At 72.5% G+C, this 57,671-nt stretch carries 42 protein-coding genes and 4 pseudogenes (1 of these 46 running past the window's edge); 20 read left to right on the plus strand and 26 right to left on the minus strand.

Features of this window, described 5'->3' with window-relative positions; genetic code table 11:
* The 4 genes and pseudogenes from ABD352_RS42100 to ABD352_RS42115 form a co-directional block, all read right to left on the minus strand.
* Positions 1–367 (minus strand): annotated as a pseudogene (locus ABD352_RS42100) (hypothetical protein); the annotation flags it as partial.
* A 90-nt stretch (positions 368–457) separates the two neighbouring features.
* A pseudogene (locus ABD352_RS42105) lies at positions 458–1,485 on the minus strand (glycine betaine ABC transporter substrate-binding protein).
* A gap of 144 nt (positions 1,486–1,629) precedes the next feature.
* Positions 1,630–2,316 (minus strand): ABC transporter permease, encoded by a 687-nt coding sequence (locus tag ABD352_RS42110; protein WP_344618177.1) that lies wholly within the window; start codon positions 2,314–2,316, stop codon positions 1,630–1,632.
* A gap of 85 nt (positions 2,317–2,401) precedes the next feature.
* Positions 2,402–3,085, minus strand: a complete 684-nt coding sequence (locus tag ABD352_RS42115; protein WP_344618178.1) for an ABC transporter permease — start codon at positions 3,083–3,085, stop codon at positions 2,402–2,404.
* A gap of 2 nt (positions 3,086–3,087) precedes the next feature.
* On the opposite strand from ABD352_RS42115, the gene ABD352_RS42120 reads away from it, so the two are divergent.
* The gene (locus ABD352_RS42120; protein ID WP_344618179.1) at positions 3,088–4,083 is read left to right on the plus strand and encodes an ABC transporter ATP-binding protein; all 996 of its coding nucleotides are present in this window, start codon (positions 3,088–3,090) and stop codon (positions 4,081–4,083) included.
* A 307-nt stretch (positions 4,084–4,390) separates the two neighbouring features.
* On the opposite strand, the gene ABD352_RS42125 is transcribed toward ABD352_RS42120, so the two are convergent.
* The 6 genes from ABD352_RS42125 to folP all read right to left on the minus strand — a co-directional run bounded on the left by ABD352_RS42125 (position 4,391) and on the right by folP (position 8,483).
* Complete coding sequence (locus ABD352_RS42125; protein ID WP_344618180.1) at positions 4,391–4,678, minus strand: hypothetical protein; 288 nt, start codon at positions 4,676–4,678, stop codon at positions 4,391–4,393.
* A 10-nt stretch (positions 4,679–4,688) separates the two neighbouring features.
* Entirely contained in the window at positions 4,689–6,047 is a 1,359-nt protein-coding gene (locus ABD352_RS42130; RefSeq protein WP_344618181.1) for an ABC transporter permease, read from the minus strand.
* Positions 6,048–6,175: 128 nt separating this feature from the next.
* A complete protein-coding gene (locus ABD352_RS42135; protein WP_344618182.1) occupies positions 6,176–6,685 on the minus strand; it encodes a DUF3180 domain-containing protein in 510 nt (169 codons plus the stop codon).
* Between the two features lie 84 nt (positions 6,686–6,769).
* Positions 6,770–7,291: a 2-amino-4-hydroxy-6-hydroxymethyldihydropteridine diphosphokinase gene (folK, locus tag ABD352_RS42140; protein ID WP_344618183.1), complete on the minus strand. Its 522-nt coding sequence runs from the start codon at positions 7,289–7,291 to the stop codon at positions 6,770–6,772.
* On the minus strand, positions 7,288–7,659 hold the full coding sequence (gene folB, locus ABD352_RS42145) for a dihydroneopterin aldolase (RefSeq protein ID WP_344618184.1): 372 nt from the start codon (positions 7,657–7,659) through the stop codon (positions 7,288–7,290). The genes folK and folB overlap by 4 nt, the downstream gene beginning before the upstream one ends.
* Positions 7,656–8,483, minus strand: a complete 828-nt coding sequence (gene folP / locus ABD352_RS42150; protein ID WP_344618277.1) for a dihydropteroate synthase — start codon at positions 8,481–8,483, stop codon at positions 7,656–7,658. Before folP ends, folB begins: the two co-directional genes overlap by 4 nt.
* A gap of 330 nt (positions 8,484–8,813) precedes the next feature.
* Here folP and ABD352_RS42155 point away from each other — a divergent pair, with 330 nt between their 5' ends.
* The 7 genes from ABD352_RS42155 to ABD352_RS42185 all read left to right on the plus strand — a co-directional run bounded on the left by ABD352_RS42155 (position 8,814) and on the right by ABD352_RS42185 (position 17,168).
* The gene (locus tag ABD352_RS42155) at positions 8,814–9,128 is read left to right on the plus strand and encodes a hypothetical protein (RefSeq protein WP_344618185.1); all 315 of its coding nucleotides are present in this window, start codon (positions 8,814–8,816) and stop codon (positions 9,126–9,128) included.
* 10 nt (positions 9,129–9,138) lie between these two features.
* The gene (locus ABD352_RS42160) at positions 9,139–9,513 is read left to right on the plus strand and encodes a hypothetical protein (protein ID WP_344618186.1); all 375 of its coding nucleotides are present in this window, start codon (positions 9,139–9,141) and stop codon (positions 9,511–9,513) included.
* A gap of 122 nt (positions 9,514–9,635) precedes the next feature.
* On the plus strand, positions 9,636–12,911 hold the full coding sequence (locus tag ABD352_RS42165) for an ATP-binding protein (protein ID WP_344618187.1): 3,276 nt from the start codon (positions 9,636–9,638) through the stop codon (positions 12,909–12,911).
* A gap of 41 nt (positions 12,912–12,952) precedes the next feature.
* A complete protein-coding gene (locus ABD352_RS42170) occupies positions 12,953–14,863 on the plus strand; it encodes an MFS transporter (protein ID WP_344618278.1) in 1,911 nt (636 codons plus the stop codon).
* Between the two features lie 75 nt (positions 14,864–14,938).
* The gene (locus tag ABD352_RS42175; protein ID WP_344618188.1) at positions 14,939–15,412 is read left to right on the plus strand and encodes a hypothetical protein; all 474 of its coding nucleotides are present in this window, start codon (positions 14,939–14,941) and stop codon (positions 15,410–15,412) included.
* 5 nt (positions 15,413–15,417) lie between these two features.
* On the plus strand, positions 15,418–16,554 hold the full coding sequence (locus ABD352_RS42180; RefSeq protein ID WP_425553891.1) for a M23 family metallopeptidase: 1,137 nt from the start codon (positions 15,418–15,420) through the stop codon (positions 16,552–16,554).
* Positions 16,551–17,168, plus strand: a complete 618-nt coding sequence (locus tag ABD352_RS42185) for a hypothetical protein (RefSeq protein ID WP_425553881.1) — start codon at positions 16,551–16,553, stop codon at positions 17,166–17,168. Before ABD352_RS42180 ends, ABD352_RS42185 begins: the two co-directional genes overlap by 4 nt.
* A gap of 3 nt (positions 17,169–17,171) precedes the next feature.
* Here ABD352_RS42185 and ABD352_RS42190 read toward each other — a convergent pair whose 3' ends face one another.
* On the minus strand, positions 17,172–17,792 hold the full coding sequence (locus tag ABD352_RS42190) for a hypothetical protein (protein ID WP_344618189.1): 621 nt from the start codon (positions 17,790–17,792) through the stop codon (positions 17,172–17,174).
* A gap of 171 nt (positions 17,793–17,963) precedes the next feature.
* On the opposite strand from ABD352_RS42190, the gene ABD352_RS42195 reads away from it, so the two are divergent.
* Positions 17,964–20,021, plus strand: coding sequence for a hypothetical protein (locus ABD352_RS42195; RefSeq protein WP_344618190.1), 2,058 nt, complete (start codon positions 17,964–17,966; stop codon positions 20,019–20,021).
* Between the two features lie 54 nt (positions 20,022–20,075).
* On the opposite strand, the gene folE is transcribed toward ABD352_RS42195, so the two are convergent.
* From folE to dacB, 7 genes and pseudogenes are all read right to left on the minus strand, one after another.
* Entirely contained in the window at positions 20,076–20,702 is a 627-nt protein-coding gene (gene folE, locus ABD352_RS42200) for a GTP cyclohydrolase I FolE (RefSeq protein ID WP_344618281.1), read from the minus strand.
* Positions 20,703–20,764: 62 nt separating this feature from the next.
* Positions 20,765–22,768 (minus strand): ATP-dependent zinc metalloprotease FtsH, encoded by a 2,004-nt coding sequence (ftsH, locus tag ABD352_RS42205; RefSeq protein WP_344618191.1) that lies wholly within the window; start codon positions 22,766–22,768, stop codon positions 20,765–20,767.
* A 212-nt stretch (positions 22,769–22,980) separates the two neighbouring features.
* Positions 22,981–23,556: a hypoxanthine phosphoribosyltransferase gene (hpt, locus tag ABD352_RS42210; protein WP_344618192.1), complete on the minus strand. Its 576-nt coding sequence runs from the start codon at positions 23,554–23,556 to the stop codon at positions 22,981–22,983.
* 61 nt (positions 23,557–23,617) lie between these two features.
* Entirely contained in the window at positions 23,618–25,228 is a 1,611-nt protein-coding gene (locus ABD352_RS42215; protein WP_344618193.1) for a gamma-glutamyltransferase family protein, read from the minus strand.
* A gap of 12 nt (positions 25,229–25,240) precedes the next feature.
* Positions 25,241–26,356, minus strand: coding sequence for a tRNA lysidine(34) synthetase TilS (gene tilS / locus ABD352_RS42220; RefSeq protein ID WP_344618194.1), 1,116 nt, complete (start codon positions 26,354–26,356; stop codon positions 25,241–25,243).
* A gap of 579 nt (positions 26,357–26,935) precedes the next feature.
* Positions 26,936–27,976, minus strand: a pseudogene (locus ABD352_RS42225) (zinc-dependent metalloprotease); the annotation flags it as partial.
* Positions 27,977–28,064: 88 nt separating this feature from the next.
* Entirely contained in the window at positions 28,065–29,468 is a 1,404-nt protein-coding gene (gene dacB / locus ABD352_RS42230; RefSeq protein ID WP_425553882.1) for a D-alanyl-D-alanine carboxypeptidase/D-alanyl-D-alanine endopeptidase, read from the minus strand.
* Between the two features lie 81 nt (positions 29,469–29,549).
* On the opposite strand from dacB, the gene ABD352_RS42235 reads away from it, so the two are divergent.
* Positions 29,550–30,086, plus strand: coding sequence for an inorganic diphosphatase (locus tag ABD352_RS42235; protein WP_344618196.1), 537 nt, complete (start codon positions 29,550–29,552; stop codon positions 30,084–30,086).
* Between the two features lie 106 nt (positions 30,087–30,192).
* Here ABD352_RS42235 and eccD read toward each other — a convergent pair whose 3' ends face one another.
* Positions 30,193–31,530, minus strand: coding sequence for a type VII secretion integral membrane protein EccD (eccD, locus tag ABD352_RS42240; RefSeq protein WP_344618197.1), 1,338 nt, complete (start codon positions 31,528–31,530; stop codon positions 30,193–30,195).
* Between the two features lie 131 nt (positions 31,531–31,661).
* On the opposite strand from eccD, the gene eccCa reads away from it, so the two are divergent.
* Both eccCa and mycP read left to right on the plus strand, forming a co-directional pair.
* Positions 31,662–35,672: a type VII secretion protein EccCa gene (gene eccCa, locus ABD352_RS42245; protein WP_344618198.1), complete on the plus strand. Its 4,011-nt coding sequence runs from the start codon at positions 31,662–31,664 to the stop codon at positions 35,670–35,672.
* A 666-nt stretch (positions 35,673–36,338) separates the two neighbouring features.
* Positions 36,339–37,517: a type VII secretion-associated serine protease mycosin gene (gene mycP, locus ABD352_RS42250; protein WP_344618199.1), complete on the plus strand. Its 1,179-nt coding sequence runs from the start codon at positions 36,339–36,341 to the stop codon at positions 37,515–37,517.
* A gap of 31 nt (positions 37,518–37,548) precedes the next feature.
* On the opposite strand, the gene ABD352_RS42255 is transcribed toward mycP, so the two are convergent.
* The 5 genes from ABD352_RS42255 to ABD352_RS42275 form a co-directional block, all read right to left on the minus strand.
* Positions 37,549–38,742: a MarP family serine protease gene (locus ABD352_RS42255; RefSeq protein WP_344618200.1), complete on the minus strand. Its 1,194-nt coding sequence runs from the start codon at positions 38,740–38,742 to the stop codon at positions 37,549–37,551.
* Positions 38,743–38,746: 4 nt separating this feature from the next.
* Positions 38,747–39,400, minus strand: coding sequence for an NUDIX hydrolase (locus ABD352_RS42260; RefSeq protein ID WP_344618201.1), 654 nt, complete (start codon positions 39,398–39,400; stop codon positions 38,747–38,749).
* The gene (locus ABD352_RS42265; protein ID WP_344618202.1) at positions 39,397–39,996 is read right to left on the minus strand and encodes a TlpA family protein disulfide reductase; all 600 of its coding nucleotides are present in this window, start codon (positions 39,994–39,996) and stop codon (positions 39,397–39,399) included. The genes ABD352_RS42260 and ABD352_RS42265 overlap by 4 nt, the downstream gene beginning before the upstream one ends.
* On the minus strand, positions 39,993–40,670 hold the full coding sequence (gene nth / locus ABD352_RS42270) for an endonuclease III (protein ID WP_344618282.1): 678 nt from the start codon (positions 40,668–40,670) through the stop codon (positions 39,993–39,995). Before nth ends, ABD352_RS42265 begins: the two co-directional genes overlap by 4 nt.
* A gap of 100 nt (positions 40,671–40,770) precedes the next feature.
* The gene (locus ABD352_RS42275) at positions 40,771–41,979 is read right to left on the minus strand and encodes a CapA family protein (RefSeq protein ID WP_425553892.1); all 1,209 of its coding nucleotides are present in this window, start codon (positions 41,977–41,979) and stop codon (positions 40,771–40,773) included.
* Between the two features lie 561 nt (positions 41,980–42,540).
* On the opposite strand from ABD352_RS42275, the gene ABD352_RS42280 reads away from it, so the two are divergent.
* From ABD352_RS42280 to ABD352_RS42315, 8 genes are all read left to right on the plus strand, one after another.
* Positions 42,541–43,218 (plus strand): Crp/Fnr family transcriptional regulator, encoded by a 678-nt coding sequence (locus tag ABD352_RS42280; RefSeq protein WP_344618204.1) that lies wholly within the window; start codon positions 42,541–42,543, stop codon positions 43,216–43,218.
* A gap of 390 nt (positions 43,219–43,608) precedes the next feature.
* Positions 43,609–44,193 (plus strand): TetR/AcrR family transcriptional regulator, encoded by a 585-nt coding sequence (locus ABD352_RS42285; RefSeq protein ID WP_344618205.1) that lies wholly within the window; start codon positions 43,609–43,611, stop codon positions 44,191–44,193.
* 8 nt (positions 44,194–44,201) lie between these two features.
* Positions 44,202–45,011: a TIGR03084 family metal-binding protein gene (locus ABD352_RS42290; protein WP_344618206.1), complete on the plus strand. Its 810-nt coding sequence runs from the start codon at positions 44,202–44,204 to the stop codon at positions 45,009–45,011.
* 224 nt (positions 45,012–45,235) lie between these two features.
* Positions 45,236–46,861 carry an acyclic terpene utilization AtuA family protein gene (locus tag ABD352_RS42295; RefSeq protein ID WP_425553893.1) on the plus strand — a complete coding sequence of 542 codons (1,626 nt, stop codon included), beginning with the start codon at positions 45,236–45,238 and terminating at the stop codon, positions 46,859–46,861.
* Positions 46,858–47,967 carry an acyl-CoA dehydrogenase family protein gene (locus ABD352_RS42300; protein ID WP_344618208.1) on the plus strand — a complete coding sequence of 370 codons (1,110 nt, stop codon included), beginning with the start codon at positions 46,858–46,860 and terminating at the stop codon, positions 47,965–47,967. The genes ABD352_RS42295 and ABD352_RS42300 overlap by 4 nt, the downstream gene beginning before the upstream one ends.
* A gap of 3 nt (positions 47,968–47,970) precedes the next feature.
* On the plus strand, positions 47,971–49,548 hold the full coding sequence (locus tag ABD352_RS42305; protein WP_344618209.1) for an acyl-CoA carboxylase subunit beta: 1,578 nt from the start codon (positions 47,971–47,973) through the stop codon (positions 49,546–49,548).
* Positions 49,549–49,593: 45 nt separating this feature from the next.
* Complete coding sequence (locus ABD352_RS42310; protein WP_344618210.1) at positions 49,594–51,615, plus strand: acetyl/propionyl/methylcrotonyl-CoA carboxylase subunit alpha; 2,022 nt, start codon at positions 49,594–49,596, stop codon at positions 51,613–51,615.
* 8 nt (positions 51,616–51,623) lie between these two features.
* The gene (locus ABD352_RS42315) at positions 51,624–52,784 is read left to right on the plus strand and encodes an acyl-CoA dehydrogenase family protein (RefSeq protein WP_344618211.1); all 1,161 of its coding nucleotides are present in this window, start codon (positions 51,624–51,626) and stop codon (positions 52,782–52,784) included.
* 17 nt (positions 52,785–52,801) lie between these two features.
* Here ABD352_RS42315 and ABD352_RS42320 read toward each other — a convergent pair whose 3' ends face one another.
* Positions 52,802–54,418 (minus strand): serine/threonine-protein kinase, encoded by a 1,617-nt coding sequence (locus tag ABD352_RS42320; RefSeq protein ID WP_344618212.1) that lies wholly within the window; start codon positions 54,416–54,418, stop codon positions 52,802–52,804.
* Positions 54,419–54,493: 75 nt separating this feature from the next.
* A pseudogene (locus ABD352_RS42325) lies at positions 54,494–57,671 on the minus strand (adenylate/guanylate cyclase domain-containing protein); its annotated part runs 329 nt beyond the window's last position; the annotation flags it as partial.

Below are 57,671 nucleotides of genomic sequence, written 5' to 3' on the forward strand. Positions count from 1 at the left end.
GGTGCCGCAGCGCGTCGACGGTCTCGTGCAGGCCGCCGATGCGCTCCATGAGCTGGCCGTGGGTGGCGCGGGCGGCGTGCGTGATGTCGCCGCGGATGTCCGCGCGGACGTGGTCGATCTCCTCGTACACCAGCTCCTCGACCTCGCCGCGGACCGCGTCGCCACTCTGGCGCAGCGCGATCGACAGGCCGATGAGGACCACGACGAGCAGGGCCAGGACGGCGGCCAGTTGCAGGAGGAAACCGCTGCCCACGAGCAGCAGGAGGGCGGCGAGCGGGGAGAGGCCGACCCCGCCCCAGAACAGCAGCGGGAGCAGCTTCGTGCTCCGCTTCACCCCGGGTGCGTCGGGGGCTTGCGCGGCCGGCATGAGCAGAGAACTTACCCCGTCCTCAGCACAAACGAAACGCCCTCTCGTCCCGGGCGGAACGAGAGGGCGCGCGTTCGTCTGTCCGCGTTACTAGCCGAGCGAGCCGTCCGAGGAGAAGACCAGCACGAGCGAGGCGTTGCCCTTCTTCAGGGCGTCCTTGCTCTGCGGGCCGCCGGCGTCCAGGCTCAGCACCTTGCCGAACTGGATGCCGTACGTCTTCTCCAGGCCGGGCTGGCAGAACGGCCGCTGCGGGCACTCCGCCGGGCCGCCCAGGACGGTCGACTGGCCCGAGCACTTCGAGGCGAAGTCGCTGAGGGTCTTCAGGCTGTACTTCGAGGCGAACTCCGACGTCACCGCGAACGCGTTGCCGTCGGTCGCCTTGGACGCCTTGCCGAAGGACAGGCCCTGCTTGCCGCCGAGGTCCTTGAGCGCGGTCACCGTCTGGTCCACGTCACCGGAGGCGAGCGCCTTGGCGTCCTTACCGTTGACCGCCTGGTTGATGAACTCGGTCAGGGTCGCGGCGTACTCCGGGACGACCTGGATGTCGCCCTTGGTCAGCTGCCCGTAGTACACCTCGCGCTTGCCGATCGTCTGCACGGTCGCGTCGTAGCCCGCGGCCTTGAGGACGATCTCGTAGAGGGCGCCGAGCGTGGCGCTCTCCGAGAAGTCGGCGGCGCCGATCTTGATCGCCCCGCCCTTGCCCTTCTCGATGCCGGTGGTGAGGTTCTCGGCCTTGGCGAAGTCGTCGGCCGCCACCTTGGAGGTCTTGCGGTCGACGTCGACCGCCTTGTTGAGCGCGATCAGCTTGTCGACGGTGAGCGCGTCGGAGACCTTGTCCAGCGCGGCGACGAGGGCCGGGTCGGCGACCTTCGTGTTGATCGCTGGGATGATGTTGTCGGCCAGCTGGAGTTTCTTGTCGTCGTCCAAGACCACGAGCTTGTCCCCCGCTACCGGGGCACACCCCGCCCCGCTGACGCTGGCCGGCGCCTGAGTGCCCGAGGAGCCCTCCTTGCCGCAGGCGGCGAGGCCCAGCGCGGCGAAGCTGAGGACTACCCCGAGGGTGGCGCGCATGGCTGTACGCAAAAAAAGGCCCGCCTTCCGTGTCCCGGCGCGATCACTGTGACCGGCCGCGTGTCCGACGGACGGCGCTATCGGCTATCAAGCCCGCCCGCTTCAAATAGGCAACTCCGGCTATGGAAATTCGGCAACCGCACGCAGGCACGTTTTCGTAACAACCGGTTATGGGATGCTCTCGGCCACGCTCAGGAGCGGCCCGCGGCCCGCCGCAGGACTTTTGGTGTGACTTTGCGCTCTATGACGGCCATCACTGCGTCGGCGAGAAGGGCTAGCCCCGCTACGAGGATCGCGCCGGCCAGGATCTGCCCGCCGTGGCCCGGCCCGAGCCCGAAGCCGGCCGAGATGATCATGCCTAGGCCGCCGCCGTTGACCGCGGTGGCGAGGGTCGCCGTGGCCACCACCGTGGTGGTCGCGATCCGCAGGCCGGTGGCCAGGAACGGCACGGCCAGCGGCAGCTCGACCCGCAGGAGCCGCTGGGCCGAGGTCATGCCCATGCCGCGGGCCGCCTCCCGGACCTCGGGGTCGATCTCGCGCATCCCGGTGTACGCGTTGGCCAGCAGCGCCGGGAGCGAGAACACGGCCAGCGCGATGATCACGGCCGGCTTGCCCAGGCCGATCGGGGTGAGGGTCAGGATGGTGAGCAGCGCGATGACCGGGATCGCCTGGGTCAGGTTGGACAGCAGGACGATCACGCCGGAGGCGGCGCCGCGGCGGCCCAGCGCGATGCCCAGCGGCCAGGCCACGACGCAGCCGAGCAGCACCGCGACGGCCGAGATCTCGACGTGCTCCTCGAGCCGCTCGATGATCCCGCCCGGATTGGTCCAGTTCAGCGGGTCGTTGAACCACACGACCGCGTCGCCGATCACGCTCATGCCGAATCCTCCGCTTCGCTCCGGCTTCGGCCTGAGCTGACCCTGCGCCTATTGTGAGCGGCCTCTCCGCTTCGCTCCGAACCGCTCATCCCGCCCGCCTCCTCGTCCAGGGCGTGAGCACCCGGCTGACCAGGATCAGCACCACGTCGAGGACCAGCGCCAGCCCGACGCAGAGCACGGCCGCGGTGGAGATCTCGGCCTTGTAGTAGTTGTTGCGGAAGCCGGCCAGGATCAGCCCGCCCAGGCCGCCCTGCGACCCGACGATCGCGCCGACCGTGACCAACGCCACGGTGGAGACGGTGGCCAGCCGCAGCCCGGTCAGGATGCCCGGCAGCGCCAAGGGCAGCTCGACCCGCCAGAGACGAGCCAGCCGGGTGTACCCCATGGCCGTCGCCGCCTCGCGCACGTCCTCGGGCACCTGCAGCAGGCCGGTGAGGGCATTGCGAATGAGCACGATCAATGCGTACGACGTCAGGGCGACGATCACCGGAGAGCGCCCGGTGCCCATGAACGGGGCCAGGAAGGCCAGCAGAGCCAGCGACGGGATCGTGTAAAGCACGCCGGCTGATGTCAGAATCGGCGTGGCGAGCGGGCGCACCCAGTACGCCAGCACCGCCAGCGGTATCGCGATGACCACCGCGATGGCAACCGACCACACCGTGATCACCACGTGGTCGAGGAGGGCATCCCGCAGCGTGTCGGAGTTGTCCCGGACGTACGACCAGGAGAACCAGGGGTTGCCCACCTCCCCGCGAGCCAGGAAGGACATGCGTGGACGTTACCGCGAAGACCGACGCCGCGCCGATCACCCTCGATCGGTTGCGGAAGGTGTATCCGGACGGCACGGTGGCGGTCGGCGAGCTGAGCCTCGAGATCGACAGCGGCGAGGTGACGGTGCTCATCGGCCCATCGGGCTGTGGCAAGTCGACCGTCTTGCGGATGGTGAACCGGCTCATCGAGCCCTCCGACGGGCGGATCCTCATCGACGGGGCCGACGTGACCACCGCCGACCCGGTCCAGCTGCGCCGAACCATCGGCTACGTGATCCAGAACGTCGGGCTCTTCCCGCACCAGAACGTGCGGGCCAACGTCGGCACCGTCCCGCGGATGCTCGGCTGGGACCGCAAGCGCATCGCCGAGCGCACTGACGAGCTGCTCGACCTGGTCGGGCTCGAGCCGTCCCGCTACGCCGCGCGCTACCCCCACGAGCTCTCCGGCGGCCAGCGGCAGCGGGTCGGCTTCGCCCGCGCCCTCGCCGCCGACCCGAAGGTGCTGCTCATGGACGAGCCGTTCTCGGCCGTCGACCCGATCAACCGGGGCCGGCTGCAGGACGAGTTCCTGCGGCTGCGCGAGTCGGTGCGCAAGACCACGATCCTGGTCACGCACGACCTGCAGGAGGCGATCAAGCTCGGCGACCGCATCGCGGTGCTCTCCGATCACGCGCAGCTGCAGCAGTACGCCACACCCGCCGAACTCCTCGCCCGGCCGGGCAACGAGTTCGTCGAGCGGTTCGTGGGTGAGGACCGCGGAATCATGCGGCTGTCGGTCACCTCGATCCCCACCGACGGGCTGCGGCCGGTCGAGGAGGCCGGTGAGGGCGCGCCCGTCGTCGCCGCCGGTTCCACCCTGCGCGAGGCCTTCGGGGCGATGCTGGCGACGGGGCGGGGCGCGGTGGTGGTGCAGGACGGCGACACCCCGGTCGGCGCGCTGACGGCGGCCGATGTGCAGGTGGCGCTCGCCTCGGCGGCGGTGCGGCCGGCAGCCTGAGCGCTCGCCCGCTCCCTGCTCGCCCGACGGCCGATAGCTCGGCCCCCGCTCGCGCGCTCTCCGTAGGTGCGTCAGCCGCGGCCGGTCGGCCGGTTGCGGCTCGGCGCGCGGCCTACGGACCCGGCCTTGCGGCGCCCGCCCGTTCCCTGCTCTCGCGCGGCTGGCGCGGGCGCCGCTTGTGGCCCTATCGATAAGTCGGGCGCTCCGCGCCACGACTTATCGGACTTATGCCCTGTCAGGGTATAAGTCCGATAAATCCTGAAACCACCAGGTTTCGGGATTTTTCGCGGCCGGAGGCGGCTCCCGCCTACTTGCCGTGCTGCAGGATGTAGTCGATGAATGCGGCCCGGACCAGGGGCTCGGCGTTGCCGTAGTGGTGCCCTGTGGCCTCCCGCCACAGGGCGACCGCGTCGTCGATGGTCGCGTCCAGCGAGCCGATCCAGCCATCCTGGGTGTCGTTGTCGCTCACCGTGACGTGCGTGAACAGATCCCAGAAGAACTTGATGTCGTGCCGCTGGCGGGCCAGGGCGAAGGCGCGCTCCCGGAGCTCCTCGGTCGGCAACGCGTCGAGCTGGTCCAGCGTGACATCGGTCATGGACAAGATTTTATCGGGTGTCCCAGCGCTCTTCGACTCCCCAGTCGACGTTGCTGCCGGTCGCGGGCCAGCCGGCGGTACGGCTGGCGGGCGGCGACCAGGAATCCTCGGGCTCCGGCTGGGGCGTGGTGATCGACGGCGGGGTCCAGCTGTCCTCGCCGCCGTCCTCGGGCTCGGTGCGCGGCCGGCCGAAGGTCTCGACCAGGCGGGTCACCACCAGGCCGACCCCGATGGCCCCGGCGGCCAGCGTGAACGGGGAGAGACTCCAGCCCTCGGCCGCGGTGTAGCGCAGCAGCAGCGTGATCACGGCGGCGGCGAGGACGGTGCCGAGGACCCCGCCGCGGCGGCCGAAGGCGGAGGTGCCGCCGGCCAGCGCGGCGCCGAGGGCCAGGCCGGTGATGGCGAGGCCGTCGATCGCGGCGGCGCTGCCGGAGGCGGCGACCGCGCGGCTGTCCAGCGCGATCAGCACCCCGGCGACCGCGCACAGCAGGGCCGAGCCGGCGATGGCCAGGCCGGTGAATGCGGCCGCGCCGCCGCCGCGCCGGTCGGCCGGGTCGCGGACCGGGCGGAACCGGCCGAGGCCGCGGCGCACCGGGCGGATCAGGCCGAGGGCGGCGCCGCCGATGCCGAGCACGGCCACCCCGACGGCCCACCACAGGGCGTGGTGGTGCGGGTCGTACGCCCCGGTCGTCACCTTCGCGTCGTGCTGGTCGGCGATCCACGCGACCAGGGCGAAGGCCACGCCGAGGCTGGCCGCCCAGCCGGGCACGTGGAAGGCGACCACCAGCACGGCGATCACCACGCCCACGCCGAGCGCGATCAGGCCGGTGATGCCGGCCGTCGTGACCAGGCCACGGTCGGAGTTGTTGGCGAAGAACAGCGCGGCGGCGAAGGCGATCGGGCCGGCGGCCAGGTTGACCGCGCCGGCCCGCAGGGTGAGCCCGACGGCCATGGCGACCAGGCCGATCTCGGCCCCGGAGAGCAGCAGCGACTGCAGGTCGGCGCCGCGCAGCGCGGCCGGGCGGGCGTCGTGCAGCAGATAGAACAGCGCGGCCGCGGCCAGCAGCAGGACCATCTCCCACAGCGCGTGCACGGCCAGCCGGTCGCGGCCGGGCTCGCCGTGCTCCGGGTCGTCGAAGACGTCGCCGAGCTGCTGGGCGGTGGGCGCGGCGCGCCGGTTCAGCCCGAGGGTGGTGATCTCGTTGGACGAGGTGCCGTAGGCGGGCGAGACGGGATAGGCGCCCGGGGTGTACACGGACTGGCCGGAGACGCCCAGCGTAGGCGCGTCCTCGGGCACGCCACCGGGGCGGAAGTCGGGCTCTTCCCGGAACCCGGGCTCGCCGCGGAACCGCGAGTCGTCGTACGCCATGGCGCGCGCCTCCTGCCAACCGACGGGTACGCGTCGCACAGTAACCGCGGATGGTGACCAGCGACATACCCCGGCGCGCTCTTTGTATCTTCCTTAAGACAGCTTCCGGGCACTCTGCGTAAAGGCGCTCAGGCGACCTGGTCGTCCGGCGTCCGGTCCGCCCCGTCCTGGCGCTTCTGCCTGGGCAGATCCTTGTCCCGGCCGCTCGGCGGGACCCGGCAGGCGCGCTCGAGCCAGAGCGCGGCGGCGATGAGCACGATCGAGCCGGCCACGCCGAGAAGCGCCTGGGGCAGGTTCTCGGAGACCTTGGCCAGGACGCCACGCTGCGTGAGCAGCCAGGTGGCGAGGCCGATGTACATCCCGCCGAACAGGGCGGCGACCAGCGCCGAGGCCTTGCCGAGCACCGCGTACCGCGCGATGACCAGCGGCTGGAGCGGGCCGGCGCCCTCCTTGCGCAGGATGCGGTTGCGGGTGGAGTACGCCTCGATGCCCTCGAAGATGGCGAGGCCGATGAGCGTCAGCGGCGGCAGCCACGGAAGCGTCGGCAGGCTGTTCCAGAAGTTGCTGATGACGATCCAGGCCAGCGCGGTGGTGGCGAGCGCCGCGACGACCAGCGTGGCCGGGCTGGTCGGCTCCATCCGGTTCTTCTGGCCGTTCTGGCCGTTCGGTCCGCTCGTGCGGGGGTCTTCAGGTGACGGCGTGGCCATCGCTTCGGCTCCAGATCACGAATCGAGGTGGGCGTCAACTCTTGGGCGCAGGTCGGCGAGGTCACCGACGACCTGCTCCGTTCGGAGCAGGTCGTTGACCCAGCCGTGTCCCGGTAGCTGGGCGTACGGCTGGATGTCGAGCCACGGCCGGAGCACGAACGCCCTCAGGTGGGCGCGCGGGTGCGGCAGCGTCAAGTCGGGATCGTCGGAGGTCACCGGCTCCCCGTCGTCGGTCCAAACGGCAATCACGTCAACGTCAAGGGTACGCGGGCCGAAGCGGCGCGCGGGGTCACGCACGCGGCCGGCCGCCTCCTCGAGCCGCTGGGCGACCGCCAGCCAGTCCGCGGCCGCGGCCCCCGGATCGCGCGCGAGCACCACCGCGTTGAGGTAGTGCGGCTGGTCGGGATCGCCCCATGGCGGGGTCTCGTAGACCCCCGAGACGACCAGCACGGCGGCGCCGAGCCCGGCCACCGCGCCGCGCAGGTGCGCCACCCGGTCCCCGAGGTTGCTGCCCAGGGACAGCACCGCCACGGTCATGCCCGCTCCCGGCGGATCACCACGGCGACGTCGGCGAACTCCAGCGGGATCGGTGCCTGCGGCTTGTGCACGCTCACGGTGGCCGCCGCCACCCGACCGTCGGCCAGGCAGACGTCGGCCAGGCGCGCGGCCAGCGTCTCGATGAGGTTCACCGGCTCGCCGGCCACCACCGCGGCCAGAGCCTGCGCCAGTTCGCCGTAGTGCACGGTGTCGGCGACGTCGTCGGAGGCCGCGGCCGGGCGCAGGTCGAGCTCGAGCACCACGTCGATCACGAAGTCCTGGCCCTCGCGGCGCTCGAAGTCGAACACCCCGTGATAGCCGCGGACCCGGAGCCCCCGCAGCTCGATCCGGTCCGCTCCCGAGATCATTTCGCCGCCTTCGTCGCCTGCCAGACCCTGATCGCATCCACGTTGCCACGGACCTCGTGCACGCGCACGCCCCAGGCGCCGGCGGCGACGGAGAGCACGGTGGTGGCGATGGTCGCGGCCTCCCGCTCGGCGGTCGGGCGGTCGTGGCCGTCCGCGTCGGCCAGCAGCCGGCCGAGGTGGGACTTGCGGCTGGAGCCGACCAGCACCGGGTGCCCGAGGCCGATCAGGTCGGGCAGGTGGGCGGCCAGGCGCCAGGTGTGCTCCGGCTTCTTGGCGAAGCCCAGGCCGGGGTCGAGGATCAGCCGGTCGGGGGACACGCCGGCGGCGACGGCCGCGTCGACCCGCTCCAGCAGCTCGGCCGAGACCTCCTTGACCACGTCCTCGTAGACGGCCAGGTCGGCCATCCGGCGGGAGTGGCCGCGCCAGTGCATGAGCACCCAGGGACAGCCGGCGTCGGCGACCACCCGGGCCATGTCGGGGTCGGCGAGCCCGCCGGAGACGTCGTTGACCAGCTCGACGCCGGCCTCGAGCGCGGCCGCGGCGACGGCGGCGCGGGTCGTGTCGATGCTCATGGACACGCCCTCGGCGGCCAGCGTCCGGATCACCGGCAGCACCCGGGCCTGCTCGGTCGGCGCGTCGACCCGGTCCGCCCCCGGCCGGGTGCTCTCCCCGCCCACGTCGATGACGTCGGCGCCCTCGTCGCGCATCTGCAGCGCGTGCTCCACGGCCGCGTCGAGGTCCGCGTAGCGACCGCCGTCGGAGAAGCTGTCCGGGGTCACGTTGAGCACGCCCATCACCACCGGCGTGGGACGTCGCAAGAGCATCACTTGAATGAAGGTACTCAACTCAACGGACCTACCCGGTGGCGACCTGCGAGAACCGGACGGACGACGCACCGGGGCACCTCAGACGTCACACTGTGCACACTGAGCACGGACCGGTCAGCTTGTTGGAAAGAGGGCCGCACCGTACTCTCTGCAAGTGAACGTTATTCGGACCGTTAAACCCGACAATGGGCATTTAGCAGGGCAAACGCCCGGATAAGGTTCCGCCGGAGGGCGACACAGCAGCCGCGGTGATTCCGCGGGGTCGTCTTATCGGCGAGGCTTAACGCGCGGCGTGCACCTTGCCTGCCGCGCCTCCGGGGAGGTCTGATGATGTTGATGGAGATCGGCCAGGCGATGTGGGGCTCCGCCACACACGCCGTGGATGCGATCGCCTTCGCGCCGACACCGACGCCGGAGCCGAAGACGGTCAATACCGACGCCATCCTGAACTTCTTCACGACCAAGATCGTGCCGATCCTGCTCGCGGCCCTCGGGGTGATCTTCATAGGCCGGGCCAGCAAGGGCGAGGTGTCGCGAGTCCTCACGAGCTCCGCGATCGCGATCATCGGCCTGGCATTCGTGGCCGGCGCGGCGTCGCTGTTCTTCTTCGGCGACTCGCTGGTCAACCTCATCTTCAAGTAGGCCGACCTCCATGCGCCTACGCACCGACGACGACATCTACCGGGCCCGCCTGGTCTACCTCGGCCCGCCCGGGTACACGCTGCCCATCCAGCTGCCATACGCGCAGTACGGGGTGTTCGCGCTGATGGTGCCGCTGTTCATGTTCATCCGCTACCTGATCACGCTGCAGGTCGACTTCTTCCCCGCATACGAGATCGCCCTCGCGATCGTGGCCACGTCGCTGATCTTCCGTTACGTCGACCCCGATCGTCCCGCCCGCATGGTGGTCCGCACTGCCCTGACCGACTGGCGTCACACCCGCGAGCCCAGCACGGAGCTGCGCGACGCCCGGCTGGTCGCCTCCAAGGTGCGCATCCGCCCGGAACTCACCGGTGATCTCGCATGACCACTCCGCCGCCCCGCAGGACCGGGGGCTATCAGGACCGGCCGGACATCGACGACGACGCTGCGCAGTCAACTGACTACGATGGCGGACTGCGGGCAGCCGCCGAAGGGGGCCGAGTCGCCATGTTCCGCGGCACCGGACCCACCCCCATGCCCGGCCCGGCCGAACGCCCGGCCGCCGGCGGACCGACGCCCGACGTCGACTCGCCGTTCCTCGGGCTGTTCGACGACCCGCCGGGCGATCGGCTCCGGGCGCTGGAGCCGGGGGCCGGCGAGCGGGTCGAGCACAACCGGCCGATCTCCGGCGTCCCGATCTCGGCGGCGCCCTCGTCCGGCGCGCCGCGGGCGCCCGAGGACCTGCGGGTCTCGAAGCGGGGCGGTGCGCGCGGCAGCGAGCCGGCGCGCACCAACGGGGAGCGGCTGAGCACCCGGCCCGCGCTGAGCGACCGCCCGGCCCGGCCGGCCGAGCGCCCCGCCGATCAGGTCGGGGAGCGGCTCTGGGAACGGACCGGCGAGCGCCCCGGGTTCCCGGCCGGACGGCCCGGGCTACTGGCCGACCGGCCCGGTGAGCGGACCGGGGAGCGTCCTGGACTGCCTGGCAACCGGCCCGGCGAGCGCCCTTCGGGGCAGGGCGGGCGGCCCGGTATGGGCGGCTCCGGCGGTACACCCAGGAAAAACGCCTCCGCGGTGACCACGGCTCCGCCCCCGCCGGCCCGGCGCATGCCGCCCGAGCGCGGGGTGCCCGTGCAGCAGCCGCCCCGCCCGCCGCGGATGACGCCGCCGCCGCAGCGGGGCAAGAAGACGCCGCTGGACCGCACGCCGAAGCCGAAGCACAAGGACCGCAGCGCCGCGATCGACCTGGCGATCACCGAGATCGCCGGGCACCTGACGTTCACGCCGAACACGGTGACCGCCTGGTACTGGCTGCCCGAGGTGCGGTGGGCCTTCCGGCCCGACGCCGAGCGCGAGGCGCTGCTGTCGGCGATCTCGGAGCAGTACGCCGGCCTGGCCGGCTTCCGGCTGCACCTCCGGCGCACCACCCGGCCGTTCCCGGCCGACCAGTGGGCGCGCGTGGTCGACGCCAACACCCCGCGCCCGCTGCCCTCCGCCGGGGGCCCGTCGTGGGCCGATCACCTGGTCGCCGCCCAGAAGCACCTGCTCTCCATCAATCATGCGGAGGGGCAGACGTACCTCGGCATCGCCTTCGCGCGGCGCACCCTGGGCGACACCTTCGCCGAGCGCATCGGCTCCCTCTTCCGGCGCGGCGTCGCCGACGCCGAGCGCCGCCGGATGGCCCGCACCGTGGAGCAGTTCGACGAGGTGCTGGGCGCGTTCGGCATGCGCGGCCGGCGGGTCACCTCCTTCGAGCTGGAGTGGCTGCTCTACCGCTCGGTGGCGCTGTGCATGTCGCCGCCGTCGAGCATCACCACCCTCGATGGCGGCTGGGCCGCCGGCGACCTGCTCGCGCTGACCGAGTCCGTCGAGCGGTACCGCACGCCGTACGGGTCCACCGTGAAGCTGGTCAACCGGGTCACCGGCGAGGAGCGCCACGTCGCCGTCCTGACCGTCGGGCGCATGGAGCCGCTGGAGATCCCCGAGCGGCACGAGCCCTGGCTGCACTTCCACGAGCGCCTGCCGTGGCCGATGGAGCTGTCCTCGCGGATCGACATCCTCGGCCCGGGCGACTCCTTCCGCAACCTGGAGCACCGGCTGCGCCTGATCCGTTCCCAGCAGGCCGACTACAGCGAGCACGGCATCGACGCACCGCCCGAGCTGGAGCGGCTGGCCAAGCGCGCGCTGACCATCGGCGACGAGATCAGCACCGGCCTGCCCGTCGACTCGTCCCGCGCGCACGGCTGGCACCGCGTCGCGGTCGGCGGGCGCACCCGCGAGGAGTGCCTCGAGCGGGCGCGGAGGGTCACGCAGATGTACTCCCGCGAGATGCGCCTTGCGCTGCAGCACCCGAAGAACCAGGACTGGATGGCGCGCGAGTTCATCCCCGGTGAGCCGCTGGCCAACACCGGCTACCTGCGCCGCATGCCCGTCAAGCTCTTCGCCGCCGCCCTCCCCCAGGCCGCCTCCACGGTCGGCGACCGGCGCGGCGACCTGATCGGCCGCACCGCGGGCACCTCCCGCCGCCCGGTCTTCCTGGACCTGCACTTCCCGATGGAGGTGCGGGAACGCTCGGGCCTGGCGGTTTTCGTGGCCGAGCCCGGCGGTGGCAAGTCGACCCTCATGGGCGCCCTGGGCTACCTTGCCGCGCGGCGCGGGGTACAAGTGACGCTCCTCGATCCTTCGGGACCCCTGGCGCGCCTGTGCCGCATGCCGGAGCTGGCACCGTTCTCGCGCGTGCTGAACCTGACCGGCTCGGAGCAGGGCACGCTGGCCCCCTACTCGCTGATCCCGACCCCGCAGCGAGGCCACTACGCCCCCGGCCCGGCCGGCGACCGCGAGTTCGAGATCTCGATCTCCAACGCGCGCGCCGAGCGCCGGATGCTCGTGCAGGACATCTGCATGATGCTCGTACCGCCCCAGGTGGCCCGCGAGGCCTCGACCGCCACGCTGCTGCGCCACGCCGTTCGCCAGGTGCCGGCCGAGGAGTCCTCGACCCTCGAGGACGTCATCCGCGCACTTCGCGACACCGGCGACCACGACGCCGCCGAGCTGGGCAACCTCCTGCTCGACACCGCCGAGATGCCCCTCGCCATGCTCTTCTTCGGCTCCCCACCCCCCGGCCTCCTCGGCGCCGACGCCGCCCTGACCGTGATCACCATGGCCGGCCTCCGCCTCCCCGACCTCAAGATCGAGCGCGAGTACTGGTCGGCCGAGGAATCCCTGGCCCTCCCCATGCTCCACACCGCCCACCGCCTCGCCGTGCGCCGCTGCTACGGCGGCGACATGACCGCCCGCAAGCTCGTCGGCCTGGACGAGGCCCACTTCATGGAGGGCTGGCGCTCCGGCCGCTCCTTCCTGGTCCGCCTCGCCCGCGACTCGCGCAAGTGGAACCTGGCTGCCCTGGTCGCATCCCAGAACCCGAAGGACATCCTCGGCCTGGACGTGCAGAACCTCGTCTCCACCGTCTTCGTGGGCCGCATCGCCGAGGACGCCGAGATCGCCGCCGAGGCCCTGCGCCTCCTTCGGGTGCCCACGGACGTCGGCTACGAGCAGACGCTGGCCGCCCTCTCCCAGGTCGACACGAGCTCGTCGTCGCGTCTTGGCTTCCGCGAGTTCGTGATGCGCGACGTGGATGGCCGGGTGCAGAAGGTTCGCGTGGACGTCTCGTACGTGCAGGACTTGCTGCGCTACCTGGACACGACGCCAGGCACAGCCCCGTCCTCGACCGCTATCGGCGGCGAGGTTGTGGACATCCACGACGACGACCCGGAGGACGATCGGTGAGACGCCTGCCCGTGTACGTGGCCGTGGTCCTCGTCACGGCCATGGCCACCCTCTTCGGGGCCCCCGCCACGCTCGCCACGGCCTCCCCGGCATACGCCCCGACCGACAAGCTTTGCAGCGTTGACGAGTGGCACAATCCGGCCAACTTCAATCGTTGCGCCGCCAGCCTGAAAAGTGACATCGCCAGCCGAGCCAGCTGCCTGGATGCACCCACTCCCGATGCCCCAGACTCAGGAATGGCCGGCTGGTTTGCGCAGCGCTTGCCCTCGTCCAAAGAGAACGGCATCCAGGGGCTGTACAGCCAATATGGTTATGCCGGTTACGATTTCAACACCTATGACCTCAAATGTGCGGCCGCGATAACGAATCCCAGCGCCGAATTCGAAACCACGGTCGCGAACGGCGAATTTGCCCTAGCGACGTCAATCATAGGCGCCTCAAACGCACTGCGCGAGCGAGCGTGGGACCCATCCTACATGTGGGGATGGGCTGATCCGCTGGTCGAGAAGGCCACCCGCGCCATTTACGACAAGGTCTTCACCCCATTCGGTGCGGTGACGCTCGCGATCGTCGGGCTCTACCTTCTCTGGAGATCACGACAGTCCGACATGTCCAACGCGGTGACCACCGCCGGGTGGGCCGTGTTCGTCATGATCCTGATGAGCGCGCTGGCAGCCTGGCCGACCTTCTCGGCCCATCTTGCCGACCAGACGCTCACGTCAAGTCTCGGCGTGATTCACGATGCCGTCGGGCCACCCAACGAGTCGAAGGACTCGTGCATCATCGACGTCGATTCATGCAAGGATAATAGGCCGCCGGCAGTGCGTGCGAGTGACACCGTCGCGGACGGACTGCTGTACAGGAACTGGCTACGAGGCACCCTCGGCTCAGCCGACAGCGAGACCGCCCAGAAATATGGGCCGGCACTGTACGACGCAAGATCATTCACGTGGGACGAAATCGAGCACATCCGCTCCGACGAGCAGGGCACGCGCGCCGAGAACGAGCGTCGCGCAGCCGCCGGAAGTAACGAACCCCCGACCCAGTCGACCGTCCGGAACAAGCTGATTCAAGAAAAGGGCGATCGCTGGAAAGAGATCGCCGAGCGAATCAAGACCGAGGACCCCGAGGCGTACGAACACCTGCAGGGCAGCAAGGGAATGGATAGGGTCGGCGCAGGATTCCTGGCGATCCTCTCGGCCCTCTTCTTTGCACTGTTCGACATCACGGCGTCGGTGTTGGTGATCCTCGGATTCTTGATCTTCCGATGGGCGGTCATCGCGGCACCAATGCTCGGCACCGTCGGCCTTCTTCGACCTGCCAATGCCGGCCTGCGCCGACTGGGCAACGCCGTCATCGCGGCGATTTTCAACATCATCATCTTCGGCACCGGATCGGCGATCTACCTGTTGGCGGTCTCGCTGATCCTGTCGACCGCCGCACTGGCCGCCTGGTTGCAGGTTGTGCTCATCTGGTTGACCGGGGTTGTCGGGTGGCTGCTGTTGCGGCCCTACCGGCGGATCACCCAGCTCGGGGGGAAGGACTCGACTCGGGCGCTCACCTCGGCCGGGAGCTGGCATCGACTGTTCCTGCGGGACGTGCGGCAGGCTGCGGCGCTCAAGATCGTCGAATCCGGCGGTACCAAGGAGCCGGGGCCACAGCGCGGCGGCGGTGGGGAATTGCTGAGCTCGCAGCGGCCCGAGGCGCGCAGTGAGGACACGGCCTCGGCCAGTAGCGGCGATGGTGTGCCCGCGGAGCGACCCGAGACCGGCGGGACTCGGCGCGGCGGGCAGCAGCAAGGCTCGTCCCGACGGCGGGAGTCCTCGTGGGAGGAACCCGATCTGCCGGCGGAGAACGTGCCGTCGTACTCGATCTATCGGCCCGACTCGGATCGATCCCCGGCCGGGCAAGGGGGAGCCCGGCGGCCCGAGTCGGCGAGCCTGCCGGGGTAGGCGGCGATGCGCACGGTCCTGCGACTGCTCGGAACGCGGTACGGCGTCGCGTTGGTTTTGGTTGTCCTTGTACTCATGGTCGTCGTGCTCGGGCGGACCGTGCTCGACAACGGGGACGGGAATTCGGCCAACGACGCGGTCGGGCCGACGGTGGCGCCGGTGCCGACTTCCGCGAACCCGTACTCCTCGCTGGGGGATGACGGGGTCGAGGAGTCGGTTGCGCCAGCGCCGTCGCTGAGCAAGGGGGCAGCGGACGCGTCGACCGTGGCAACGCGATTTGCCAAGGCCTGGCTGCGCAAGCCGGGGATCACTGGAGAGCAGTGGCGGGCCGGGCTCAAGCCGGACGCCTCGACGGACCTGTTGGCCTCACTCGCCGACACCGATCCGGCCGACGTGCCGACGGCGACGATCACCGGGCCGATGCAACTGCAGGCCAACGGGGGGACGACCGTGGCCAAGTTCCCGGCGGAGGGCGGGACAATCGTGCTCGGGCTGCAGGTCTCGGGCGGACGCTGGCAGGTCATCTCGCTGGACTGGGAGACGGCGTGAGCGGTATCGGGGAAGACGAGGATTTCGAGGTACCGAAGAGAAGCAGATTCATCCGTCCAGCGCTGCTAGTGGCGTTGTGCTCGCTGCTGTTGCTCGTGTGCTGTGCGGGGGGCGTCGTGGCGTTCTTCTTCGACGCGGCGCGCAACACCCAGACCTACGACGCCGGGTGCGGCAACGGGCAGGTGGTCAATGTCGCCGCCAATATGCCGGTCCACCATGAGCTCTCCGAGGAGCAGGTCCGCAACGCCGCGATCATTGTGCGGGTGGGGCAGGACATGAACGTGCCGCCGCGAGGGTGGGTAATCGCCGTCGCCACCGCGATGCAGGAGTCGAGCCTGCACAACCTGCCAGACCTTGGCGCGCGCAACGACCATGACTCGCTGGGGCTGTTCCAGCAGCGGCCGAGCACGGGATGGGGTACACCGCAGCAGATCATGGATCCGCAGTACGCCTCACGGAAGTTCTACGAGAAGCTGCTGACTATCCCGGGCTGGGAGAGAATGAGCCTTACCCAGGCCGCCCAGAAGGTCCAGATCAGCGCGTACCCGGATGCGTACGCCAAGCACGAGCAACTCGCCAGCACCGTAGTCAACTCGCTGACCGGCGGCGCGGCGCGCGCAGCTGGCGGATCCACGAAGCTGCAGTGCGTCAGCGGCGACCAGATCGCAGCGTCGGGCTGGACAGCCCCGGTCAACGGCGAGGTCGGCTCCGGCTTCCGCACCGCGGACCGCCCCACGCACCAGGGCGTCGACCTGATCGTCAATCGCGGCACCCTAATCCACGCCGCCGCTGCGGGCATCGTGGTGAAGGTCCGCTGTCAAGCCCACCTCGCCGACGGCACCGACTGGGGATGCTGGCGCGACGGCTCACCGAACGTGCTCGGGTGCGGCTGGTACGTCGAAATCCAGCACGCGAACGGCATTCTTACGCGGTACTGCCACATGGTGAAGCAGCCGAGTGTGGTCGTGGGCCAGCACGTCGCTCCCGGTCAGGAAATCGGGTTCTCCGGCACGACCGGGCACTCCTCCGGCCCACACGTGCATTTCGAGGTCCACATCAACAGCGACCCGAGCAACAACGGCGCCATCGACCCAGTGCCGTTCATGCAGCGGATGGGGGCACCTTTGGGAATGAAGCCGTGAGCGGACTGCCCGACGACGCGGACTTTCCCGACTGGGATCTGCTGGCCGGCGGTACCGCAAGAACGCCGGCTGGCATCGAACTGGTCCCCGCTGCCGCGCTGCGCGACCTTCGCGGCCGCCGCGCCATCGTCGGCTTTCCCGGCCTGGGCTGGCGAGCCGACCTGCGCATCGACGACACGGTGGTCCAGGCCAGCCGCACCTACGTGCCGACGCTGCCGGAGCAGGAGTGGTACCGCGCCGAGGCCGAGCAGACCGAGGTGTTCGCGCCGCTTGTCCCCGTCGAGCGCGTCTGGGTCGAACGCGCCTCGAGCGCCGTCACGGCCGCTACGAACGATTTCGCGCTGGTGTCGCTCGACGCCCCGCCCGCGCGGCCTCCACGCCCGGCCCGCGAGGTCAAGGCGGTCACTGGTCTTCGTGTGGTCCGTGTCCCTGGGCCGGACGACAAGACGGGCCGGGACCAGCGCGATCTGCGGGCGGTCACGGAGGCATACAACAGCGCCGAGGGCGACATCTGCATCCGCGTGTGCCGGGAGTTGGACTGGTACCGGTGGGCGTGGAGCGGGCAACCCCCAAAGACCCTGGAGGTCCCCATCCACCTCCTCTGGGTGGAGTGACCGTCACTGCAGACGATGCGCGCCACAAACGCGCCAGCCGCCCTCACTCACCAGGTCGAAATGCCAGTGTTGTCTGGTGGACTCCGCATGAGTCCGCGGCCCAGCCGTCAGCACCAGTTCGGTCTCGATCTCGGCTTTGTCGTTGGACGTGTACCGAACATCGGTGGCCGATACGTTGGCCCTGACCTCCTGACCGGTCTGCGCCTCACGTGCGGCCAACTGGCTGACCAGATCGTCGAACTCCACCAATTTCGGGGAACTGCAGATCAGCTCTTGCACTCGTTCCGGCGGGCCGTTGTTGAAACGCTCATCGATGAACTCCTCGAGCGTCCGGCCAGGGGTCCTCGTGTCTGGCGCCGTGGCCTTGTCGTAGTAGATGTAGCCGATTCCGAGGCCGCCCAGGCACACGAAGGCCGCGATGCCGATCAGGGTCCAGAGGATCGTCCGGCGGGTACGAGCGGACTTCTTCGGCGTGGGCGGAGGGGGCGGCGGGGGGCCTGGGCGGCCCAGCGGGACGCCGCGGTCGATGACCTCGCCCTCGAGGACCTCGTCGTTGGCCGGTCGCGAGCGGGGAATCGGCTGTCCCTGATCCACCTGCGGGTCGTTCGGCTTCGATGGGTCCACGCCCCAGAGGCTAGCTGTCCAGTGCCCGTGCGGCACAGCACCGCGCCGCAGGGGGTGGGGGGAGGGCGGTTACCTGCGGGAATGCGCGAGCTGGCGTGCACCTGCTGACGGGATTCGCAGTCTGCGTTACCGTTCCCGCATCTAGCTTAGAAAAAACTCGGAAGGGGCACGGTGGCACGCCTGCGGGCACGGATCGAGCGAGCGGCTGCGCAGCATCGGCACACCGCTGCGCTGGTCGCCGCCGCCGGGCCGATTCTCGACAAGTACTCGCCCAACGCCGCGCCCGCGGAGCAGTATGCCGAGCAGCATGATCTTGCGGCTGGGTTGCGGGCTAATGCGGCTCTGCTGGCGCCCGGATGGCTCGGGGCGCAGCTGGATGCGTTGGCGCCGGCTACTCCGCTGGGCGGGCCGCTGCCGCCCACGTTTGTGCGGGTCGGGCAGGCGCATCCGCTCGACGACGCGCGGTTTCCGATGATCGTGCCGCTGTTGCGGGCCGGGCACATCGCGATCGACGCCGATGCGCGGGACAGCCGGGTGGCGGGGCTGCTGCGCAGTCTCGTGCTGCGGCTGCTGGCCTCTTCGCCGCCCGGGTCGGTGCGGATTCGGGCCATCGATGCGGTGGTCGACGGGTCGACGTTCGGCTGGTTCGGTGGGATCGAGTCGATCATGCCGCCGCCGGCTACGGACGCCGAGGGGTTGCGGGCTGTGCTCGACGAGGGCGAGCGGTGGCTGGCCAACCGGACCGACGGGCCGGCGCCGACGTTGTTGATCGTCATTGCCTCGCTGCCGGAGCTCACCGAGGGGCGGGACCTCGCGCGCATCGCCGGGCTGGCGCACGCCGGGCCGGCCGGGCGGCTGCACCTCATCGCGGCGGGGTGGCCGCCGCCGCCGCTGACGCAGGAGACCACGCAGGCGCCGCTGCCGCATGCTACGCAGATCGCCATCCGCAACCCGCACGCTTGGGTCGGTGATCCGCCGGGGGCCACCTTCTCCGGGACCGGCACCGGGCCGAGCCGGCTCAACGCGCCGGTCTACCTCGACCCCGACCCGCCCGCCGAGCTCGTCCGGCAGGTGTGCGCACAGCTGAGCGGGCCGTGGACGACGCCGCCGGCGCCCGTCGGGGAGCCGAGCCGGACCGCCTGGCTGGACTACGTCGCGGCCGGGCAGCGGCTCGACGCGGTGCGCCGGGAGGTGATCGCGGTGGTCGCCGAGCACAAGACCGCGCTCAAGGCGGCCCAGGCCGACCTCGCGGCAATCCGCGGCAAGCTCGCGCACCATCAGGCATACCTCAACGAGGTCGTCAGCGAGGCCGGCGGCCGCCCGGTCGAGCTCGTCCCGTCGTGGCAGGAGATCCAGGCGGCGCACGCCGCGCTGACCGCCGGGCCGCAGGCGATGGACCCGCGCCGGGGCGCGCCGATGGCCCCTCCCCCGCCGCCCTCGGCCTTCGGCGGGCCGTCGGGCGCCTGGCCGCAGCTCCAGCGGGCCACCACGGTCCCGGTCAGCTCCCCGCCCTGGCCCCCAACGAGCGCCCCACCAGCCATGCCAGGCACGCCCGCCGGCATGCCGGGGACTCCGGCCGCGGCCATGCCGGGCACACCGGCGGTCGCGGGTGCGCCGCGGATGCCGGTGGCCGGGGCAGGAAGCCCACCGGCGCCGCCGGCCCCGCCCGGCGTGGCGGCCGCGAGGATGCCGACCGGGGGGTACCCGGTCGTCGTGCCGCGCAGCGCGCCGCCCGGGATGCACAACACCGGGTCGATCCCCCGGGTGCCGATCAGCGGCGTGCCCATCTCGGGCGCCGCCGGCGTGGTGGGGACGGGGGCCGTCAGCCCGCTGAGCCCGCCCGTGCCGGACTCGACACCGGGCAGGGTGTCCCGGGCCCTCCGCATCGCCGCGGCCGGCCTGAAGCAGTCTGAGGCGGCCCTGGCCGCGCCCGGGCGGCAGGCGGCCTCCAACCGGCGCGTCTGGGTCAACGCCGGGATCTACTTCGCCTTCGCGCTGCTGGCCTCGATCGTGCAGATCCCGACGCTGCTGGCGGCCGACAGCAGCGGGGTCGGGCTGCTTGCGCTGCCCTGTGCGCTGGTGCTGCCGGCCATGTCGTTCGGGCTCGGCTGGCTCACGATCGGCGCGATGGCCCGCAAGTCGACCTCGCGGACCCCGGTCCTCGGAGTGGTGATCAGCGTCTTGCCGCTGATCCCGGTTCTCGTGTTCGGCCGAGGACTGTTCTTCTGAGACGATCCGCCGGAAACCGGTACGTCCCGCTAAGAACGGGACGTACCGGATAAATTAGCCGTGCAAAATCAGGGACATCGCCTCTGCGCGGGACTTGGCGTCGTCTCGGAGCAGGCCGCGCACCGCGGACGTGATGGTCCGGGAGCCGCCCTTCTGGATGCCCCGCATCGACATGCACATGTGCTCGCACTCGATGACCACGATGACGCCCCGCGGCTCCAGCTGTGCCATCAGCAGGTCGGCGATCTGCGAGGTCAGCCGCTCCTGCACCTGCGGGCGCCGCGCGTAGACCTCGACCAGGCGGGCCAGCTTCGACAGGCCGGTGATCCGTCCGTCGGCCCCGGGGATGTACCCGATGTGCGCCACCCCGTGGAACGGCAGGAGGTGGTGCTCGCACATGGACTGGACCTCGATGTCGCGCACGAGAACGAGCTCCTCGTGGTCGGCCTCGAAGGTGGTCGACAGCACCTGGGCCGGGTCGACCCGCAGGCCGGCGAACAGCTCGGCGTAGGCGCGGGCGACCCGGGCCGGGGTCTTGAGCAGCCCGTCGCGGTCCGGATCCTCGCCGACGGCGATGAGGATCTCGCGGACCGCGACCTCGATGCGCTTCAGGTCGACATTGCGCTCGACCTCGACGCCGCCCAGCTTGCCGCTCACCAGGCGGGCGGCGACGTGGTCCAGCTCCCGGTCAGCAGCGAGCCCGGCACCGAAGTCGGTGTCGGGCTCGGTGCTGCTGATCTCGCTCAGTTGGGGCCGTCCGGGTTATCGCCGCCGCTGGAGATCCGCACGTGGTCGTCGCCGCTGAGGCCCACCGGCTGGGCGACCTCGGAGCCGTTGGCGCCCAGCTCGGGCACCGCGCGCCGGCGACGGCCGTTGCCGCTGTAGGGGGCCATCGGCGGGCGCTTGACGACGCGGGCGCAGATGCGCGCCATGTCGGCCTGCGAGATGGTCTCCTTCTCCATCAGCTCCTCGACGATGTTGTCGAGGACGTCGCGGTACTCGACCAGGATCTCCCAGGCCTCGTCGTGCGCGATCTCGATGAGCGCGCGCATCTCGGTGTCGATCTCGGCCGCGACCTTCTCGGAATAGTCGCGCTCGTGGCCCATCGTGCGGCCGAGGAAGGGCTCGCCGTCCCCGGTCCCGTACTTCACCGCGCCGAGCTTCGAGCTCATGCCGTACTCCGTGATCATCGAACGGGCGAGCGCCGTCGCCTTCTCGATGTCGTTGCCGGCGCCGGTCGTCGGCTCGTGGAAGACCAGCTCCTCGGCGGCCCGGCCACCCAGCGCATAGGCGAGGGTGTCGATCATCTCGGAGCGCGTCTGCGTGTACTTGTCCTCGGTCGGCAGGACCAGCGTGTGCCCGAGCGAGCGGCCGCGCGACAGGATGGTCACCTTGTGCACGGGTGCTGAGTGGGGCAGCGCCCAGGCCACGAGCGCGTGACCGCCCTCGTGGTATGCGGTGACCTTCTTCTCGTGCTCACTCATCACTCGGGTGCGCCGCTCCGGGCCGGCGATGACCCGGTCGATGGCCTCTTCGAGGTAGTCGTTGGTGATCGCCCGCTTGTCGTTGCGGGCCGCCAGCAGGGCCGACTCGTTGATGACGTTGGCCAGGTCGGCACCGGTGAAGCCGGGCGTGCGCCGGGCCACCGAGTCGAGGTCGACGTCGGGCGTGAACGGCTTGCCCTTGGCGTGCACCCGCAGGATGGCCTTGCGGCCCTCCATGTCGGGCCGGTCGACGGCGATCTGCCGGTCGAAGCGGCCGGGGCGCAGCAGGGCCGGGTCGAGGATGTCGGGCCGGTTGGTCGCCGCGATGAGGATCACGCCGCCCTTGGTGTCGAAGCCGTCCATCTCGACCAACAGCTGGTTAAGGGTCTGCTCGCGCTCGTCGTGCCCGCCGCCCATGCCGGCGCCGCGGTGACGGCCGACGGCGTCGATCTCGTCGACGAAGACGATCGCCGGGGCGTTGGACTTGGCCTGCTCGAACAGGTCACGGACGCGGGAGGCGCCGACGCCGACGAACATCTCGACGAAGTCCGAACCGGAGATCGAGTAGAACGGCACACCGGCCTCGCCGGCGACCGCGCGGGCCAGCAGCGTCTTACCGGTTCCGGGCGGGCCGTACAGCAGCACGCCCTTCGGGATCTTCGCCCCCAGCGCCTGGTACTTCGCCGGCGCCTGCAGGAAGTCCTTGATCTCGTGCAGTTCCTCGACGGCCTCGTCGGACCCGGCCACATCGGCGAACGTCGTCTTCGGGGTGTCCTTGGAGATCAGTTTCGCCTTGGACTTGCCGAAGTTGAGCACCCGGGACCCGCCGCCCTGCATCTGCGACATGAACAGCAGCAGCAGCACAACCAGCACCGCGATGGGCAGCAGGTTGATCAGGAGGCTGATGAAGATGTTGTCCTGGGTGACGTTGACGTTGTACTCGTCCAGCTTCTTCTGCGACTGCAGCGTGCTGAGCTCGTTCTGCAGCTCATCCGCGCTCTGCGACGAGAACTGACCCTGGATCTTGTCCGTCTTCGTGCCCTTGACCGTGATCTTGTTCCTCAGGTCAAGGTTGAGCGTCTGCTCCTTGTCCTGGATCACGGCCTTCTTCGCGTTGCCGTCGCGAAGCTGCTGGAGCACCACGGAAGTGTCGGCCTTGGTGTAGCTAGGGCCGGACGTAAAGAAGGAACTCAGCAAGATGGCACCGATGATCACCAAGAGGATCCAGATCACCGGCCGGCGGAACAAACGGGTACGTTCCATGTTGTCGTCGGGCGCACGCGGCGCCCGGCCCCTCCATCCGTAAGGCCGTCGACCGCGCCGGACCCACTTTCCGACGCGGTGCCGAAAGCGCTGCCATGGTTGGGCTCAGTTGACGCTCGCGACCATTTGACGGTACACCGTGGCACCGACAGACGCGGATCGGCGTCGGCCGGGGAGGATGTGCTCTCAGCAGACTCTCAGCAAACCGCAGGTCAGCCGCGCCCGTACACCGAAGGCTTCAACACGCCGACAAACGGCAGGTCACGGTAGCGTTCCGCGTAGTCGAGACCGTAACCGACCACGAACTCGCTGGGGATGTCGAATCCGACATATCGCACCGGAATGCTGACCTTGAGCGCGTCGGGCTTGCGCAGCAGCGCCACCACGTCCACCCGGGCCGCCGAGCGGCTCTCCAGGTACTTGAGCAGCCACGACAGCGTCAACCCGGAGTCGACGATGTCCTCGACCACGACCACGTGCCGCCCGGCGATGTCCCGGTCCAGGTCCTTCAGGATGCGCACGACGCCCGAGGAGGTCGTTCCCTGCCCGTACGACGAGACGGCCATGAACTCCAGCTCCACCGGCGGCCCGACCCGCCCCAGCGCCCGCGCGAAGTCGGCCATGAACATGACCGCCCCCTTGAGGACCCCGACCAGGAGGATCGACTCTGCGTCGGCGTGATCGGCGGCCACCTGCTTGGCCAGCTCCGCCGTCTTGTCGCGAATTTGCTCCTCGCTGACGATGACGTGGTCGATGTCGGACGAATGCCAGGTGGTGCCGTCGGCCATGCGACAAGCCTGCACCATCGGCCGCCCCGGATCGACCCGGGGGTAGGCGAGTGAGGGCTATCTAATAGCCGGCCGCCATCCCGTCGACCCGCGGCTCCGACCCGGCCACGTAGCCGGCCCCGATCTGCCAGATGGCTTGCCCCGCCCCGAACACCTCGGGCGACTCCGCCACCCGGACCCGGTGCCCCCGCCGCCGCAGCTCGTCGGCCTGCCCCGCCAGCCCCGGCTCGACCTGCACGTCCAGCCCCGAGTGCCAGTACCACCGGGGCCGGTCCAGCGCCGCCTGCGGATCCAGTCCCTCGTCGACCGTGGCCAGCGCCATCTGGACGTGCCCCTGGGGCTGCATGTGGCCGCCCATGACCCCGAACGGCCCGACCGGCGCCCCGCCCCGGGTCAGAAAGGAAGGGATGATCGTGTGGTACGGCCGCTTCCCCGGGCCGACCACGTTCGGGTGATCCGCCGCCAGCACGAACCCGGTCCCCCGGTTCTGCAGCCCGAACCCGGCCCCCGGCACCACCACGAACGACCCGAACGACATGTAGTTCGACTGGATCAGGCTGACCATCCGCCCGTCCCGGTCGGCCGTGCACAGGTACACGGTCCCCCCGCGCTGCGGCTCTCCCGCCCCGTACTCCCCGGCCCGCTCGCCGATCAACCCTCGGCGACGGGCCAGGTACTCCCCGTCGAGCAGCCCGTCCACCGGGCCGCCAACCAGGGGATCGGCGACATACGCGTGCGCGTCGGCGAACCCCAGCTTCACCGCCTCGATCCGCTCGTGCAGCCCCGGCAACCCTTCGTAGCCGTCCAGCACACCCAGCGCAATCAGCGCGGCGATCCCCTGCCCGTTCGGCGGCAGCTCCCAGACCTCGTGCCCGCGGTACGACACGGACAGTGGCGCCACCCACTCCGAGGCGTGCCCGGCCAGGTCCGCCTCCCGCAGGAGCCCGCCGGTCCGCTCGGCCAGCCCGACGATCGCCTCCGCGATCTCGCCGGTATAGAAGGACGAACCCTGCGTGCTCGCGATGGACCGCAGCGTGCGCGCCATGTCCGGATTGCTCCACCGCTCCCCGACCCGCGGCGCCCGTCCACCGAGCGTGAAGACCCGGCCCCACTCCGTGAACTCGTCGCCGTGCAGCCCCGGGTACCCGCGCTCGACCGACCGCGCCCAGGCCCGCGCCACCGCCGGCGACACCGGATACCCGCGCTCCGCATACCCGATCGCGTCCTCGAACAACGCCGCGAAGGGCAGCGACCCGAACCGCGCGTGCAGGTCCCGCCACCCCGCCGGCGCGCCCGGCACGGTGACCGGCAGCCACCCGCGCTCCGGCATACTGCTACCCACGGTGGCCTGATGCCCACCGAGCGCACCGGACGCCACGGTCCCCGCCGCCCGATCGAGCACCAGATCACGGGTCAGCAGCCGCGGCGAGCGGCCCGACGCGTTCAGCCCGTGCAGCCGCTCCCCGTCCCAGACCAGCGCGAACAGGTCGCTGCCGATGTCGTTGGAGGTCGGCTGCACCACGGTGAGGGCCACGGCCGCCGCGATCGCCGCGTCGACGGCATTGCCACCGCTGCGCAGCGCCCCGAGCCCGGCCGCCACCGCGAGCGGCTGGCTGGTGGCCACGGCGCCGTTGGGGAAGAACTTCGAAGAGCCCTGGATGTCGTACCGCATCAGCCCCCACATTCAGCGCCGGGCCAGCAGCACCCTCCCGGCCCGCGCCACCGACACGCCGCCGGGCAGCGCCACCGCCCCTTGTCCGTGCCAGTTCACTACCAACGCGTCGAGCGCCGCAACGTGCCGATGCGAGAGTGCGCCACCCGGCGCCCCGAGCCGTAGCGCCCAGGCGTGCAGCACGCGGGTCCGCACCGGGTCGGCCAGCCGCGCCAGCTCCCCCACCACCAGGGCCCCTTCCCCCGCACCGCCGGCCGGGACGCCGCCGGCGCCGCTCGGCTCGACGTGCTCGAGGGCCTTCTCCAGGGCCTCCGCGGCCAGCTCGTCCAGGTACGCGGAGTCCGCGCCGATCAGCCGCGCCGTCCGCGCCAGGTTGTCGACGACCCCGGCGCCGAGCGCCTCGACCAGGGGCCGGACCCTCGACCTGGCGTACGCGGGGTCCGTGTTGTGCGGGTCCTCCCACACCGGCAGCCCGTCCGCGAGGCAGGCGGCCCGCGTCTCGGCCCGGCCGACGTCGAGCAGCGGCCGCAGGAACAAGATCCCCCGCCGCACCAGCCGCTCGCGCATCCCCGCCACCCCGCGCGGCCCGGCGCCTCGGGCCAGCGCGAGGAGTACGGTCTCGGCCTGGTCGTCCCGGGTGTGCCCGAGCAGCACGGCCACCGTCCCGTGCTCGATCGCCGCCGCCTCCAGCGCCTCGTACCGCGCCTCACGTGCCGCCGCCTCCGGGCCGCCGCTGGTCCCGACCCGCACGGTCCGCACGTCCACGGGATCGAACCCCTGCCCGCGCGCCCACTCGGCCAGCCGCGCCGCCCGCTCGTCCGACCCGGCCTGCAGCCCGTGGTCGACGGTCACCAGCCCGCACCGGAGCCCGAGCCGCCGCGCGACGAACCGAGCCGCCATGGCCAGCGCCAGCGAGTCCGCCCCGCCCGAGCAGGCGACCAGCACCGTCTCCCCGGCCACGACCCCGGCACCGCGCTCACCCGCACGGCGTTCGCCCGTCGGGCCGGGCCCGTGCGCGAGGCCTGCGGACTCGGCCGGCTGCCCGGTCGAGCCCGCGGGACGCACGTCGCTCAGGCTGCGGCGCACCGCGTTGCGCACCGCGGCCACCGCCGGCGCGAGGGCCGCCATCGATCAGGTGCCGGCGGTCTTGGCGGCGCTTCCGCCGTCGGTCTCGTCGGTGGCCTCCTTGGCCTGGGAGCCTTCGTCCGCCGCCGACGGGGTGCTCTCTGCCGGCGGCGCGTGGCCGGTGGCCTCGGACGGGTCGAAGGCGTCGTACGGCTCGGGTGCCGGGGCCGGTTCGGTGTCGATGGGGTCTGCGGCGCCGGGCTCGATCTCGGCCGGGGTCGGTGCCTCGACCTTCAGGGGCTCGGCGAGGGGGGCGGGCTCATGCCGTACCGAATCCGGAGCCGGAACTGTCGACAGCTCCTCCGCGGCCAGGCCGGCCACCTCGGTCGACTCCGCGATGCCCGCCTCGGCGGGGGCGGCGTCGGCCGGCTCGGGCACGGTCGGGACCGGGGCCGGCGGCTCCTCCGTCAGCGCGGCCTGCGCGCTGGCCGGTGGCGCAACGTCCGCCTGCGCGCCCGTCGTCGGCCCGGTGGCCGGCGGGTGCCCCTCGGTGGCGGGGGCCCAGGCGTCGGCCGGCGGGGCGATCGGCTGCGCGACGGGCTTGGTCACCGGGACGGAGGCCGGGCGGTTCAGCGCGCTGGCGCCGAGAACCCGGACGATCCAGGCCTCGGGGTCGCCGAGCTCGTCGAGGCGCGGAATGGTGAGCGGGGACTGCCAGATCTTGTTGAAGCTCTGCATGCCGACGCGGTCGACGACGGCGTGGACGAACTTGCGGCCCTCCGCATACTGCCGGAGCTTGACGTCGATGCCGAGCAGCTTGCGCACGACGCGTTCCATCGGGTTGCCGGCCTCGCGGCGGCGGTTGAACTTGCCGCGGATCTCCTCGACGGAGGGGATGACGTCGGGGCCAACGCCGTCCATCACGAACTCGGCGTGGCCCTCCAGGACGGTCATCAGCGCGGTCAGGCGGTCGAGCACCGCCTTCTGGCCGGGAGTCTGGACGAGGTCGAGGACGGAGACGCGGCTGTCCGGGTCGCGGACCACATCGGCCAGCGCGCCGATGCCACGCCGCACGCGCTCGGCGAGCTGGTCCTGGTTGAGCTGGGAGGCGTCCACGAAGGCGCCGACCTCGCCCAAAAAGTACCCCCGCATCCACGGCACGGCGGTGAACTGCACCCGGTGGGTCACCTCGTGCAGGCACACCCACAGGCGGAAATCGCGCGAGTCGGCGCCCAGCTTGCGCTCGGCCTCGACGATGTTCGGCGCGACGAGCAGCAGCTGGCCGGGGTCGGCGGAGAACACCTCGTATTGCCCCAGGACCTTGCCGGACAGGTAGGCCAGCACGGTGCCGGCCTGCACGCCGGTCAGGCGGGAGCCGATGGCCCCCACGATGGCGCCGGGGGCCTTGCCGCCCGCGAGCCGCTCGGCCAGCGGCTGGATGACCTGCCGGAGGCCCTCGATGTTGGTGGCGGCCCAGTCGCGGCGGTCGACGACGCGGACCGGCGGGCCCTGGACCATGGCCTTCAGGCCGGTGAACTCGGTGACGTGCCCGGCCGCTTCGTCGGCCAGCTCACGCAGGTCGGTGACCGCCGCGGCGGCCTCCTCGTAGGACACGGCGGGGCCGCTCTTGCCCAACGCCGCGGCGGTCGCTGCGGCCAGATCCCAATCGACGAACTGCGCCATGAATCAACCGTACCCGGGTACGGCCAGCGTCGTGGCGAGTGGAAACCCTGAGTACACCCTGATCGACGGTGCGTGACGGTGACCTCGCTCAGCGGCAACCACATGCGGCAAGAGCTGCGGCAACCCTGTCAAGGGCGATGACCGCCTGCCCTCCGTTGGTGGTCTGGTCGGCCATGAACGCGAACGCCAGGGTCCGCCCGTCGGCATCGACGACGATGCCCGAGAGCGAATTGACGCCGGTGAGCGTGCCGGTCTTCGCGCGCACCAGGCCGGCCGCGGACGAGCCCTCGTTCGCCTTGAGGTAGCGGGTGGCGAGGGTGCCGGAGTAGGCGGCGACGGGCAGGCCGCTGAAGATCGTGTGCAGGTCGCTGCGGTCGCTCCGGGCGGCCATCGCCAGGATCCCGGTCAGCAGCGCGGGCGAGAGGCGGTCGTTGCGCGAGAAGCCGCTGCCGTCGACCAGGCCGTAGCCGGTGACCGGCAGCCCGAGGCCCTCCAGCACGTCCTTCATGGCCGCGGACGCCCCTTCGAACGACGCCGGCTGGTTCTTGGCCAGGGCCACCTGCCGGGCCAGCTCGTCGGCGAGCACGTTGTCGCTGTCCTGCAGCATGAACTCGACGATCCGGGCCAGCGGTGCCGACTCGACCTTGCCCAACTCGTTCGCGCCGGCCGGGGCGGTGCCGGCGGCGACGGCGCTGGTGGGCACCCCGAGGGCCTTCGCGAAGGCCTGCGCGGCCTGCACGTCCGGCTGGGCGTACCGGTCGGAGTACTTCGTCGCCTTCGTCCGCCCACCCTCGGTCATCAGCGGGGTGATCACGGCGCCGGAGCCGCCGGTGGTCGCGTCCGGGTCCCACCCCGGCCCGGTGCCGGACCCGCTGAACAGCGAGACGTCGTAGATGACCTTGGTCGGCGCCGTGTCACCCAGCGCCTGTTTCACCTGCTTCGCGAGGTCGTCGATGCGGGCGGCCCCCGGGTAGTACGGCGTGGGAAACACCGACAGCGTCGGATCGCCGCCGCCGACGATCACCACCTCACCCGGCTGGGCGCCGGCGACCACGCGGGTCGGGATGCGGTACGCCGGGCCGCGCGTGGCCAGCACCGCCGCCGCGGTCACGATCTTGGTGGTCGACGCCGGGGTCATCGCGGCGTCCTGCTCCGACGAGAAGATCGACTGCCCGGTGGTGACGTCCACCACCGACGCCGTGATGTGCGGGCCGAGCGCCTGCGCGGACAGCAGCGGGGCGAGCGCGGCGGACAGACCCGCCTGCGACGGCATGGGCGCCTGGCTGTCCATGGCGGCAAGGACCGGCGGCGGTACCGGCGGGGTCGTGCCCGCGCGCCAGCTCGCCTTCTGCGCGCCGCTCAGCCCGAGCGCACTGATCAAGCCGTCGCCCGCGAACACGGACACCGCCGCCACTGCGATCGCCACGACCAGTGCGACGAGGGCCCCGATGAGGCTCGCCCGACCGCCGCGTTGTGGTGTTTCCCTCGGCACCTGACCCTCCCCGTTACACCGCACTGTCCCGTACGCGAGACTAATGGTCGGCGCAGCGGTGCGAAGGTGAGGAGTCATCAGATGGACTTCGACGTGACGGTCGAAATCCCCAAGGGTCAGCGCAACAAGTACGAGGTTGACCACGCCACGGGCAGGATCCGTCTGGACCGGACGCTGTTCACCTCCACGCAGTACCCGGCCGATTACGGGTACATCGAGGGCACGCTCGGGCAGGACGAGGACCCGCTCGACGCGCTCGTCCTCGTGCAGTCGCCCACGTTCCCGGGCTGCCTGATCCGCTCGCGTGCGATCGGCATGTTCCGGATGACGGACGAGAAGGGCGGCGACGACAAGGTCCTGTGCGTGCCCGCCGACGACCCGCGCCTGGAGCACCTGCGGGACATCCACCACCTCGGCGAGTTCGACCGGCTGGAGATCCAGCACTTCTTCGAGGTCTACAAGGACCTCGAGCCGGGCAAGAGCGTCGAGGGCGCCACCTGGGTGGGCCGCGTCGAGGCGGAGGCGGAGATCGCCGAGTCGCGCCGGCGCTACCAGGAGGCGATCGCGGCCGGGACGTACCACGACCCGGGCGTCGCCCCGAACGCTCACCCGATCTAATCGTCACGAACGTCCCCGGGCGCCCGCCTTTCGGCGGGCGCTCGTTCGTTTCCGGGGCGCTTGTCCTCCAGTCCTCCAGGCCTCCCGGTGAAGGCGCCCTTGGCCGCTAGGTGAACAGGCCGTACAGCCCCAGCACCGCGCACGCCAAGGGCACCACCGCGACCACGCACAACGTGTCGAGCAGATCCGCCGCCCGGCCCACGTACGGCGACGCCGGCCGCACCGCCGCCCGGGCGCCGGCGATCGCGACGATCAGCGCGGCCAGCGGTACCGCCGCGGCAACAATGCGAACGTCGACGGGCGCGAACAGCGCAAGCAGGACGAAACCGCCCGCGCCGGCGACGATCAGCGGCAGCCGCTGGCGCACGGTCAGGAAGGTCCGCGCCCGCAGCAGCAGCGCCGCGCCGGCCACCGCGACCAGCACCTCGCCGGAGACGTCGCCGGACCGGGCGAGCACCAGCGACGCGCCCACGCCCACCACCGCGAAGCCGAACAGCATGCCGGTCAGCATCTCGTCGGTGCGCGCCACGGCGGCGAAGATCCGCGAGCGGTCGGCCGCCGCGGCCAGCCCGCGCCCGCTGGAGGCGAGGTCGCCGGGCGGCGCCACGATCGGCATCGGGAGCTTGCCGAGGCGGATGGCCAGCAGCGGTACCCCGGCCACCCCCGCGACCAGCACAGCTAGGAGCACCGCCGCGGCGGCGGCCGGCCGCGTCACGGTGGCGAGCAGTCCCCCGAGCGCGCCGAGCACCCCGGCGCTCACCCCGGCGACGAACAGCCTGAGCAGGTGCGCGACGCCCACCGCGGCGATCAGCGCGGCCAGCAGGAGCGCGACCGCGGCGAGCAGCGCGCGCCCGGCCGTCGTGGCGGGCTCGGGTGCGGCCAGCCAGCCGCCGGCCGCGGCGAAGGGCAGCGCGAAGGCGGCGAGGCTCGCCCCGACCAGGGCATCCCCGTAGGCCCGCGACGCGGTGATGCCGATGAGGACCAGCCCGACGGCGACGGCCGCCGCGGCCGGTGCCTCGCCGGCCCGCAGGATCGACACGAGCGCCACCAGCAGGCCCGCGCCGGCCACGCCTAGCGCGGCGGCCCTCGTCGCGACCGGGCTCCACGGCACGCCCTGCCGGCGGGCGCCCGCGGCGATCGCCTCGATCACGTCGTCGTACTCCAGCTCGGGCCAGCCGGCCCGCGCGGGCACCAGGTGCAGGACCGCACCGTCGTGGACGCCCTGGCCGGCCAGCCCGGCGGCGGCCGAGAGTGTCGTGCCGTCGGCGCGGCGCAGCAGCCAGCCACCGTGCCGCTCGCCGTCGTCGGCGAGGCCGGTGCCCGCGTGCTGCAGGAGCTCCGGAAGGAGTTCAGCCAGCGGTACCGCATCAGGCACCGCGACATCGACGCGCCGTTGAGGAGCGTTGATCGTGATGCGGGCCAATCCGGCCGAGGCTGCGGACATGGGGATACAGGTACCACGCGGCCGGGACTCGCGCCGCCCCGTGTCGCCGCCGGCTTCAGACAGTGACGAACTCGACACGAAACATCGATCGGGGTCACAAATTGTCGTACCGGCGCCCTAGAGTCCCCGACGTGAGCACGGTCGTCGTCAAGAGGTCACCACGCCGCCCCGCACCGGAAATCCCGAGCGGGGAGCTCGTCGTGGCGGCGCCCCCGGAGGTACCGCAGGCGCCGGCCTCACGCTGGCAGCAGATGGTCCAGGTGGTGCCGATGCTGACCGGCACGATCGCGACCGCACTGCTGTTCGCCGGGCGCGAAGGCGGCACGTATTCCTATGTCATCGGCGCCATCTTCGGCTTCTCGACGCTGGGCATGCTGTTCACCTCGGCCGGCACCGGCGCGCCGAAGAAGGCCGAGATGATGACGGCCCGGCGCGAATACCTGCGCCATCTGGCGGCGCTGCGCCGGCGGGTCCGGGACACGGCCACCAAGCAGCGCACCGGCCTGCACTACCGCCACCCCGATCCGCACTCGCTGTGGTCGTCGGTGGACAGCTTCCGGCTCTGGGAGCGGCGCCCGACCGACGGCGACTTCGCCATCGTGCGGGTCGCCGTCGGGCCGCAGACCCTGGCCACGCCGCTGATCCCGCCGATGACCAGGCCGCTGGAGGATCTGGAGCCGATGACCGCCGCGGCGCTGAGGCGATTCCTGGATGCGTATTCCGTGGTGCCCGACCTCCCCGTGGCGATCTCGATGCGCAGCTTCGCGCGGATCCATCTGCGGGCGGGTCGCGGCCCCGGCGCGCGGGCGGGGGCCGCCGCCGGCCTGGCCGGGCAGCACGACCCGGCGCGGGCGCTCGCCCGGGCCATGCTCGCCCAGCTCGTGGTGTTCCACGCCCCCGACGACCTGCTGATCGCGGTGTGCGTCGCGCCCGAGCGGCAGGAGTGGTGGGACTGGGCGAAGTGGCTGCCACACGCCCTGCACCCCACCAAGACCGACGCGGTCGGTTCCGTCCGGCTCATCGCCGACACCGCCCCGGAGCTCGAGCGGCGCCTCGACGACCTGCTGCGCAGCCGCGGCCGGTTCGACGCCGACCAGGTCCGGGGCCCGTCCGCCACGCCGCACCTGGTCGTCGTCCTCGACGGCGGCGACCTGTCCGGCAGCGCCCACCTGGGCACCGACGGCGGGATCGACGGGGTGACGCTGATCGACCTCGACCGGGAGCCGCCGCGGCTGCTGGACCGCTCCGCGATCGTCCTCGACGCGGCCGGCGGCCGGCTCGCCACGATCTCCGCCGACAGCGACATCGCCGAGCCCGAGCCGCCGATCGGCATCGCCGACGCGCTCGACCTGGCCGAGGCCGAGGCCATCGCGCGGCGGCTCGCCCCGCTGCGGCTGGCCGTGACCGCGGGGACGGAGCAGCAGGCCGGCGACGCCCGCGAGCCCGGCGCCGACCAGGACTTCCCGACCCTGCTCGGCATCGGCGACCCGGAGACGCTGGAGATCGCCCGGGCCTGGGCGCCCCGGCCGCACCGCGACCGGCTGCGCATCGCGATCGGCGTCGGGCAGCAGGGCCAGCCGGTCGAGCTCGACCTGAAGGAGTCCTCGGAGGACGGGATGGGGCCGCACGGCCTGCTCATCGGGGCGACCGGCTCCGGCAAGTCGGAGCTGCTGCGCACGCTGGTGCTGGGGCTCGCCGCGACGCACTCGTCCGAGACGCTCAACTTCGTCCTCATCGACTACAAGGGCGGCGCGACCTTCGCCCGGATGGACCGGCTGCCGCACGTCGCCGCGTTCATCTCCAACCTGCGCACGGAGCTGCTGCTGGTCGACCGGATGACCGACGCGATCACCGGCGAGGTCATCCGCCGGCAGGAGGTCCTGCGCCGCTCCGGCGACTACGACTCGGTCCGCGACTACGAGCGGGCCCGGGCCGGCGGGGCGCCGCTCGCGCCGCTGCCGAGCCTGCTCATCGTGTGCGACGAGTTCAGCGAGCTACTCGAGGCCAAGCCGGACTTCATCGACCTGTTCGTGCAGATCGGGCGGGTCGGCCGGTCGCTGGGCATGCACCTGCTGCTCGCCTCGCAGCGCCTGGAGGAGGGGCGGCTGCGCGGGCTGGACACGCACCTGTCGTACCGCATCGGCTTGCGCACCTTCACGTCGCTCGAGTCGCGGACCGTGCTGGGCGTGCCGGACGCGTACGAGCTGCCCAAGAAGCCGGGCGGGCACGGCATCCTCAAGTCCGGCACCGAGCCGCTGACCAGGTTCAAGGGCGCCTACGTCGGCGGGCTCTGGCGGCGGACCGGGCCGGCGGCGGCCGTGTCGGGCGGCGGCGGGCGGCCGCGGGTGATGGGATACGGCACGCGGTACATGCCGCTGCCCCCGGCGCCCGTGCCCGAGGCCGAGTCGGCGGAGGCGCCCGAGGGCGAGAGCCTGCTCGACATCGTGGTGGAGCGGCTGGCCGGTCGGGGCGTGCCGGCGCACCAGGTATGGCTGCCGCCGCTGGCCGCCTCGGCGCCGCTGGACGATCTGCTCGGGCCGGTCATGGTCGACCGGGCCCGCGGCCTGACGGTGACCAACCCGCAGCTGCACGGCGCCCTGCACGTGCCGCTGGCGCTCATCGACAACCCGATCGAGCAGCGGCGCGACGCGCTGTGGTTCCGCCTCGACGGCGCCCAGGGGCACGTGGCGGTGGTCGGCGGCCCGCGCAGCGGCAAGTCCGTCGCGCTGCGCACGCTGGTCACGGCGCTGGCGCTCACCCACACGCCGGCGGAGGTCCAGGTGTACTGCCTCGACTTCGGCGGCGGGCAGCTCGCCGGGCTGCGCGAGCTGCCGCACGTCGGCGGGGTGGCCGGGCGGCTCGACACCGCGCTCGTGCGGCGCACCGTGGGTGAGGTCGCCTCCCTGCTGGCCGCCCGCGAGCAGCAGTTCTCGGCGAGCGGCATCGACAGCATGGCCACCTACCGGCGGCGCCGGGCGGCCGGCGGGAGCACCGACGACGGATGGGGCGACGTGTTCCTCGTCGTCGACGGCTGGCCGACGGTGCGCAAGGACTACGAGGAGCTCGAGCCGGTCCTGCTCGACATCGCGGCGCGCGGATTGTCGTACGGCATTCACATGGTCGTCTCGGCCTCGCGCTGGATGGACTTCCGGGCCAACTTCCGCGACCTGTTCGGGGCGCGGGTCGAGCTGCGCCTCGGCGACGCGACCGACTCGCTGGCCACGCGCAAGGCGGCGGCCGGGGTGCCGATCGAGGCGCCCGGGCGGGGCATCACGGCGGAGGGCCTGCACCTGCTCGTGGTCCAGCCGCAGCTGACCGGCGGCGAGCCGGGCGACCTGGTGAAGTCGATCGCCACGGCGTGGACCGGGGCGCCGGCCCGGCCGGTGCGGATGCTCCCCGCCTCCGTGCCGTTCTCCGTCATCGCCGACGACGCCGACCCGGCGAACCGGTTCGCGCTGCCGATAGGCATCGCGGAGGCCAACCTCGGGCCGATCCGCGTCGACTTCGGCAGCGAGCCGCACTTCATGGCCTTCGGTGAGGCGGAATCGGGCAAGTCGACGCTCCTGCGGGTGCTGGCCACGATGATCAGCACGCGGTTCACGCCCCAGGAGGCGCGGATCGTGCTCATCGACCACCGGCGGAGCCTGCTGGGCGCGGTGCGCTCGGAGCACCTGATCGGGTACGGCACCGGCACGCAGCAGACCGAGGACCTCATGGCCTCGGTGGCCGACTACATGGAGCGACGGCTGCCGGGCCCGGACGTCACCGAGGACCAGCTGCGCAACCGAAGCTGGTGGACCGGCCCGCACTGCTTTGTCCTCGTCGACGACTACGACCTCATCCCGACCAGCGCGGGCAACCCGCTCTCGCCGCTGATGCCCTACCTGGCCCAGGCCCGCGACATCGGCCTGCACCTGATCCTGGCCCGCCGCAGCGGCGGCGCCGGTCGCGCCGTCTACGAGCCGGTCATCCAGCGGCTGAAGGAGCTCGCATCCCCGGGCCTGATCATGTCCGGCGACCGGGAGGACGGCGCTGTGCTGGGCGACATCAGGTTCGGGCCGCTGCCGCCGGGGCGCGGCCGCCTCGTCACGAGGAAGGAGAACGGCACCCTGATCCAGGTCGCCGACCTGCCGCCGGCCTGACCCCTGCCCTCGTCGGGGCTGTCGCCGGCCCGCGCGTCCGCCCCGCTGACCTCTCTTTGCGGACCGGCGTGGTCTGGCCCTGCCGCTGCGGCTCCGCGCTCGGCCATCGCGGCAGCGGTGACCAGGGTAAAAGGGGGCCAGTTGGCCGAGGCGCATCAGCCGGCGAGCGGCGGCTCTGCGCGCGGGCCGCAGGCCAGGGCCGCAGGCCAGGGCCGCAGGCCAGGGCCGCCCGAGAAGCGCGCTGCGCTGACGCAAGCCTCGCGCGAGATTGCCATGGCGGGGGGACTCGCGAAGGAGCGCATTCGCGCAAGAGCCCCTGATGGGACGCGCAGCGTATGTGGGCCGGCGGGCCGACTTCCGCGGCAAGAAGGCCCTGTCTGCAGTGAGGTCCGGCGTCGAGATGTTGTTGGCGGCCGTCGGGGTCGGGGCGGGATGGTCACCCATCGTGGTTGGCGCTGACCCGTTGGTGGGGTGGCGCGGGTGGGGCACAAATGTCGAGGCGCTGCGGCGGTTCGTTGCTCGTTCCCACCTTTCGGCGAGGTCGGCCGACAGGCCTGACAGATCAGGGCAACACGGTCCAGAATGGGGGCCATCGCGCCTACCTCCATCGTCCGCGCCGCTGGCCGCCTCCTCGCACTGGGGCTGTCGGCGGCGCTTGGCTGTGCGGTGGCGGCCGGGGTCGAGGTCGGTCCGGCGGCGGCCGATCAGGTGCGCGCGGAGCAGTGGCAGCTGTCGGCGCTCGATGCGCGGGACGCCTGGAAGGTCTCCACCGGCAAGGGGGTGATCGTCGCCGTCATCGACAGCGGGGTGGACGCCGAGCACCCCGATCTCGCCGGGCAGGTGCTGCCCGGGATCGACCTCGTGGAGCCCGGCTCGAACAACGGCGGGAAGGTCGATCCGGTCGGGCACGGTACGACGGTGGCGGGCCTGATCGCGGGGAGCAATAGAGACAAGTCGGGGGTCGAGGGGATCGCGCCGGGGGCGAAGGTCCTGCCGATCCGGGTGCTGGACAAGGCCAACAAGTACGACGATCCGGGCATCGTGGCGCAAGCGGTGCGGTGGGCGGTGGACCACGGGGCCGGGGTGATCAACCTGTCGCTCGGCGGGGCGCTGCGCAGCGAGGCGATCGCGGAGTCGCTCGCGTACGCGGCGGCGCACGATGTCGTGGTCGTGGCCTGCACCGGCAACATTGTCACCGATCCGACCACGAGTCGGGTCTGGTACCCGGCGCGGGAGCCGGGGGTGATCGCGGTGGCCGGACTGGGGGCCGCGGGCGCCGGCGGGACGGAGTCGCTCTGGTCCGGGTCGCTCACCGGGCCCGAGACCGTGCTGACCGCGCCGGCGGTGAACCTCACCGGGGCGCGGCCGGGTGGTGGGTACTGGCAGGTGCAGGGGACCAGCTTCGCGGCGCCGCTGGTGGCGGGGGCGGCGGCGCTGGTCCGGGCGCGGTACCCGCGGATGAGCGCGGCCAACGTGATCAACCGGCTGATCTGGACGGCGAAGGATCTCGGGCCCAAGGGGCGGGACGACCGGTTCGGGTACGGCGAGGTCGACCCCGTCGCGGCGCTGCGCAGCACCGTGGCCGAGGTGGAGACCAACCCGCTGACCGAGGCCGGGCCGGCGGAGGCGGGGGCCGGGCTGGAGAGCTCCGCCGAACCGTTGGCGCAGCACGGGGGCGCGGCGCCGTTGCCGGAGGCGTCAGAGTTTCACGTCGAGCGGCTGGCTGAGGAGCAGACGCGCACGAGCGCGGTCACCGGCCTCACCGCCATGCTGCTGATTTCGCTGGGTGGGGCGGTCGGCGTACTGCTGCATCAGCGACGAAAGGGAAGCCGGCCCCAGCCGTAGGAAGGGAAGCCGGCCCCAGCCGTAGGCGCGGTCAGGCGCACTTGCCCGTCGGGGTCGGGTCCGTGTGGGTCTTGCCTGCGTCGGCGACCACCGCGGCCTCGTCCGCCGTCACCGCGAAGCCGGTCTGCTCGTCGTCGGCCGCGGCGGCGAAGATGACGCCCAGCACCGTGCCGTCCGGGGACATCAGCGGGCCGCCGGAGTTGCCGGAGCGGACCAGGGCGCGGATCGTGTAGATCTCGCGGGTGACCTTGCCGTCGTCGTAGATGTCCGGGCCCGTGATGTTGCGGTGGTCGCGGATGCGGGCCGACTGGGCGTCGTACGGGCCGTCGAGCGGGTAGCCCAGCACGATCGCGTCGGCGTCCGAGTCGGCCTTCTTCGCAGCGAACTGCATGGCCGGGACGTTGAGGTTCTTCACGTACAGCACGGCGATGTCGCGCTGCGGGTCGTACGCCACCACCGTCGCCGGCAGCGGGCGCGACGAGCCGTCGACCAGCACGTTGACCGTCTTGGTGCCGGCGACCACGTGGGCGTTGGTCATGACCCGGTTCTGGGCGTAGACGAAGCCGGAGCCCTCGATGCGCCGGGAGCAGCTCGGGGCCTGGCCGAGGATCTTCACGACCGACTTCTTGGCGTTCTTGACCAGCTCGGAGCCGGCCAGCTTCGGGTCGGGCGGGGAGACCTCCCGGACCCGGGTCGGGGCCAGCCCGTCGAAGACGTTGGGGAAGCCGCGGGTGTCCACGGTGTCGCGGAGGGCCTGCGACAGCTTGTCGGCCTGGGACGGCATGACGTTGTCGACGCCGTTGAGGATGATCGAGTTGCTGACCGCGCGGGCCAGCCAGGGCAGGGACGACGCGCTCAGCGGGGCGGCGACGAGCCACACCACCAGCAGTACCGCCACGACGGACACGACCGCGCCACCCGCGTTGTCGACGGCCTGGGCGTTGCGGTTGACGATCGCGTTGCGCAGCCGGTTGCCGACGAAGCTGGCCAGCGCCTGGCCGGCGACGGCGAGGCCGAAGACGGCGGAGAGCGAGACGACCACCTTGGCGGGGTCGGAGGTGAAGAAGTTGTCGGCCAGCAGCGGGCCGAGCTGCAGGCCCAGCAGCGCGCCGCCGAAGAAGCCGACGAATGACAGCAGACCAACAAGGAACCCCTGGCGATAGCCGTTGATGGCAAACATCACCATGAGGAGCAACAGGACGATATCGATCACGCTGCCAGACACGCATTCAATGTACGGGGGCGGTACCAGATGTCGGCAATTCCTCGACCCGGCCGGTCGGCCATTCCACCGCCCATCCACCCATTTCCAGCAGTGTTGAGAGCACGCCGGCGGTAAAACCCCACACCAGCATGTCGTGTATCCGAAACGCCGGGCCGATCCATCCGCTCGGGTGGCGCACGCGGAGCCGATGGGCGGGGTCGACCAGTTCGCGGATGGGCAGGCGCTCGACCCGGGCCACCTCGCGGGGGTCGGCCGGCCCGACCGGATGTGGCGCACGCCACCAGGCGAGCACCGGCGTGACCAGGAAGTTGCTCACCGGGATCCACAGCGTGGGCAGGGTGGCGACGACCTCGACCGTGCTCGGGTCCAGGCCGACCTCCTCCTCCGCCTCGCGCAGCGCGCAGGCGATGGTGTCGGCGTCGCCCGGGTCGACCGCGCCGCCCGGGAAGGCGGGCTGGCCGGCGTGGTTGCGCATCGTCGCGGCCCGCTGCAGGAGCAGGATGTCCGGGCCGGTCGCGGGGTCCTCGCCGAAGAGTACGAGCACCGCGCTCTGCCGCTTGCCCTCCCCGTCCGGGGTCGGCAGCCGCGTGAAGTCGGACTCCTCGGCCGACCGGAGCCTGGTCAGCAGCGGCTCGAGCCACTCCGGCACATCGCTCACAGCGACACCCCCAGGTACCGACCGGTCAGCTCCTTCAGGCGCGCCTCGGTCAGCGCCTCGCCCTGGTAGGCGTACACGATCCGGCCACCCTCCGTCACGAACAGCGTCGCCGGCAGCGCGGTCAGGCCCTTCGACACCAGCGGGCTCGCCGCGATGGCCAGCTGCTGACCCTGGTCCTCCAGCATCGGGAAGGTCAGCTTCTTGTCGTCGATCACGGACTGCGCCATGTCGTGGCGGTCCTTCGTGACCACCCCGACGACCCGCACCCGGCCGGCACCGTCGGCGGCGAAGCTCTGCATCGCGGGCAGTTCCTCCATGCACGGCCGGCAGTACGAGGCCCACAGGTTGACCACGGTCGGGCGGTCGCCGAGCGCGGCCAGGTCCGTGAACCGGCCGCCGGAAAAGCACGGCAATGCCATTGCCGGAAGAGCAGGACCGGATTCGGTACCGCGAGCAGCCGCCGGCGCCGACGGCTCCACGCGCTCGAGGCAGGCGGGGCCGGCCGAGCGCGACGCGGAGGGCTGGGCGTCGGCCTCGCAGGCGGCCAGGGATGCGAACAACGCGGCGGCGACCAGCGCGAGCACTAGCCGCCTCACAGCACCAACTCCGCCAGCTCCGCCGCCCGCGGCCCCTTGAGCAGCTTGATCGCCTCTTCGACGCCGGTCGGCCCCAGGCCGTACGACGGACAGTCCCTCTGCAGCGTGCACGCCCCGCACGCAGGCTTGCGGGCGTGGCAGACGCGGCGGCCGTGGAAGATCACGCGGTGCGAGAGCATGGTCCAGTCGCGCGGCGCGAAGAGCGCGGCGATCGCGAACTCGATCTTCACCGGGTCGTCCTCGGCGGTCCATTGCCAGCGGTGCATGAGCCGCTGGAAGTGGGTGTCGACGGTGATCCCGGGCACGTCGAAGGCGTTGCCGAGGATGACGTTGGCGGTCTTGCGGCCGATCCCGGGCAGCGCGACGAGCTCGGTGAGCGTGCCCGGCACCTCGCCGTCATGCCGCTCGACCAGGGCCTGGCCGAGGCGGATCAGCGAGTCGCTCTTGTTGCGGAAGAACCCGGTCGGCTTGATGAGCTCCTGCATCTCCAGCGGGTCGGCCGCGGCGTAGGCGGCGGCGTCCGGATAGCGCGCGAAGAGCTTCGGCGTCACCTGGTTGACCCGCTCGTCGGTGCACTGGGCGGAGAGGATCGTGGCCACCGCCAGCTCGAGCGGGCTGGTGAAGTCCAGCTCGCAGTGCGCGTCGGGGTGGATCAGCGCGAGGGCGCGGCCCATCCGCCGCGCCCGCCGCTTCAACGCCAACGCGGTCTCGGTCACGCAACGACAATACGTCGCCCGCGATCGAGGCCCCGATCGAGCGACCGCCCGGTACCTGTCAGCCGGACGGCGGCGTGATGGTGCCGTCGGCGGCGATCTTCGCACCGGTGGTCGGGAAGTCCTGCTTGGTCAGGTTGGCCACAAACGGGATGGCCTGCTTCTTGGGGTCGGGCTTGGGCAGGCCGGGCGCGACCATGTAGGTGGCGGTCAGCGATCCGCTCTTCCAGGTGCCGTCGCCGAGCAGCTGGACCTTGAGCACGCCGCCGATGCCGACCGTGCCGTTGTAGCTCAGCGCCCGGTAGCCGCCGAAGTTGCCCAGGCTGTAGGCGATGAGCCGGCCCTTGTAGAACTCCATCGCCCGCATGACGTGCGGGCCGTGCCCGACGACGAGGTCGGCGCCGGCGTCGACGACCCGGTGGCCGAAGGCGATCGGGTCGCAGCGGTTCTCGCCCAGGAACATCTCGGTGCCGGGCTTCACGTGGGTCTTGTCGGCGCCCTCGGCGCCCTGGTGGACCTGGACCACGACGAGGTCGGCCTTGGTCGCCGCCTCCTTGACGATCTTCTCCGCGCCGTCGAGGTCGGAGCAGAGGTTCGACCAGGTGTAGGAGGCGAACCCGATCACGGCGATCTTCACGCCCTTGGCCTCGCCGATGGAGATCATGCCGGGCCAGCCGGTGTACTTGATCCCCGCGCCGTCCAGCGTCTTCTGCGAGTTCTTGTACCCCTGCTCGCCGAAGTCGTAGGCGTGGTTGTTCGCCATGTTCATCATCATGAAGCCGGCGTCCTTGAGGTTCTGCACGAACGCGGGCGGCGTGCGGAACGCGAAGCAGGTCTTGCCGGCGGTGTCGGCCGAGCACTTGCCGACGCCGGTGTCGTCGGTCAGCACCTGCTCGAGGTTGCCCATCTGGAAGTCGGCGGTGAGGTACTCCTTGACGGGGTCGAAGAACCCCTTGCCGTTGTTCGGCGGCAGCCCGCCCGGGGCCATGCCCATGACGATGTCGCCGGTCGCGCTGAGCGTGATGCCGTCGGCCGGGCCGGCGACCGCGCCGCCCTGCGGCTGGGCCGAGCCGGCGGGCGCGGAGCTGCCACCGCCGCCGGCCGCCTGCTGCGTGGTGCTCTGCCCCGGGGATGGCTTGTCGTCGCCGCCGAGGAAGGTGGCCGCGCCCGCGGTGCCGGCGCCGATGACGACCGCGGCGACCGCACCCAGGATGATCGCCGTGCGGCGGCCGCCGCCCGAGCGCTGCGGCGGCGGGGGCTCGCCGGGCAGGGGCAGCTTGCGCCGGCCGGCGCGCTCCTCCGGCTCGTAGGCGCGGGCGGAGTACAGGTCCTCGGGGCGCGTCGCGCGGGGGTACGGCTCGCCGCGGGGCGGGCCCGGGATCGGCTCACGGCCGCCGCCGTAGAGCGGGCCGGTGGCCGGCGGGGCGCCGTACACGCCGCCGGTGCGCTCATCGCGCGGGTCACGACCCACCGCAAACCCGTCGAAACTACCCGTGCCCGGGCCGTAACCGCCGACGGGCCCCGTCGGTTGATCAGGTGGGGAGCCCGCCGGGACGCCGTGCCCGGTCCGGTCGTCGCGCCATTCCGGCCCGCGGGAGGGTCCGCCGTACACCGTCATGTGATCCCCACTCCAGCAATCGGCGATGTCCGACGCGAAGATATCGCACCTCGGCGAGCGGCGGACCGCCCTTGCGCGCGACAGCCCCGCCGCAGGTCGGCGAGTAGCATGAGCATGCTCCCAACGTCCGGAACACGACCCCGTATGCATAAACTGACGTTCGCGCGGTCGCTTGCAAGCGGACGACGCGCCGACGGAGTAGAGGTGGACGCGATGGACGAGGTACTGGCGCGCAGCGGCATCTTCCAAGGGGTCGAGCCCGAGGCGGCGGAATCCCTCGCCAAGGAGATGGAGACGATCGACGTCCGCAAGGGCGAGGTCGTGTTCAGCGAGGGCGAGCCGGGCGACAGTCTGTACATCGTGCTGTCCGGCAAGATCAAGGTCGGGCGCCGCGCGGCCGACGGCCGGCAGAACCTCATCGCGGTCATGGGCCCGAGTGACATGGTCGGCGAGCTGTCGCTGTTCGACCCCGGCCCGCGCACGGCGACGGCGACCGCGGTGCTGGACACCCGGCTGGCCCGGCTGCGCAAGCAGGCCCTCCGCCCCTGGCTCACCAACCGGCCGGAGATCGCCGAGCAGCTGCTGCGAGTGCTGGCCCGGCGCCTGCGCCGCACCAACGACGCGCTGGCCGACCTCATCTTCACCGACGTGCCCGGCCGGGTGGCCAAGACGCTGCTGCAGATGGCGGGGCGCTTCGGCACCCGCGACGGCGGCGTGCTGCGGGTCAACCACGACCTCACGCAGGAGGAGATGGCCCAGCTCGTGGGCGCCTCGCGGGAGACGGTGAACAAGGCACTGGCCGACTTCGCCTCGCGCGGCTGGCTGCGGCTGGACGGCAAGAGCGTGATCATCATGGACCCGGAGCGTCTGGCCCGCCGCGCCCGCGTCTGATCGGCAACAGCACCGCCCGACACCCCTGAGCCGCCCGTAATGGGCGGCTTTTGTCGCGTTCACCGCCATTCCGGACATTTCTCCTGGCGGGGTATAAATCCGATAAGTCGCGGCGCGGAGCGCCCGACTTCTCGGCTCCGCGGAGCGCCCGACTTCTCGGCTCCGCGGAGCGCCCGACTTCTCGGCTCCGCGGAGCGCCCGACTTCTCGGCTCCGCAGAGCGCCCGACTTCTCGGCTCCGCAGAGCGCCCGACTTCTCGGCTCCGCAGAGCGCCCGACTTCTCGGCTCCGCAGAGCGCCCGACTTCTCGGCTCCGCAGAGCGCCCGACTTCTCGGTGCGCGAAAAACAATCAGGCTTGACTGTTTGTTTCTCGCGGTACACCCTGAACCCATGACCGCGCAGCAGGAGCGAAGCCGCGTCACCCAGCGGCGCCTGCTGGAGGCCACCGTCGAGTGCCTCTACGAGTTCGGCTGGTCCGGCGCCACCACCACGGTCATCGCCGAACGGGCCGGGGTCTCGCGGGGCGCCCAGCTGCACCACTACCCCACCCGGACCGCCCTCGTGCTGGCCGCCGTACAGCACCTCGCCGAGCGCCGCGCCGAGGAGATCCGCACCGAGGCCGCGGCGCTGACCGGCGACCGCGTCGAGCGGGTCGACCGGGTCGTCGAGCTGCTCGCCTCGGCGTTCACCGGCCCGCTGTTCGTCGCCGCGCTCGAGGTCTGGGTGGCCGCGCGCACCGACGCCGAGCTGCGCGACGCCCTGGTGCCGATCGAGGCCCGGGTCGGCCGCGAGCTGCACCGGCTCGCCGTCGAGCTGCTCGGCGCCGACGAGTCCCGGCCCGGCGTGCGCGAGGCGGTCCAGGCCACCCTCGACCTGATGCGCGGCCTCGGCGTCGCGAACCTGCTCACCGACGACTCGCCGCGCCGCACCCAGCTGCTCGCGGCCTGGAAACAGCAGCTGGAGAAGATCCTCTAGGAGGGGCGATGGTGCTGCTCGACGACGTGCTGCGGGACCTGGAGGCGGAGTCCGAGGCGCTCGACCGGCTGGTCAGCGGCCTGAGCCCGGACCGGTGGAGCCGCCCGACGCCCGCACCTGGCTGGAGCGTCGCGCACCAGATCGCCCACCTGCATTGGACCGACGGGATGGCCACGCTGGCCAACGCCGACCCGGCCGGCTTCATCGCGCGGCTGAGCGAGACGCTGGAAGACCCGAAGGCGTTCGTCGACCGGGCCGCCGCGGCCGGCGTCGCCCCGCCCGACGAGATGCTCTCCCGCTGGCGGGCCGGGCGCGCCGCCCTCGTCGCGGCGTTGACCGCGGTGCCGGCGGGCGAGAAGCGCCCCTGGTTCGGCACCGCGATGTCGCCGCTGTCCAGCGCCACCGGCCGGATCATGGAGACCTGGGCGCACGGGCGGGACATCGCCGAGACGTTCCCCGACGACGAGCGGGCGCGGGAGCACCTACGCCCAACCGCGCGGCTCCGGCACGTGGCCCACATCGGCTTCCGCACGATCGGCCACGGCTTCGAGAGCCACGGCCGGTCGGCCCCGGCGGCGCCCTTCCGGGTCGAGCTGGACGCCCCGGACGGGTCCGTGTGGGCCTTCGGCCCCGGGGACGCGCCCAACCGCGTGAACGGACCGGCCCTCGACTTCTGCCTGCTGGTCACCCAGCGCCGGCACCCGGCCGACCTGGCGCTGCAGGCGACGGGCGACGACGCGGCGGCGTGGCTGAGCCTCGCCCAGGCGTTCGCCGGCCCACCCGGCGCCGGCCGCGAGCCAAGGGCAGCGGCGCGATGAGCGCTCCACACACCGGCGACGCGACGAGCGTCCCACACACCGGCGGCGCGACGAGCGCTCCACACACCGGCGGCGCGACGAGCGTCCCACACACCGGCGGCGCGACGAGCGCTCCACACACCGGCGGCGCGACGAGCGCTCCACACACCGGCGGCGCGTCGCGCGTTCTGCGCGTCGGCAACGCCTCCGGCTTCTACGGCGACCGGGCCACGGCCTGGCGCGAGATGCTCGATGGCGGCGAGCTCGACGTCCTCACCGGCGACTACCTGGCCGAGCTCACCATGCTCATCCTCGGCCGCGACCGTCTCAAGGACCCGGCCACCGGCTACGCCAAGACCTTCCTGCGCCAATTGGAACCCGTCCTCGGTACGGCACTCCAGCGCCGCGTCAAGCTGGTGACCAACGCCGGCGGCCTCAACCCCGCGGGCCTGGCCGACGCGATCCGCCAACTCGCCGCGCGCCTCGGCCTGGACGCGTCCGTCGCCCACGTGGAGGGCGACGACGTCATCGCCAGGGCGGCCGAGTTCGACGTGCGCCAGCCACTGACCGCGAACGCGTACCTCGGCGCCTTCGGCATCGCCGAGTGCCTCACCGCCGGCGCGGACATCGTGGTCACCGGCCGGGTCACCGACGCTTCGCTGGTCGTCGGCCCCGGCATCGCCCGCTTCGGCTGGACCCGGGCCGACCTCGACGCACTGGCCGGCGCCACGGTCGCGGGTCACGTGCTCGAGTGCGGCGCGCAGGCCACCGGCGGCAACTTCGCGTTCTTCACCGAGCTGCCCGACGGCGGGCGCCGCCCCGGCTTCCCGATCGCCGAGCTGCACCCCGACGGCAGCGCGGTGATCACCAAGCACCCGGGCACCGGCGGGGCCGTCACGGTCGAGACGGTGACCGCGCAGCTGCTGTACGAGATCGCAGCGCCGGCCTACCCCGGCCCGGACGTCGTCGCCGACTTCGCGAGCATCCGGCTGACCCCCGACGGGCCCGACCGGGTGCGCATCGACGGGGTGCGCGGCGGGCCGCCGCCGGACACGCTGAAGGTCGGCGTGAACGCGCTCGGCGGCTTCCGCAACGCGATGACGTTCGTGCTGTGCGGGCTGGACATCGAGGCCAAGGCGGCGCTCGTGCGGGCCCAGCTGGAGGACGCGCTCGGCCCGGACGGCCTGGAGTTCGCGCTGGCCCGCACCGACCACCCCGACGCCGGCGACGAGCCGGCGGCCAGCGCGCTGCTCACGGTGCACGTGCGCGACGCCGACCCCAAGCGGGCCGGCCGCACGTTCTCCCAGGCCGCGGTCGAGCTGGCGCTGGCCTCCTACCCCGGCCTGGCGCTGACCGCCCCGCCCGGCGACGCCACGCCGTTCGGGATCTTCACCTCGTTCGCGGTACCGCAGGACTCGGTACCCCACGTGGCCGTTCTCCCCGACGGCACCCGCCGCCCGGTCAATGCCCCTCAACCCCAGAAAATGGTGATAAGTCCGAAAAATCAGGATGCGTCAGCATCCGGATTTTTCGGGCAAACCGTAAAAGCCCCTCTCGGCAGACTGTTCGGGGCGCGATCCGGCGACAAGGGCGGGGACGCCAATATCGGAGTCTGGGCCCGCGAAGAGCGCGCATATGCGTGGCTTCGGACCGAACTCACCACCGAGCGGCTCAAGCAGCTGCTCCCCGAGGCCGCGCCGCTCGACGTCGAGCGATACGAGCTGCCCAACCTCAACGCCGTCAACTTCGTGATCCACGGAATCCTGGGTGAGGGGGTCGCGGCCAGCACCCGCTTCGACCCGCAGGGCAAGGCGCTGGGCGAGTGGCTGCGCTCCCGAGTGGTGGACCTGCCCGAGGAGTTCCTCGCATGAGCGACCCGTTCGGCACCGAGGAACGGCGCAGGCTGCGCGAGCTGACCCGGGCGTTCGTCACGAACGAGGTACTGCCCAACCTCGCGGACTGGGAGAAGGCCGGCGAGGTGCCGCGGGAGCTGCACCGGGTCGCCGCCGGGATCGGGCTGCTCGGCATCGGCTTCGCCGAGGAGGTCGGCGGGTCGGGCGGGGACCTGCTCGACAGCGTGGTGGTCACCGAGGAGCTGATCCAGGCCGGCGGGTCCTCCGGGCTGGTCGCGGCGCTGTTCACGCACGGTATCGCGCTGCCGCACATCGTGGCGGCCGGCGACCCCGAGCTGATCGAGCGGTTCGTGCGCCCGACGCTGGCCGGGGAGAAGATCGGCTGCCTGGCCGTCACCGAGCCCGGCGGCGGGTCCGACGTGGCCGGAATCCGCACCCGGGCGGTGGCCGACGGGGACGACTACGTCGTGGACGGCACCAAGACGTTCATCACCAGCGGGGCCCGGGCCGACTTCGCCACCGTCGCCGTGCAGACCGACGAGGGCTTCCGGCTGCTCGTCGTCGACGGCGGCTTCGAGGTCACCCGCCGGCTGGACAAGATGGGCTGGCACTGCTCCGACACGGCCGAGCTCGCGTTCGTCGGGGTGCGGGTGCCCCGCCGGCACGTCGTGGGCGGGTTCGCCGAGGTCATGACCCACTTCGGCGCCGAGCGGATCTCGCTGGCGGTGCAGGCCTACGCCACCGCGCAGCGCTGCCTCGACCTGACGCTCGCCTGGGTGCGCGACCGGCACACGTTCGGGCGTCCGCTGGCGAGCCGGCAGCTGGTACGGCACCGGCTGGCCGAGATGGCGCGGCAGGTGGACGTCGCCCGGACGTACGTCCGGCAGGTCGCCGTCCGTGTCGCAAGCGGCGAGCGGCTCGTTACGGAGGTGGCGATGGCGAAGAACACCGCGGTCGCGGCGTGCGACCACGTCGTCGACGAGGCCGTGCAGCTGCACGGCGGGCTGGGGTATCTCCGCGACGCCGAGGTCGAGCGGCACTACCGCGACGCTCGGATTCTGGGCATCGGCGGCGGCACCACGGAGATCATGAACAAGATCATCGCGAAGCAGTTGGGGGTCTGAGGCATGCCGGTGTTGACGAGCAACCTCGACCCGCGCGGGACCGCCTACCTGGAGAACCGGCAGGCGATGCTCGAGCGGCTGACCGAGCTGGAGTCGGCGTTGCGCCAGGCGCGCGGCGGCGGGGGCGAGAAGTACATCGCCCGCCACCACGCCCGCGGCAAGCTGCTGCCCCGGGAGCGCATCGAACTGCTGGTCGACCGCGACTCGCCGTTCCTGGAGCTGTGCCCGGTGGCCGCCTGGGGCACCGACTACCCGGTCGGGGCCAGCATGGTGACCGGCATCGGCGTGGTCGAGGGCGTGCCGTGCGTGATCGTGGCCAACGACCCGACCGTGCGCGGCGGCGCGGTCAACCCCTTCACGCTGAAAAAGACCCAGCGGGCCGGGCAGATCGCCCGGGAGAACCGGCTGCCGCTGGTCAACCTGGTCGAGTCGGGCGGGGCCGACCTGCCCCAGCAGGCCGAGATCTTCATCCCGGGCGGGGCCGCGTTCCGGGACCTGACCCGGCTCTCGGCGGCGGCCATCCCGACGGTCGCCGTGGTGTTCGGCAACGCCACCGCCGGCGGCGCCTACGTCCCCGGCATGTCGGACTACACGATCTTCGTGCGCGACCGGGCCAAGGTGTTCCTGGCCGGCCCGCCGCTGGTGAAGATGGCGACCGGCGAGACGGTCGACGACGAGACCCTCGGCGGCGCGGCGATGCACGCCACCCGCTCGGGCCTGGCCGACTTCGTCGCCGAGGACGAGCGCGACGCGCTGCGGCTGGCCCGCGGCTGCATCCGCAACTTCGCCGCCTCGGTCGGGCGCCGCTACGGCAGCGAGCCCAAGTTCGACGCGGACGACCTGCTCGGCATCCCGAGCGCGGACCTTCGGGTGCCGTTCGACCCGCGGGAGATCCTGGCCCGCATCCTCGACGGCAGCGAGTTCGACGAGTTCAAGCCGGCCTACGGGCCCGCGCTGTGCACCGGCTGGGGCGCGATCCACGGCCACCGCGTCGGCGTGCTGGCCAACGCGCGGGGCGTGCTGTTCTCGGCCGAGGCGCAGAAGGCGGCCCAGTTCATCCAGCTGGCCAACGGCACCGGCACCCCGCTGGTCTTCCTGCAGAACACCACCGGCTACATGGTCGGCAGCGAGTACGAGCAGGGCGGGATCATCAAGCACGGCGCCCTGATGATCAACGCGGTGGCCAACTCGCGGGTGCCGCACCTGACGGTCAACATCGGCGCCTCCTACGGCGCCGGCAACTACGGGATGTGCGGCCGGGCCTTCGAGCCGCGGTTCCTGTTCACCTGGCCCAACGCGAAGTCGGCCGTGATGGGGCCGCAGCAGCTGGCCGGGGTGCTGTCCATCGTGGCCCGGCAGGCGGCCGAGGCCAAGGGGCAGGCGTACGACGAGGAGCAGGACCGCACGATGCGGTTCATGGTCGAGCACAAGGTCGAGCAGGAGTCGGCGGCGCTGTTCCTCTCCGGCCGCCTGTACGACGACGGCGTGATCGACCCGCGCGACACCCGCACGGTGCTGGGCATGTGCCTGGCGCTGGTCGGCACCGGCGAGCACGCCCAGTTCGGCGTCTTCCGGCACTAGCTCTGGCGACAATCGGCCGTTGCGGCACTAGGGGGATTTGGCACTGTGATCAGAAGGCTGCTGGTAGCCAACCGCGGGGAGATCGCCCGCCGGGTGTTCGCCACCTGCCGGGCGATGGGGGTCGAGACGGTCGCCGTCTACTCCGACGCCGACGCCGACTCCCCGCACGTCGCCGAGGCCGACTACGCCGTGCACCTGCCCGGCAATGCGCCGATGGCGACGTACCTGCGCGGCGACCTGCTGATCCAGGCCGCCCGCAAGTGCGGCGCGGACGCCGTACACCCGGGATATGGCTTCCTCTCGGAGAACGCCGAGTTCGCCCGGGCGGTCATCGACGCGGGCCTGACCTGGGTCGGGCCGTCGCCGAAGGCGATCGCCGTCATGGGCTCGAAGCTGGAGGCCAAGGCGCTGCTGGCCGAGGCCGGGGTGCCGATGCTGCCGACCGCGCTCGACCCGGAGGAGGTCGACGCCTTCCCCGTGCTGGTCAAGGCGTCCGCGGGGGGCGGCGGCCGGGGCATGCGGATCGTGCGCGACCGCGAGTCGCTGGCCGAGGCGGTGGCCTCCGCGCGGCGCGAGGCGTCGGCGGCGTTCGGCGACGGCACGGTGTTCTGCGAGCGGTACGTCGAACGCGCCCGCCACGTCGAGGTCCAGATCATGGCCGACGCGCACGGCAACGTGGTCCCCCTGGGTGAGCGCGAGTGCTCGATCCAGCGCCGGCACCAGAAGATCCTGGAGGAGACCCCATCCCCGGCGGTCGACAGCACGCTGCGCGAGAAGCTGTGCCAGGCGGCGATCGCGGCCGCCCGGGCGGTCGGCTACGTCGGCGCCGGCACGGTGGAGTTCCTGCTCGCGCCGACCGGCGAGTTCTTCTTCCTGGAGATGAACACCCGCCTGCAGGTCGAGCACCCGGTCACGGAGTGCGTGGTCGGCGTGGACATGGTCCGGCTCCAGCTGGTCGTGGCCGAGGGCGGCCCGCTGCCCTTCCAGGGTCCGCCGCCGCTGCGCGGCCACGCGATCGAGGTCCGGCTGTACGCCGAGGACCCCGCCTACGCCTGGATGCCCTCCACCGGCACGCTGCACCGCTTCGACGTCCCCGGCGTCGCCCACACCTTCGGCCCGCTTCCGGCGCCGGGCCTGCGCCTGGACTCTGGCGTGGTCGACGGCTCGGTCGTCGGCGTGCACTACGACCCGATGCTGGCCAAGCTCGTCGCCTGGGCGCCGACCCGGGCCGAGGCTGCCCGGATGCTCGGCGGGGCGCTGGCCCGGGCCCGCATCCACGGCGTGACCACCAACCGCGACCTGCTGGTGCGGGTGCTGCGGCACTCGGCGTTCCTGTCCGGCGGCACCGACACCGGCTTCCTGGACCGCCACCCGGAGGTCTTCGCCCCGCTGCTGTCCTCGGTCGACGCGGTGCGCCTGTCGTGCCTGGCCGCGGCGCTGGCCGGGGCGGCCCGCCGGGCCAAGACCGCACTGCTGCCCGGCCTGCCGTCAGGCTGGCGCAACGTCCCCAGCGCCCTGCAGACCGTCGTCTACGAGGGCCCGACCGGCACCATCGAGGTCGGCTACCGCCTGGACCGGGCCAACGACCTGGCCGCCTGGGCGGTGCGCCGCATCGACCCCGAGGACGTCGGCCTGCCCGGCGCCGGCCTCGACCCGGCCGGCGCCCCCGACCACCCGCCGGCGGCGATCCTCTCCGCCACCGGCGACCGGGTCGTGCTCGACGTCGGCGGCGTGCGCCTGCAGTTCGCCGTGCACGAGATCGACGGCGTGTCGTTCGTGGACAGCGCCGAGGGCTCGGTGACCCTGACCGAGCTTCCGCGCTACCCGCTGCCGGTCGCCGAACAGCCCGAGGGCTCCCTCATCGCCCCACTGCCGGGCGCGGTCGGCCGCGTGCTGGTCGTCCCGGGCCAGCGGGTCGCCGCCGGCGAGCTGCTGCTCACGGTGGAGGCGATGAAGCTCGAGCACCCGGTGCACGCCCCCACCGACGGCGTCATCAGCGACCTGCGGGTCGCGGCCGGCTCGCAGGTCGAGTCCGGCGCGCTGCTGGCGGTGCTATCCCCTCACTAGGAGTTTGCGTGGACTTCGACTACACCCCTCAACAGCAGGACCTCCGCGATGCCGTCGCCAAGCTCGGCAAGCGCTACGGCCACGAGTACTTCGTGCGCAAGGCCAAGGCGGGCGAGCACTCCGACGAGCTGTGGCAGGAGGCCGCCCGCCTGGGCTACCTGGGCGTGAGCGTCCCCGAGCAGTACGACGGCGGTGGCGGCGGCATCACCGAGCTGGCGATCGTCTGCGAGGAGCTGGCCGCCGCCGGCGCGCCGCTGCTGCTGCTCGTCGTCTCCCCCGCCATCGCCGCCACGATCGTCGCCAAGCACGGCACCGAGGAGCAGCGCCGGACGCTGCTGCCCGGCTTCGCCGACGGCACCCTGAAGGTCTGCTTCGCCATCACCGAGCCGGACGCGGGCTCCAACTTCCACAAGCTGACGACGGTCGCCCGCCCCTTCGAGGGCGGCTACACGCTGACCGGCCGCAAGGTGTACATCTCCGGCGTCGACGAGTGCTCCAAGATCATGGTCGTCGCCCGCCTCGAGGACGAGCGCACCGGCAAGCTCAAGCCCGCCCTGTTCGTGGTCCCGGCCGACGCACCCGGCCTGACCGCCACGAAGCTGGACATGGAGATCGTCAGCCCCGAGAACCAGTTCCAGCTGTACTTCGACGACGTCCGCGTCCCGTCGGGCGCCCTCATCGGCGAGGACCCGGAGGCGGGCCTGCCGGCGCTCTTCTCCGGCCTCAACCCGGAGCGGATCACGGTGGCCGCGATGGCCTGCGGCACCGCCCGCTACGCCCTGGAGCGCGCCTCCACCTACACCGCGACCCGCGCGGTCTGGGGCCGCCCGATCGGCACCCACCAGGGCGTGGCCCACCCGCTGGCGCACGCCCACATCCAGGTCGAGCTGGCCCGGCTGATGGTCGCCAAGGCGGCGGCCCTCTACGACGCCGGCCGTGACCTGGAGGCCGGCGTGGCCGCGAACATGGCCAAGTACGCCGCCGCCGAGGCCGCCGCCCTGGCGGTGGACACGGCCATCCAGTCGCTGGGCGGCAACGGCATGACCACGGAGTACGGCGTCGCCACCCTGCTGGGCGCCGTCCGGGCCGGCCGCATCGCCCCCGTCTCCCGCGAGATGATCCTGAACTTCGTCTCCCAGCACCTCATGGGCCAGGAGAAGTCCTACTGACGAGTGACCCGCCGGCGCTACCGATGCAGCTGGTCGCCGGTCAGGGAGTCCCTGCCCTGGCCGGCCAGGCAGCGGTACGTCGTCGGCCCCGCCTTCTGCTCGGCCAGGCTCGGCAGCAGCACCTCGGTCCGCCAGGTCACCGCGCTGATGTTGACCGCGGCCAGGGTGCCGACGCTGCACACCGAGCGCACCGCCGGGTCGCGCTCGTCGGCGACGTGGCTGCCGGCGGGGAGGTCGCCGTAGGCGAAGACCTCCCAGGTGTGGACGCCGCCGCAGTCCACCCGAGCGGGCTTCGAGTCGTAGCACTCCGCGGTCGCGGCGCACTGCGCCCGGACGTCGACGGCCGGGGTCGGGCCGCAGGTCGAGCGGGGCGGGGCGGCGATCGCCGACGCGGACGGGGCCGGGTCGGGCGAGCTGTCGCCGAGCCCGTACGCGATCGCGACGCCCACCAGCGCCGCCACCGCCGCCAGGCCGCCGACCACGCCGAGCCACAGGCCCCGCCGGCTCGCCCCGCCCGCCCTGCCCGGGGTCACGAAGGGACCGACGGGCGGCGCGGCCGGCGGCTCACCGGATGCGAAGCCCACGCCGGGAGCCGCGAAGGGGCCACCGGAGCCGGGGATCAAGGGGTCGGTCGGCGGCTCCTCGGGGCCGGCCTGGTGCGGGACGGTCTGCTCCGGGTCGCGCGGGAAGCCGCCCATGAACGGCGAGTCCAGCAGCCGATCGGCCGGCGGGGGCGGCAGCTGCGGGGGCAACGGCGGCGACGTGTACACCGGCTCGAGCGGCGGCGAGCCCAGCGGCGGCACGATGACCTGCGGCGCCGGGTCCATGCGCAGCGCGATCAGGGCGTCGCGCAGCTGCAGCGCGGTCGGGCGGGCCGACTCGTCGTTGGACATGCCCGCGCGCAGGATGGCCATGAGCTCGTCGGGGCAGCCCGGGATGTCGGGGATGCGGTCGTTGAACATGTCGACCAGGGACAGCAGGCTGGGCGTCTGGTCCTGGCGCCAGCGGGGCGGGCGGCCGCGCATCAGGGCGTAGAGGGTGGCGCACAGCGCGTAGACGTCCGCGGCCGGGGCGGGCGCGGCGTGGCGGAATGTCTCGGGCGGGGCGTAGGCGGGGGTCAGCACGTCCAGGGTGATCGAGACGTCGCGCCACTCGGACAGGATGGCCAGGCCGAAGTCGGCCAGGGCGGGCTCGCCGAAGCGGCTGAAGAGGATGTTGGCCGGTTTGACGTCGCGGTGCAGTACACCCAGGGAATGGCCGTCGGCGAGGGCGTCGGCGATCTTGAAGCCGACCTCGCGGACCTCCTCGGGGGCCAGCGGGGCGGAGCGCATGCGCTCCGCGTAGGAGCCGTCGCAGAGCTCCATGATCAGGTAGGGGTGGCCGTCGCCGGTGACGCCGGCGTCGAACAGGTCGACCACGTGCGGGTGGCTCGACATGCGGCCGGCCGCGCGGGCCTCGCGCAGGAAGCGGCGGCGGTCGCGCTCGGTCTCGAGCGTGCGGTTCTCCACCTTGACGGCCACGTCGCGCCCGACCGACTCCTGCTCGGCCCGGTAGACGGTGGCGTATCCGCCGCGCGCCAGCACGGAGAACCCGGTCAGTCCGGGCACCGTGGGCAGTGGAGGCGATGCGGTCACGGCATAGACGATACGGCCGGGGTATGACATTCCTCGTCACGCATCGGCCACAGCCGGAATTCAGGGCTCTACGACCGCCACGACGGAGGCATTGGCCGCGAGGGCCTCCTGCAGTACCGCCGCCGCATAATCGCGACCGCGCACGTCCTCCCCCGGCGAGGTCTGCGCCTGCCGGGCCCAGTCCAGGGCCTCGGCGTTGCGCCCGGCGGCCAGCAGGGCGGAGGCGTAGGCGGCCACCGCCTGGCGCCGGGAGAAGATCACCGATGGGGCGGGGCGGTCGGCGGCGACGCAGCCCAGCATCTCCAGCGCCGTCGGCAGGTCGCCCTGGGCCAGCCGGGCCAGGCCGAACAGCACCCGCGGGCCGACCTTGGCCGGCTCCAGCACGTCGTGGGTCTCCACGACCTGCAGCACCGCGCGGGCGTCGGCCTCGGCGGCCACCGGGTCGCCCCGGTCGAGGCTCACGAACCCGCGGATGGTGCGGGACATGCCCAGCAGCAGCGGGTGGCCGGTCTTCTCGCCGTACTCGGTGGCGTCGGAGAGCAGGTCGTAGGCGTGCGCCGGCTCGCCCAGCTCGCGCGCGACCACGCCCCGCACGACCAGCGCCAGGCCGCGGCCCCAGTCGTCGCCGGCCGCGGCGAACTCGCGGTACGCCCGGCGGGCCTCGCGGTCGGCGTCGGCCAGGTCGCCGCTCTCGGCCGCGGCGAACGCCTCGACCGCGCGCAGCGTGCCGACCGCCCACGCGTCGCCGACCCGCTCGCCGAAGGGCAGGAACGCCTTGGCCAGCCGCCGGGCCTCGCCGAGCCGGCCGGCCAGCAGCCGCACGAACGCGGTGGTGCCACGCAGCCAGGCCCGCCCGACCGGGTCGCCGAGCTCGGCGAAGCGGCGGGCGGCCCGCCCGAGCGCCGCGTCGGCCCCGGCGAAGTCGCCGCGGGTGGTGCTGACCCAGGCCAGGTGCTGCAGCGACCAGGCCTGGGCGCGCCGGTCGCCGGCGGTGACGGCGATCTGGAACGACTCGGCGAACCGGCCGCCGGCCTCGGCCAGGCGCCCCTCGAGGAAGTCGGCCATGCCGAGGCGGCGCATGGCGTCGCCGCGCTCGTAGGTCAGCCGGGCCGCCGTCGCCGCCTCCAGCGCCTCGCTCAGCGTCTGGTAGCTGCGCCGGTGATCGGCCATCGCGCGATAGGCCCGCCCGGCCACGAGCAGCGCACCGACCCGGACGGCGGCGTTGTCGCTCGCGTTGGCGGTGATCTTCTCGGCGTACCCCAGAGCCTCCGACGCCCGCCCCAGCTGGAGCAGCGCCCGGGCGTGGACCAGCCGGTCGGCCGCCGGCAGCGTGCCGCCCCCGAGCGCGGCGGCCCGGTCGGCGGCCTGCGCGGCCTGCGCGGGCTCGCCCCCGGTCAGCGCGGCCCGGGCGGTGCGGCCCAGCGCCTGCACGCCCAGCGGCGCGGCCGAGCGGGCCAGGGAGTCCGGCCGCAGCCCGACCACGTCGGCGAGCTGGCCGGCCCGCTCGGCGTGCTCGGCGATGAACGCGTCGGCGGCGCCGAGGCCCATGTTGAGGCCGGTGACGTTGCCCGTGCCGCCGGCGGCGAGGTAGGCGTTGACCGCCGCCCCGGCCCACCGCGACAGCGCGGCGTGCCGTTCGGCGAGGTCGGCCTTGCCGATGCCCGCGTACGCGGCCTCGCGCAGCAGCGGCGTGGCGAAGGCGAAGCCGCCCCGCCCGCGGCGCAGCATGCGCCGCTGCAGCAGCTCCTCGACGGCCCGCTCCAGTTCGACCGCGGCCACGACCGCGGGCCGGGCCGGCTGGCCGGGCGGGTTGAAGCGCAGCGCCTCCAACGCCCGGGCCGGCACGGTATCGCCGATGACGGCGGCGTCGCGCAGCACCGCCCGGGTGTCGGCGGGCAGCGCGTCGATGCGGGCGGCCAGCACGGCGGCGAGGTCGCGGGACAGCAGCCGGCCGCCGAGCGAGCCGGGGGCGAGCCGCCAGCCGGGCGGGTCGGTGCCGGCCACGGTGGTCAGCGCGCCGCGCTCCTGCAGCAGCGTGACCAGCTCGGCCAGGTAGAACGGGTTGCCCTGGGCGGTGGCCAGCAGCCGGTCCTCGTCGGGCGGGGCCACGCGGCCGCCGCTGAGGTACGCGGTGAGCAGCCGGGCCGCGTCCGCGCCCCGCAGCGGCGGGATCGGCACCACCTCGGCGTCGGCGATGCGGGTCAGCACGCCGGCCGAGCGCACCAGCTCGGGCCGGCCGAGCAGCACGATGAGCACCGGGCCCGTCAGGCGCTCGATGGTGGCGCCGAGGGCGTCGAGGGTCTCGGCGGTGGCGTCGTGCGAGTCGTCGACGATCACCACCAGCGGCGTCTCCGCGGCCAGGCCGGACAGCAGCTCGGCGACGGCGTTGGGCACGGCGTCCAGGTCCAGCTCGTCGGGCTTGCCGCCGGGCGCGACCCAGGCGGTGTCGCGGACGTCCTCGCTGTACCCGATCAGGGTCAGCAGCAGGTCGCTGGCGAACCGCGGCGGCTCCGGGCGGCCCCGCGCGGCCCGGGCCAGGCGCTGGGCCAGCCGGCGCAGCCGCTCCTCGACCGCCTCGCGGGTCAGCACGGCGTCGGGCGGCAGGCCGATCGCGGCGCGGACCAGGTCGGCCAGGGGCGCGAGCCGGCGCCGCTCGCCGAACGCGGCGCAGTGCACCGACAGCACGCGGGCGCCGCCGCCGGGGGCGAACCCGGCGCTCGGGGTGTAGCCGGCGCCGCCCAGGTAGCCGGCCGCGAACCGCTCGATCTCGCCCGCCAGGCGGGTCTTGCCCAGGCCCGCCTCGCCGGTGAAGACCAGCACGCGCGGCTCCTGCCGGTCGGCGATCTCGGCGAGGCGACCGGAGACCCGGCCGAGCTCGGCCTCGCGCCCGACGAACGGCGCCTCGTCGCCCAGGCCGGAGCGGGTGCCCGGGGCGTCGAGCAGGCCCAGCAGCTCGAACGCGTCGACCGGCTCCCGCTTGCCCTTCAGCCGCAGCGGTCGCAGCGCCCGCCAGGACGCGAGCCGCCGGGTGGACGAGGAGGTGCGGTCGCCCGCGTACACCGCGCCGATCGCGGCCGCGTCGGCCAGCCGGGCGGCGGTGTTGACGGTGTCGCCGATGACCGTGTACTCGATGCCGGCCTGCACGCCGGCCACCACCGGCCCGGTGTTGAGCCCGATGCGCAGGCCCAGCGGGGCGCCGCCGCCGCGCTCGTCGTCGAGCACCCGGCGCACCGCCCGCTGCATCGACAGCGCG

The organism is Dactylosporangium salmoneum (assembly GCF_039532525.1).
Lineage (GTDB): Bacteria > Actinomycetota > Actinomycetes > Mycobacteriales > Micromonosporaceae > Dactylosporangium > Dactylosporangium salmoneum.

Bases quoted from the DNA above. Each gene is read 5' to 3' on its own strand.
- ABD352_RS42110 (WP_344618177.1), bottom strand. From the start codon at position 2,316: ATGAGCGTGATCGGCGACGCGGTCGTGTGGTTCAACGACCCGCTGAAC.
- ABD352_RS42115 (WP_344618178.1), bottom strand. From the start codon at position 3,085: ATGTCCTTCCTGGCTCGCGGGGAGGTGGGCAACCCCTGGTTCTCCTGG.
- ABD352_RS42125 (WP_344618180.1), bottom strand. From the start codon at position 4,678: ATGACCGATGTCACGCTGGACCAGCTCGACGCGTTGCCGACCGAGGAG.
- ABD352_RS42130 (WP_344618181.1), bottom strand. From the start codon at position 6,047: ATGGCGTACGACGACTCGCGGTTCCGCGGCGAGCCCGGGTTCCGGGAA.
- ABD352_RS42135 (WP_344618182.1), bottom strand. From the start codon at position 6,685: ATGGAGCCGACCAGCCCGGCCACGCTGGTCGTCGCGGCGCTCGCCACC.
- folK (WP_344618183.1), bottom strand. From the start codon at position 7,291: ATGACCGTGGCGGTGCTGTCCCTGGGCAGCAACCTCGGGGACCGGGTG.
- folB (WP_344618184.1), bottom strand. From the start codon at position 7,659: ATGATCTCGGGAGCGGACCGGATCGAGCTGCGGGGGCTCCGGGTCCGC.
- folP (WP_344618277.1), bottom strand. From the start codon at position 8,483: ATGCTCTTGCGACGTCCCACGCCGGTGGTGATGGGCGTGCTCAACGTG.
- ABD352_RS42155 (WP_344618185.1), top strand. From the start codon at position 8,814: ATGATGTTGATGGAGATCGGCCAGGCGATGTGGGGCTCCGCCACACAC.
- ABD352_RS42160 (WP_344618186.1), top strand. From the start codon at position 9,139: ATGCGCCTACGCACCGACGACGACATCTACCGGGCCCGCCTGGTCTAC.
- ABD352_RS42165 (WP_344618187.1), top strand. From the start codon at position 9,636: ATGTTCCGCGGCACCGGACCCACCCCCATGCCCGGCCCGGCCGAACGC.
- ABD352_RS42170 (WP_344618278.1), top strand. From the start codon at position 12,953: ATGGCCACCCTCTTCGGGGCCCCCGCCACGCTCGCCACGGCCTCCCCG.
- ABD352_RS42175 (WP_344618188.1), top strand. From the start codon at position 14,939: ATGGTCGTCGTGCTCGGGCGGACCGTGCTCGACAACGGGGACGGGAAT.
- ftsH (WP_344618191.1), bottom strand. From the start codon at position 22,768: ATGGAACGTACCCGTTTGTTCCGCCGGCCGGTGATCTGGATCCTCTTG.
- hpt (WP_344618192.1), bottom strand. From the start codon at position 23,556: ATGGCCGACGGCACCACCTGGCATTCGTCCGACATCGACCACGTCATC.
- ABD352_RS42215 (WP_344618193.1), bottom strand. From the start codon at position 25,228: ATGCGGTACGACATCCAGGGCTCTTCGAAGTTCTTCCCCAACGGCGCC.
- tilS (WP_344618194.1), bottom strand. From the start codon at position 26,356: ATGGCGGCCCTCGCGCCGGCGGTGGCCGCGGTGCGCAACGCGGTGCGC.
- ABD352_RS42235 (WP_344618196.1), top strand. From the start codon at position 29,550: ATGGACTTCGACGTGACGGTCGAAATCCCCAAGGGTCAGCGCAACAAG.
- eccD (WP_344618197.1), bottom strand. From the start codon at position 31,530: ATGTCCGCAGCCTCGGCCGGATTGGCCCGCATCACGATCAACGCTCCT.
- nth (WP_344618282.1), bottom strand. From the start codon at position 40,670: ATGGGCCGCGCCCTCGCGCTGATCCACCCCGACGCGCACTGCGAGCTG.
- ABD352_RS42280 (WP_344618204.1), top strand. From the start codon at position 42,541: ATGGACGAGGTACTGGCGCGCAGCGGCATCTTCCAAGGGGTCGAGCCC.
- ABD352_RS42285 (WP_344618205.1), top strand. From the start codon at position 43,609: ATGACCGCGCAGCAGGAGCGAAGCCGCGTCACCCAGCGGCGCCTGCTG.
- ABD352_RS42290 (WP_344618206.1), top strand. From the start codon at position 44,202: ATGGTGCTGCTCGACGACGTGCTGCGGGACCTGGAGGCGGAGTCCGAG.
- ABD352_RS42295 (WP_425553893.1), top strand. From the start codon at position 45,236: ATGCTCGATGGCGGCGAGCTCGACGTCCTCACCGGCGACTACCTGGCC.
- ABD352_RS42300 (WP_344618208.1), top strand. From the start codon at position 46,858: ATGAGCGACCCGTTCGGCACCGAGGAACGGCGCAGGCTGCGCGAGCTG.
- ABD352_RS42305 (WP_344618209.1), top strand. From the start codon at position 47,971: ATGCCGGTGTTGACGAGCAACCTCGACCCGCGCGGGACCGCCTACCTG.